This window comes from Acidovorax sp. 56 (assembly GCF_002749705.1).
Classification (GTDB): Bacteria; Pseudomonadota; Gammaproteobacteria; order Burkholderiales; family Burkholderiaceae_C; genus Acidovorax.
The window spans coordinates 1-56,748 of sequence record NZ_PEEV01000001.1 but is presented as its reverse complement, the minus strand read 5'-3'; the positions used below and the strand labels follow the sequence as shown (position 1 = coordinate 56,748).

Annotated in this window: 52 protein-coding genes (1 of these 52 only partly in view); 26 read left to right on the top strand and 26 right to left on the bottom strand. The window is 65.5% G+C overall.

Features of this window, described 5'->3' with window-relative positions; genetic code table 11:
* The 3 genes from CLU88_RS00260 to CLU88_RS00250 all read left to right on the top strand — a co-directional run.
* Positions 1 to 356, top strand: the end of a protein-coding gene (locus CLU88_RS00260) for an ABC transporter substrate-binding protein (RefSeq protein ID WP_099654874.1). 673 nt of this gene lie to the left of the window's left edge; only the last 356 of its 1,029 coding nucleotides appear in the window; its start codon lies beyond the left edge, outside the window; its stop codon occupies positions 354 to 356.
* Positions 357 to 435: 79 nt separating this feature from the next.
* Positions 436 to 1,260, top strand: a complete 825-nt coding sequence (locus CLU88_RS00255; RefSeq protein WP_099654873.1) for an ABC transporter ATP-binding protein — start codon at positions 436 to 438, stop codon at positions 1,258 to 1,260.
* Positions 1,261 to 1,272: 12 nt separating this feature from the next.
* The gene (locus CLU88_RS00250) at positions 1,273 to 2,040 is read left to right on the top strand and encodes an ABC transporter permease (RefSeq protein ID WP_099654872.1); all 768 of its coding nucleotides are present in this window, start codon (positions 1,273 to 1,275) and stop codon (positions 2,038 to 2,040) included.
* Positions 2,041 to 2,088: 48 nt separating this feature from the next.
* Here CLU88_RS00250 and CLU88_RS00245 read toward each other — a convergent pair whose 3' ends face one another.
* Complete coding sequence (locus tag CLU88_RS00245) at positions 2,089 to 2,724, bottom strand: hypothetical protein (protein ID WP_099654871.1); 636 nt, start codon at positions 2,722 to 2,724, stop codon at positions 2,089 to 2,091.
* Between the two features lie 201 nt (positions 2,725 to 2,925).
* On the opposite strand from CLU88_RS00245, the gene CLU88_RS00240 reads away from it, so the two are divergent.
* The 11 genes from CLU88_RS00240 to CLU88_RS00190 all read left to right on the top strand — a co-directional run bounded on the left by CLU88_RS00240 (position 2,926) and on the right by CLU88_RS00190 (position 14,453).
* Positions 2,926 to 3,969 (top strand): patatin-like phospholipase family protein, encoded by a 1,044-nt coding sequence (locus CLU88_RS00240; protein WP_099654870.1) that lies wholly within the window; start codon positions 2,926 to 2,928, stop codon positions 3,967 to 3,969.
* A gap of 104 nt (positions 3,970 to 4,073) precedes the next feature.
* The gene (locus CLU88_RS00235; protein WP_099654869.1) at positions 4,074 to 4,856 is read left to right on the top strand and encodes a FadR/GntR family transcriptional regulator; all 783 of its coding nucleotides are present in this window, start codon (positions 4,074 to 4,076) and stop codon (positions 4,854 to 4,856) included.
* A 196-nt stretch (positions 4,857 to 5,052) separates the two neighbouring features.
* On the top strand, positions 5,053 to 6,420 hold the full coding sequence (locus tag CLU88_RS00230) for a GntP family transporter (RefSeq protein ID WP_099654868.1): 1,368 nt from the start codon (positions 5,053 to 5,055) through the stop codon (positions 6,418 to 6,420).
* Between the two features lie 31 nt (positions 6,421 to 6,451).
* Positions 6,452 to 7,363: an L-threonate dehydrogenase gene (gene ltnD, locus CLU88_RS00225; protein WP_099654867.1), complete on the top strand. Its 912-nt coding sequence runs from the start codon at positions 6,452 to 6,454 to the stop codon at positions 7,361 to 7,363.
* A complete protein-coding gene (gene otnK, locus CLU88_RS00220) occupies positions 7,360 to 8,637 on the top strand; it encodes a 3-oxo-tetronate kinase (protein ID WP_099654866.1) in 1,278 nt (425 codons plus the stop codon). Before ltnD ends, otnK begins: the two co-directional genes overlap by 4 nt.
* 17 nt (positions 8,638 to 8,654) lie before the next feature.
* A complete protein-coding gene (locus CLU88_RS00215; RefSeq protein ID WP_099658529.1) occupies positions 8,655 to 9,344 on the top strand; it encodes an aldolase in 690 nt (229 codons plus the stop codon).
* Between the two features lie 63 nt (positions 9,345 to 9,407).
* Positions 9,408 to 10,475, top strand: a complete 1,068-nt coding sequence (locus tag CLU88_RS00210; RefSeq protein WP_099654865.1) for an alpha/beta fold hydrolase — start codon at positions 9,408 to 9,410, stop codon at positions 10,473 to 10,475.
* A gap of 27 nt (positions 10,476 to 10,502) precedes the next feature.
* Positions 10,503 to 11,300 carry a 2-oxo-tetronate isomerase gene (otnI, locus tag CLU88_RS00205; protein WP_099654864.1) on the top strand — a complete coding sequence of 266 codons (798 nt, stop codon included), beginning with the start codon at positions 10,503 to 10,505 and terminating at the stop codon, positions 11,298 to 11,300.
* Positions 11,301 to 11,431: 131 nt separating this feature from the next.
* Positions 11,432 to 12,262 carry an urease accessory protein UreD gene (locus tag CLU88_RS00200; protein ID WP_099654863.1) on the top strand — a complete coding sequence of 277 codons (831 nt, stop codon included), beginning with the start codon at positions 11,432 to 11,434 and terminating at the stop codon, positions 12,260 to 12,262.
* Positions 12,263 to 12,685: 423 nt separating this feature from the next.
* Positions 12,686 to 13,435: an SDR family oxidoreductase gene (locus CLU88_RS00195; protein WP_099654862.1), complete on the top strand. Its 750-nt coding sequence runs from the start codon at positions 12,686 to 12,688 to the stop codon at positions 13,433 to 13,435.
* 103 nt (positions 13,436 to 13,538) lie between these two features.
* Positions 13,539 to 14,453 carry a LysR family transcriptional regulator gene (locus tag CLU88_RS00190; protein WP_099654861.1) on the top strand — a complete coding sequence of 305 codons (915 nt, stop codon included), beginning with the start codon at positions 13,539 to 13,541 and terminating at the stop codon, positions 14,451 to 14,453.
* A gap of 13 nt (positions 14,454 to 14,466) precedes the next feature.
* Here CLU88_RS00190 and CLU88_RS23475 read toward each other — a convergent pair whose 3' ends face one another.
* Complete coding sequence (locus CLU88_RS23475) at positions 14,467 to 14,742, bottom strand: LuxR C-terminal-related transcriptional regulator (protein ID WP_099654860.1); 276 nt, start codon at positions 14,740 to 14,742, stop codon at positions 14,467 to 14,469.
* Positions 14,743 to 14,997: 255 nt separating this feature from the next.
* Between CLU88_RS23475 and CLU88_RS00180 the strand changes: the two genes are divergently transcribed.
* Entirely contained in the window at positions 14,998 to 16,200 is a 1,203-nt protein-coding gene (locus tag CLU88_RS00180) for a porin (RefSeq protein ID WP_233205327.1), read from the top strand.
* 95 nt (positions 16,201 to 16,295) lie between these two features.
* Here CLU88_RS00180 and CLU88_RS00175 read toward each other — a convergent pair whose 3' ends face one another.
* The 4 genes from CLU88_RS00175 to CLU88_RS00160 form a co-directional block, all read right to left on the bottom strand.
* The gene (locus tag CLU88_RS00175; RefSeq protein WP_099654858.1) at positions 16,296 to 16,814 is read right to left on the bottom strand and encodes a GAF domain-containing protein; all 519 of its coding nucleotides are present in this window, start codon (positions 16,812 to 16,814) and stop codon (positions 16,296 to 16,298) included.
* Between the two features lie 127 nt (positions 16,815 to 16,941).
* Complete coding sequence (alaC, locus tag CLU88_RS00170) at positions 16,942 to 18,168, bottom strand: alanine transaminase (RefSeq protein ID WP_099654857.1); 1,227 nt, start codon at positions 18,166 to 18,168, stop codon at positions 16,942 to 16,944.
* A 186-nt stretch (positions 18,169 to 18,354) separates the two neighbouring features.
* Positions 18,355 to 18,885, bottom strand: a complete 531-nt coding sequence (locus tag CLU88_RS00165) for a hypothetical protein (RefSeq protein ID WP_099654856.1) — start codon at positions 18,883 to 18,885, stop codon at positions 18,355 to 18,357.
* 62 nt (positions 18,886 to 18,947) lie between these two features.
* A complete protein-coding gene (locus tag CLU88_RS00160) occupies positions 18,948 to 20,156 on the bottom strand; it encodes an MFS transporter (RefSeq protein WP_099654855.1) in 1,209 nt (402 codons plus the stop codon).
* Positions 20,157 to 20,416: 260 nt separating this feature from the next.
* On the opposite strand from CLU88_RS00160, the gene CLU88_RS00155 reads away from it, so the two are divergent.
* Positions 20,417 to 21,145 carry a haloacid dehalogenase type II gene (locus CLU88_RS00155; protein WP_099654854.1) on the top strand — a complete coding sequence of 243 codons (729 nt, stop codon included), beginning with the start codon at positions 20,417 to 20,419 and terminating at the stop codon, positions 21,143 to 21,145.
* A gap of 77 nt (positions 21,146 to 21,222) precedes the next feature.
* Here CLU88_RS00155 and CLU88_RS00150 read toward each other — a convergent pair whose 3' ends face one another.
* The 3 genes from CLU88_RS00150 to CLU88_RS00140 form a co-directional block, all read right to left on the bottom strand.
* A complete protein-coding gene (locus CLU88_RS00150) occupies positions 21,223 to 22,338 on the bottom strand; it encodes an adenylate/guanylate cyclase domain-containing protein (RefSeq protein WP_099654853.1) in 1,116 nt (371 codons plus the stop codon).
* A 159-nt stretch (positions 22,339 to 22,497) separates the two neighbouring features.
* On the bottom strand, positions 22,498 to 23,328 hold the full coding sequence (locus tag CLU88_RS00145; protein ID WP_233205326.1) for a metallophosphoesterase: 831 nt from the start codon (positions 23,326 to 23,328) through the stop codon (positions 22,498 to 22,500).
* A gap of 92 nt (positions 23,329 to 23,420) precedes the next feature.
* The gene (locus CLU88_RS00140; RefSeq protein ID WP_099654852.1) at positions 23,421 to 24,473 is read right to left on the bottom strand and encodes a diacylglycerol kinase family protein; all 1,053 of its coding nucleotides are present in this window, start codon (positions 24,471 to 24,473) and stop codon (positions 23,421 to 23,423) included.
* Between the two features lie 283 nt (positions 24,474 to 24,756).
* Here CLU88_RS00140 and CLU88_RS00135 point away from each other — a divergent pair, with 283 nt between their 5' ends.
* Complete coding sequence (locus CLU88_RS00135; protein ID WP_099654851.1) at positions 24,757 to 25,587, top strand: phosphatase PAP2 family protein; 831 nt, start codon at positions 24,757 to 24,759, stop codon at positions 25,585 to 25,587.
* Between the two features lie 91 nt (positions 25,588 to 25,678).
* Here CLU88_RS00135 and urtE read toward each other — a convergent pair whose 3' ends face one another.
* The 5 genes from urtE to urtA form a co-directional block, all read right to left on the bottom strand.
* A complete protein-coding gene (gene urtE / locus CLU88_RS00130) occupies positions 25,679 to 26,371 on the bottom strand; it encodes an urea ABC transporter ATP-binding subunit UrtE (protein ID WP_099654850.1) in 693 nt (230 codons plus the stop codon).
* A 1,067-nt stretch (positions 26,372 to 27,438) separates the two neighbouring features.
* Positions 27,439 to 28,314 (bottom strand): urea ABC transporter ATP-binding protein UrtD, encoded by an 876-nt coding sequence (gene urtD / locus CLU88_RS00120; protein WP_099654848.1) that lies wholly within the window; start codon positions 28,312 to 28,314, stop codon positions 27,439 to 27,441.
* Positions 28,311 to 29,444 carry an urea ABC transporter permease subunit UrtC gene (urtC, locus tag CLU88_RS00115; RefSeq protein WP_099654847.1) on the bottom strand — a complete coding sequence of 378 codons (1,134 nt, stop codon included), beginning with the start codon at positions 29,442 to 29,444 and terminating at the stop codon, positions 28,311 to 28,313. Before urtC ends, urtD begins: the two co-directional genes overlap by 4 nt.
* 170 nt (positions 29,445 to 29,614) lie before the next feature.
* Positions 29,615 to 31,195, bottom strand: a complete 1,581-nt coding sequence (gene urtB / locus CLU88_RS00110) for an urea ABC transporter permease subunit UrtB (protein WP_099654846.1) — start codon at positions 31,193 to 31,195, stop codon at positions 29,615 to 29,617.
* 175 nt (positions 31,196 to 31,370) lie between these two features.
* Positions 31,371 to 32,633, bottom strand: coding sequence for an urea ABC transporter substrate-binding protein (gene urtA, locus CLU88_RS00105; RefSeq protein WP_099654845.1), 1,263 nt, complete (start codon positions 32,631 to 32,633; stop codon positions 31,371 to 31,373).
* Positions 32,634 to 32,948: 315 nt separating this feature from the next.
* Here urtA and CLU88_RS00100 point away from each other — a divergent pair, with 315 nt between their 5' ends.
* Positions 32,949 to 34,487 (top strand): hypothetical protein, encoded by a 1,539-nt coding sequence (locus CLU88_RS00100; RefSeq protein WP_099654844.1) that lies wholly within the window; start codon positions 32,949 to 32,951, stop codon positions 34,485 to 34,487.
* A 91-nt stretch (positions 34,488 to 34,578) separates the two neighbouring features.
* Here CLU88_RS00100 and CLU88_RS00095 read toward each other — a convergent pair whose 3' ends face one another.
* The 8 genes from CLU88_RS00095 to CLU88_RS00065 all read right to left on the bottom strand — a co-directional run bounded on the left by CLU88_RS00095 (position 34,579) and on the right by CLU88_RS00065 (position 42,910).
* Positions 34,579 to 35,685, bottom strand: coding sequence for a diguanylate cyclase (locus CLU88_RS00095; RefSeq protein ID WP_233205325.1), 1,107 nt, complete (start codon positions 35,683 to 35,685; stop codon positions 34,579 to 34,581).
* Positions 35,686 to 35,688: 3 nt separating this feature from the next.
* Positions 35,689 to 35,820, bottom strand: coding sequence for a hypothetical protein (locus CLU88_RS23375; RefSeq protein ID WP_255410624.1), 132 nt, complete (start codon positions 35,818 to 35,820; stop codon positions 35,689 to 35,691).
* A 407-nt stretch (positions 35,821 to 36,227) separates the two neighbouring features.
* Positions 36,228 to 37,958, bottom strand: a complete 1,731-nt coding sequence (locus tag CLU88_RS00090; protein ID WP_099654843.1) for a biotin carboxylase N-terminal domain-containing protein — start codon at positions 37,956 to 37,958, stop codon at positions 36,228 to 36,230.
* Between the two features lie 47 nt (positions 37,959 to 38,005).
* Complete coding sequence (gene pxpB, locus CLU88_RS00085; RefSeq protein WP_099654842.1) at positions 38,006 to 39,619, bottom strand: 5-oxoprolinase subunit PxpB; 1,614 nt, start codon at positions 39,617 to 39,619, stop codon at positions 38,006 to 38,008.
* Positions 39,620 to 39,625: 6 nt separating this feature from the next.
* Entirely contained in the window at positions 39,626 to 40,423 is a 798-nt protein-coding gene (locus CLU88_RS00080; RefSeq protein ID WP_099654841.1) for a LamB/YcsF family protein, read from the bottom strand.
* Positions 40,424 to 40,494: 71 nt separating this feature from the next.
* A complete protein-coding gene (pcp, locus tag CLU88_RS00075; protein ID WP_099654840.1) occupies positions 40,495 to 41,166 on the bottom strand; it encodes a pyroglutamyl-peptidase I in 672 nt (223 codons plus the stop codon).
* 35 nt (positions 41,167 to 41,201) lie between these two features.
* Positions 41,202 to 42,158, bottom strand: a complete 957-nt coding sequence (locus CLU88_RS00070; protein ID WP_099654839.1) for a DUF979 domain-containing protein — start codon at positions 42,156 to 42,158, stop codon at positions 41,202 to 41,204.
* A gap of 11 nt (positions 42,159 to 42,169) precedes the next feature.
* Positions 42,170 to 42,910 (bottom strand): DUF969 domain-containing protein, encoded by a 741-nt coding sequence (locus CLU88_RS00065; RefSeq protein WP_099654838.1) that lies wholly within the window; start codon positions 42,908 to 42,910, stop codon positions 42,170 to 42,172.
* A gap of 451 nt (positions 42,911 to 43,361) precedes the next feature.
* Here CLU88_RS00065 and CLU88_RS00060 point away from each other — a divergent pair, with 451 nt between their 5' ends.
* The 3 genes from CLU88_RS00060 to CLU88_RS00050 are packed head-to-tail and all read left to right on the top strand — an operon-like array spanning position 43,362 to position 45,329.
* The gene (locus tag CLU88_RS00060; RefSeq protein ID WP_099654837.1) at positions 43,362 to 44,039 is read left to right on the top strand and encodes a GntR family transcriptional regulator; all 678 of its coding nucleotides are present in this window, start codon (positions 43,362 to 43,364) and stop codon (positions 44,037 to 44,039) included.
* On the top strand, positions 44,020 to 44,754 hold the full coding sequence (locus CLU88_RS00055) for a phytanoyl-CoA dioxygenase family protein (RefSeq protein ID WP_099654836.1): 735 nt from the start codon (positions 44,020 to 44,022) through the stop codon (positions 44,752 to 44,754). The genes CLU88_RS00060 and CLU88_RS00055 overlap by 20 nt, the downstream gene beginning before the upstream one ends.
* 26 nt (positions 44,755 to 44,780) lie before the next feature.
* Entirely contained in the window at positions 44,781 to 45,329 is a 549-nt protein-coding gene (locus CLU88_RS00050; RefSeq protein WP_099654835.1) for a DUF4184 family protein, read from the top strand.
* Between the two features lie 68 nt (positions 45,330 to 45,397).
* On the opposite strand, the gene CLU88_RS00045 is transcribed toward CLU88_RS00050, so the two are convergent.
* From CLU88_RS00045 to CLU88_RS00030, 4 genes are all read right to left on the bottom strand, one after another.
* On the bottom strand, positions 45,398 to 46,564 hold the full coding sequence (locus CLU88_RS00045; RefSeq protein WP_099654834.1) for a GGDEF domain-containing protein: 1,167 nt from the start codon (positions 46,562 to 46,564) through the stop codon (positions 45,398 to 45,400).
* A gap of 163 nt (positions 46,565 to 46,727) precedes the next feature.
* On the bottom strand, positions 46,728 to 47,900 hold the full coding sequence (locus CLU88_RS00040; protein WP_099654833.1) for a pyridoxal phosphate-dependent aminotransferase: 1,173 nt from the start codon (positions 47,898 to 47,900) through the stop codon (positions 46,728 to 46,730).
* 194 nt (positions 47,901 to 48,094) lie between these two features.
* Positions 48,095 to 49,162 carry a response regulator gene (locus tag CLU88_RS00035; RefSeq protein WP_099654832.1) on the bottom strand — a complete coding sequence of 356 codons (1,068 nt, stop codon included), beginning with the start codon at positions 49,160 to 49,162 and terminating at the stop codon, positions 48,095 to 48,097.
* Positions 49,159 to 52,842, bottom strand: coding sequence for an ATP-binding protein (locus CLU88_RS00030; RefSeq protein WP_099654831.1), 3,684 nt, complete (start codon positions 52,840 to 52,842; stop codon positions 49,159 to 49,161). Before CLU88_RS00030 ends, CLU88_RS00035 begins: the two co-directional genes overlap by 4 nt.
* A gap of 291 nt (positions 52,843 to 53,133) precedes the next feature.
* Here CLU88_RS00030 and CLU88_RS00025 point away from each other — a divergent pair, with 291 nt between their 5' ends.
* From CLU88_RS00025 to CLU88_RS00005, 5 genes are all read left to right on the top strand, one after another.
* Positions 53,134 to 53,436: an urease subunit gamma gene (locus CLU88_RS00025; RefSeq protein ID WP_099654830.1), complete on the top strand. Its 303-nt coding sequence runs from the start codon at positions 53,134 to 53,136 to the stop codon at positions 53,434 to 53,436.
* A 148-nt stretch (positions 53,437 to 53,584) separates the two neighbouring features.
* Positions 53,585 to 54,190 (top strand): HupE/UreJ family protein, encoded by a 606-nt coding sequence (locus CLU88_RS00020; protein WP_099654829.1) that lies wholly within the window; start codon positions 53,585 to 53,587, stop codon positions 54,188 to 54,190.
* A 24-nt stretch (positions 54,191 to 54,214) separates the two neighbouring features.
* A complete protein-coding gene (locus CLU88_RS00015) occupies positions 54,215 to 54,520 on the top strand; it encodes an urease subunit beta (RefSeq protein ID WP_099654828.1) in 306 nt (101 codons plus the stop codon).
* Positions 54,521 to 54,608: 88 nt separating this feature from the next.
* On the top strand, positions 54,609 to 56,354 hold the full coding sequence (gene ureC, locus CLU88_RS00010; protein ID WP_099654827.1) for an urease subunit alpha: 1,746 nt from the start codon (positions 54,609 to 54,611) through the stop codon (positions 56,352 to 56,354).
* Between the two features lie 9 nt (positions 56,355 to 56,363).
* Positions 56,364 to 56,748: GNAT family N-acetyltransferase (locus CLU88_RS00005; protein ID WP_099654826.1), on the top strand; the 385-nt coding region annotated here is incomplete at its 3' end.

Sequence of the window (56,748 nt, the reverse complement as noted above, 5' to 3'; positions counted from 1 at the left end):
CCAAACTCATCAAGGAGAACCCGGCCGCCGTCAAGGCCTTCCTGTCGGCCTTCACCAAAGGGGCCAAGGAAGTCATCGCCAACCCCGCTGCCGCCATCGAGCATGTGCGCGCACGCGATGGCATCGTGAACGTGGCACTGGAGACGCGCCGCCTGCAACTGGCCATCGACACCGTGGTCAACAGCGCCGATGCACGCGCCGAAGGCTTCGGCCAAGCCAAACCGGGCCGCCTGTCGCTGATGGCCTCGCAGGTGTCCGACGCTTTCAACACCAAGACCCGCGTGAACGCAGACGATGTGTGGAACGGCAGCTTCTTGCCCAGCGCCACCGAGCTGAACATCCTGCCGAAGAAATAAGCACCGCCTGCGCCACTATCAATTCAATAGCTGCTAGCGCTTATCCAATAAGCGCTAGAGGCATTTTTTACTTAAAACCATGCAGGCTGCCGAATCCTATTTCGTGGATTTTCGCGATGTCTGGCTCGCCTACAACGACGAGCTGCGCGCGCAGAACCACTTTGCAGTCGAAGCCATCGACCTGCAAATCCGCCAGGGCGAGTTCATTGCCATCGTCGGTCCGTCTGGCTGTGGCAAGTCCACCTTCATGAAGCTGGCCACGGGGCTGAAGATGCCGTCGATGGGCAAAATCCTCATCGACGGCAAACCGGTGACCGGGCCGCTCAAGGTCTCAGGCATGGCGTTCCAGGCGCCCTCGCTGCTGCCCTGGCGCACCACAGTCAACAACGTGCTGCTGCCGCTGGAGATCGTGGAACCCTACCGCAGCCACTTCAAGCAAAAGCGCAAGGAATACGAAGAGCGTGCCCGCAAGCTGCTGCAAAAGGTGGGGCTGGCAGGGTATGAGGACAAGTTCCCCTGGCAGCTGTCGGGCGGCATGCAGCAGCGCGCCAGCATCTGCCGCGCCCTCATCCACGAGCCCAAGATGCTGCTGCTGGACGAGCCCTTCGGCGCGCTGGACGCCTTCACGCGCGAAGAGCTGTGGTGCATCCTGCGCGACCTGCAGGCCGAGCAGAAGTTCAACGTCATCCTGGTCACGCACGACCTGCGTGAAAGTGCCTTTCTGGCCGACACGGTGTACGTGATGAGCAAGAGCCCCGGCCGCTTTGTGGTCAAGCGTGAGATTGACCTGCCCCGCCCCCGGGACCTGGAAGTGACCTACACCAAAGAGTTCACCGACATCGTGCACGAGCTGCGCGGCCACATCGGGGCCATGCGAAAAGCTGGCGCGCCCATCCAGCAATAAGGCCAGACCACCATGCACAAAAAAACCGTAGAACGCTGGTCCCCCTGGCTGCTGCTCGCGGCCACTATCCTGCTGTGGCAAATCATCTGCTCGGCCTTTAATGTGTCCGAGTTCATCTTCCCCAGCCCCTGGGCCATTGGCACGCAGCTGGTGGAGTTTGGCGGCGTCATCGCAGGCCATGCGTGGCGCACCTTCTGGGTCACCATGGCGGGGTTTGGTATCGCCATCGTCGTGGGGGTGCTGTTGGGCTTTGTGATTGGCAGCTCGCGCCTGGCCTATGCCGCCGTGTACCCGCTGATGACCGCCTTCAACGCCCTGCCCAAAGCGGCCTTCGTGCCCATCCTCGTGGTGTGGTTCGGCATTGGGGTGGGGCCCGCCATCCTCACGGCCTTTCTCATCAGCTTCTTCCCCATCATGGTCAACATCGCCACCGGCCTGGCCACGCTGGAGCCCGAGCTCGAAGACGTGCTGCGCGTGCTGGGCGCCAAGCGCTGGGATGTGCTGACCAAGGTGGGCCTGCCCCGCTCACTGCCTTACTTCTATGGCTCGCTCAAGGTCGCCATCACCCTGGCCTTTGTGGGTACCACGGTGAGCGAAATGACGGCCGCCAACGAAGGCATTGGCTACCTGCTCATCAGCGCGGGCTCGTCCATGCAGATGGGCCTGGCCTTTGCCGGGCTGATGGTGGTGGGCGCGATGGCGATGGCCATGTACGAGCTGTTCAGCTGGGTCGAGAAGCGCACCACAGGGTGGGCGCACCGAGGTTCCCAGGGCGAATGAGCCAGGCGCGGGGGGCCGTCCGGTCGGCCCTTCCCCGCATGCCCCCGCTCAGGGAAAAGACCGGCGCGAAGGAAAGTCTCCGTCCGACTCCCACAGCCCAGGCTGCGTGCGCGCACGCACGGCCCAACCCTGCTTTGTTTGCATGTAGCGGCGATAGCGGGTCGTGAAGTGCCCCTCCTGCGGCTCGCTGCGGACCGACAGCAATTGCTCCGCAGCGCCCACGCGCACCCTCTTCCATGCGGCCTTGCCGGTGTGGGCCAGCACGATGGGCTGCCACTGCCCCCCTGCAGCGCGGGCCTGTGCAGGCTCCAGCCGCTTGGCCATGACCTGGATCGGCCGGGTCAGCAAGCCGCTGTAGCTGCCTGCAGGCGCCGTCAAGTCCACCGTCACCAGCACTGCGGGGGCATGCGTACCGCGCAGCAAAGCGTGGTCCAGCCGGGCCAGGGGGGCCTCCAGCGTGATACTGTCCAGCAAGGCTCCGTCGCAACCCAGCAGTTGCAAAACGGCGGGCGCGCCGGGGGCTGGGTCGCCACTGGCCCACAGGCGGTCCAGCGCATGGGGTGTCAGCCCGTCATCAAGCACCAGCGCCACCGTCTGGCAGCCCACAGCCAGCCGATCCCCGGCATGCACCAAAGAATGGGCGGCGACCAGCACAAGCGCCAGCCAAGGGGACTTCAACGTCATGATCAGGGCACCTCGATACCGGAAGAAACAACACCCAGAACCGGCGCGACCGCAGGCAGGTGCAAGTCAAAATGAAACGGGATTGTAGGCAGCCGCACCGCACCAGAAGCCGGGCCTGCGCGCTGGGCTTGACATTGCCAACACCTGGGCCAAACCCCAGCCGCTACACTCCCCGCCTCGAATGACAACAGGATCCTGCACATGCGGTTGGACGTTTTCCTGCGCCCACTGGCGCTGCTGATTTGCGCGGGCCTTGCTGCATGCGGCGGCACACAGCCCACCCAGCCTGTGGCGGCCGGACCGGCCGCAGCCACCACGGCAGCGCCCACAGTGGCCCCCATTAAGGTCGGCATCGCTTTGGGTGGCGGCGCTGCCAAAGGCTTTGCACACATCGGCGTGATCAAGATGCTGGAGGCCAACGGCTTCGCGCCCGCAGTGGTCTCTGGCACCAGCGCAGGCAGCGTGGTCGGTGCGCTGTATGCCAGCGGCATGAACGCTTTTGAGATGCAGGAAAAAGCCGTGGCACTGGACGAGGCCAAAATCCGCGACCTGCAGTGGTCGTCCGGCGGCCTGCTGCAAGGCCAGAAGCTGGAAGACTATGTGAACGAACAAGTGCGCCGCAAACCTCTGGAGCAAATGACCAAGCCCTTCGTGGCCGTGGCCACGCGGCTGGAAGACGGCGAACGCACCGTGTTTGCACGCGGCAACACGGGCCAGGCCGTGCGTGCATCGAGCAGCGTGCCGGGCGTGTTCCAGCCCGTCACCATCGGCAAGTACCACTTCGTGGACGGCGGCATCGTAAGCCCCGTGCCGGTGGATGCTGCGCGCCAGTTGGGTGCGGACATCGTGATCGCCGTGGACATCTCCAACAAGGCCCGGGGCCAATCGCCCGGCGACATGCTGGGCACGCTGGGCCAGTCCATCGCCATCATGGGCCAAAAGCTCGGCCAGGCCGAGCTGGCCCGCGCCGACGTCATCATCCGCCCCCAGGTGCTGGACATTGGCTCGGCCGATTTCAGCCAACGCGCCAATGCCATCCTCGAGGGCGAAAAAGCCGCCCTGGCCGTGATGCCCCAAATCCGCGAACGCATCGCCCAACTGCAAACCGACCGTGCCAACGCTGCGCGCACCGCCCAGCAAAAAGCAACCGAAGCCCAGTACCAAGCCTGCCTTGAAAAACGCAGCAGCCTGCAAAAGCTGGCAGGCATGGCTCGGCTGGACGACTCCTGCTCGGCGCCGAAGTAAGCAAACTGGCACCCAAGAGACGTCTCCAACACGCGCCCCTACGGTACAGTCCACGGCACGCCACCGCAGCGCCTCTCGCCTCATCTCACCCGCCCGCTTCCCCCATGTCGTCCCCCTTCTCCGCCGTCAAACCCAGCCTCAAACTGGCCGACCAAGTCGCCAGCACGCTGGAGACCGAAATCCGCGCGGGTCGCATCCAGGCGTCTGAGAAGCTGCCCACCGAGGCTGCGCTAGCGCAGCAGTTCCAGGTCAGCCGCACCGTGGTGCGCGAGGCCATCTCGCGGCTCAAATCGCTGGGGCTGGTGGACTCACGCCAGGGCAGTGGCGTGTATGTGCAGGCCCCGGGCATCGAGCCCCTGCACTTTGAGTTGCCCCACGCCGCATCGCGCGAGGCGGTCATGCAAATCGTGGAGGTGCGCCGCGCCCTCGAATCCGAAGTGGCCGAGCTGGCCGCCCAGCGCCGCAGCGATGCCGATGTGCAGGCCATTCGCACCGCCATGCAACGCATCAGCGATGCCGTGCAGGCCGGGCGTGACGGGGCCGAGGAGGATGTGGAGTTTCACCGGGCGATTGCGCGGGCGGCGGGCAACCCGTTTCTCATCAGCACGCTGGACTACCTGGCCCGCTTTCTTCAAGGCGCCACACGCGTCACCCGCGCCAATGAGGCCCGGCGCAGCGACTTTGCCCAGGCCGTGACGCAGGAGCACGAGCAGATCGTGCGCGCGATTGAAGCTGGTGACGCCGCCGCAGCCCGGCATGCCGCCACCGACCACATGCGCAACGCGCTGCGCCGCATTGAGCAGGCCGACCCCGCCTTCTGGGCGCAGGACGGTGCACGCCTGGCACAACCCCTGGTGGTGGACACAGCCCCCTCGCAGCGCGGCTGAAGAGAGCCCCACGCCGAGCGCGTGCAACTACAAGCCGTTGCGTCAACGTAGGCGCGCCACACCCACCGAAATCAGTGCACCTTCAGGGTTAACCCGTAACAAACCGCCACATTAAATTTGTATGATAACCATATAAACACACCAACTTGAGCAGCGCCGCGTGTGCTCGCTCAGCCATCCCGGAGATATCTCGTTCATGTCCACCCTCGCACTTCTCAGCATCGGCGCCGGCAGTATTGCCCTGCTCCTGTTGCTCATCATCCGCTGGCAAGTCCACGCCTTCGTGGCGATGATGCTGGTGAGCTTTCTGGTGGCGTTTGCCACGGGCATGCCCATTGGCGACATCATCAGCACGCTGATTGCGGGCATGGGCGGCACGCTGGGTTCGGTCGCCATCCTGGTGGCGCTGGGCTCCATGCTGGGGCGCATGATCGAGGTCTCTGGCGGTGCGGCCAGCCTGGCCAACCGCTTCACGCAGCTTCTGGGCCCCACACGGGTGCCCATGGCCCTCACGGCCGCAGCGCTGGTTCTGGCCATCCCGGTGTTTTTTGACGTGGGCTTCATCATCCTGGTGCCCATCGTCTACGGCTTTTGCAAGGCAGCGGGCGTCAACCCCATCAAGTTCGGCCTGCCCGTAGCGGGCATCATGCTGGCCGCACACGTGGTGGTGCCACCGCACCCCGGCATCGTGGGTGGGGCAGCCATCGTCAAGGGCGACATTGGCTGGATCACCATCATTGGCCTGGCCATCTGCATCCCTCTGGCGGCGCTGTCACAGTATGTGTCGGGCTGGCTCAACCGCAAGGGCTACCCCCTGCTGCCCACCACGGCCGAGCAATTTGCAGCCTTTGGCAACAGCGAAGACAGCAAGACCACCCCGGCGGGCAAAGCCCCTGGCGTGGGCACCATCATGGCGCTGATCGTGATCCCCCTGGCCCTCATCATGGCGGGCACCACCGGCGCCACGCTGCTGCCCAAGGGCGACAACCTGCGCAACGTGCTGGGCTTCATCGGCTCGCCCATCTTCGCGCTGATGGTGGCCGTGGGCCTGGCGATGTTCCTGCTGGGCCGCAACCAGGGCTGGAACCGCGAGCGCACCAACGCCATCATGGAATCCGCCCTGCCCCCTGCCGCCACCGTGATTTTGGTGACTGGCGCAGGCGGCGTGTTTGCCAAAGTGCTCACCGCCAGCGGCATTGGCACAGCGCTGTCGCAAAGCCTCACCGCTACTCATCTGCCGCTCATCCTGCTGGCGTTCATCATCTCGCTGGCGCTGCGTGCCGCGCAGGGTTCGGCCACCGTGGCCATCATCACTACCTGCGGCCTGCTGGCCGACGCCATTGCAGGTGGCGGGTATTCCCCCTTGCAAGTGGCGCTGCTCACGGTTGCCATTGGCTTTGGCAGCTTGGGCCTGTCGCACGTCAACGATTCGGGCTTCTGGATCGTGACCCGTTACCTGGGCCTGAGCGTGGGCGATGGCCTGCGCACCTGGACGGTGCTGACCACTGTGCTGGGCTTGGCGGGCTTTGCCCTGACTGCCCTGCTGTGGGTGGCCGTTGCCTGATTTTTTCTCTTTGCTCTAGAAAGACACCACTATGACCCAACCCACCGTCGGCATCATCGGCCTGGGCGCCATGGGCGCTGGCATTGCCAAGACCCTGCGTAACAACGGTTTCACCATCCACGTGTGCGACGTGCGCCCTGGCGTGGCCGATGCCTTTGTGGCAGACGGTGGCACAGCCCACGCCACCACGGCTGCATTGGCGGCGGTGAGTGATGTGGTGGTGTCGGTGGTGGTCAACGCCGCGCAGACCGAGAGCGTGCTGTTTGGCGACAACGGCAAGGGCGGTGCAGCCAGCACCATGCGCCCCGGCAGCACCTTTGTGATGTGCTCCACCGTGGACCCCAACTGGTCCGTGGCGCTGGAAGCCCGTCTCAACGCCCTGGGCCTGCACTATGTGGACGCCCCCATCTCCGGCGGTGCAGCCAAGGCAGCATCGGGCCAGATGACCATGATGACCTCGGCCAAGCCCGAGGCCTATGCCGCAGCGGGCGCCGTGCTCGACGGCATGGCCGGCAAGGTGTACCGACTAGGTGACAAGGCGGGCGCGGGCAGCAAGGTCAAGATCATCAACCAGCTGCTGGCCGGTGTGCACATTGCCGTGGCCGCCGAAGCCATGGCCCTGGGCTTGCGCGAAGGCGTGGACGCTGCAGCGCTGTACGAGGTCATCACCCACAGCGCGGGCAACAGCTGGATGTTTGAAAACCGCATGGCCCATGTGCTGGCGGGCGACTACACACCGCTGTCGGCTGTAGACATCTTCGTGAAGGACCTGGGCCTGGTGCTGGACACCGCACGCGCCAGCAAATTCCCCCTGCCGCTGGCCGCCACGGCGCACCAGATGTTCATGCAGGCATCCACCGCAGGCTTTGCCAAAGAAGACGACAGCGCCGTGATCAAGATCTTCCCTGGCATCACGCTCCCCGAAGGCAAGGACAAGGCATGACACGCGCACGTGCACTGCTGGGCTGCATTGCCGACGACTTCACCGGCGCCACCGACCTGGCCAACAACCTGGTGCGCGCAGGCATGCGCGTGGTGCAGGCCATGGGCGTGCCCACGGCACCTTTGGATACCGAGGCCGATGCGATCGTGGTCGCGCTCAAGTCGCGCACCGTTCCCAAAGAAGAGGCCATCGCCCAATCGCTGGCCGCGCTGCAGTGGCTGCAGGCGCAGGGCGCCGAGCAGATCTACTTCAAATACTGCTCGACCTTCGACAGCACGGCCGAAGGCAACATCGGCCCCGTGACCGATGCGCTGATGCAGGCCCTGGGCACCGACTTCACCATCGCCACGCCCGCCTTCCCCGACAACAAGCGCACCGTGTTCAAGGGCTACCTGTTTGTGGGCGATGTGCTGCTGAACGAAAGCGGCATGCAGAACCACCCGCTCACGCCCATGACCGACCCCAACCTGGTGCGCGTGCTGCAGGCGCAAACACCCAGCCGCGTGGGCCTGATCGACCACAGCGTGGTCGCTCAGGGCGAGGCCGCCATCCGCGCGCGCATCGACCAACTGAAGGCCGAAGGCGTGCGCATGGCCGTGGTCGATGCGGTGTCGAATGCCGACCTGCTGCGCCTGGGCCCTGCCCTCAAGGGCATGCCGCTGGTCACAGCGGGCTCCGGCGTGGCGATTGGCCTGCCGGGCAACTTTGGCGTGGCCCCCAGCAACGAGGCCGCCCGCCTGCCCGCCGCGCAAGGGCTGCAGGCCATTGTGTCGGGCAGCTGCTCTGTGGCGACCAACCAGCAGGTGATGGATTTCATCAAGGCAGGCAAGCCCGCCCTCGCCATCGACCCGCTGCGCATCGCCGCAGGCGTGGACGTGGCCGCCGAAGCGCTAGCCTGGGCCGAAAGCCATATTGGCAACGGCCCGGTGCTGGTGTATTCCACCGCCGAGCCCTCGGCCGTGCGCGCCATTCAAGGCAAGCTGGGTTCCGAAAAAGCCGGTGCCATGGTGGAAGACACCATTGCCTCCATTGCACGCGGTCTGGTGCAGCGCGGTGTGCGCCAGCTCATCGTGGCGGGTGGTGAAACATCTGGGGCCTGCGTGCAGGCACTGGGCATCACGCAAATGCGCATTGGCGGGCAGATTGACCCCGGCGTGCCGTGGTGCCATGCCGTGGCGCCCGACGCCAAGGACGGGCTGCACATCACGCTGAAGTCGGGCAATTTCGGTAGCACCGACTTCTTCACCAAGGCTTTTGCACAATTGCTGGCATGACCGCTACCCCCCCCTTCATGGATGAGCCCCAAGCCCGCGACGAAATATGCCGCGTGGGCCGCAGCCTGTTTGAGCGGGGCTATATGCATGCCACCGCCGGCAACATCAGCGTGCGCCTGACCGACGGTTACCTCATCACCCCCACCGATGCCTGCCTGGGCACGCTGCAGCCCGAGCGGCTGTCACGCCTGGACGCACACGGCCAGCAGATGGCAGGCGACCGGGCCAGCAAGACCATTGCCTTACATCGGCAGATTTACGAGGCATCGGCATCGACAGCAGCCCCAGCGCGCTGCGTGATCCATACGCACAGTACGCATCTGGTGGCCTGCTCACTGCAGGCCGACACCGCTGCAGGTGGCCAGCTGGCGTCCGATGCGCAATTGCTGCCCCCCATTACGCCCTACTTCGTCATGAAGGTGGGCCGCGTGCCGCACATCCCCTACCACCGCCCGGGTGACGCCGCCGCAGCAGCACTGGTGGCGCAGACCATCACCCGCTATGCAGCCCAGGGCAGCCCCGTGCGCGCTGTGATGCTGGCGCGCTTGGGCCCCAACGTGTGGCACGACACGCCTGCCGCTGCTATGGCCGTGCTGGAAGAACTGGAAGAAACCGCGCGCCTGTGGATGCTGTGCCAGCCCCGCCCCACGCCGCTGACCGAGCCCCAGATCGAGGAGCTGCGCCAGAGCTTTGGTGCCCACTGGTAACTGGTAACGGGCGGGCTGCGCACAAGGCGCGGGGACGAAAGAACACACACAAGGAGACAAACCATGACCCTTTCTTTCTGGCGTAAAGCCTTTGCCCCCATGCTGCTGGGCGTGCTGGCCACAGGCGGTGCATCGGCTGCGGACTACCCCGCCCCCAAGCACGGCGAGTGGGTCGTCAAGGATTTCCGCTTCCACACCGGCCAGACCCTGCCCGAACTCAAACTGGCCTACTCCACCGTGGGCGATCCCACAGGCGAGCCGGTACTGGTGCTGCATGGCACCAATGGCTCGGCAGAGAGCATGCTCACGCCCGGCTTTGCAGGCACGCTGTTTGGCCCCGGCCAGCCGCTGGATGCGCGCAAGTACTTCATCATCCTGCCAGACGCCATCGGCACCGGCCGCTCCAGCAAGCCGTCAGACGGCCTGCGCGCCGCCTTTCCGGCCTACAACTACGACGACATGGTGCAGGCCCAGTACCGCCTGCTGACCGAGCACCTGGGCGTGCGCCATGTGCGCGCCATCATCGGCAACTCCATGGGCGGCATGCACACCTGGGTGTGGGCCCAGCGCTACCCCGACTTCATGGACATTGCCGTGCCCATGGCCTCGCTGCCCGCCGCCATGTCGGGCCGCAACTGGATGATGCGCCGCCTGCTGGTGGATGCCATCCGCAACGACCCCGAATGGCAGGGCGGCAACTACACCCGCCAGCCCCGCAGCCTGCAGTTTGCGTCGGTGTTCTTTGGCACGGGCACCAACGGGGGTCACCAGGGCCTGCAAAAGCTGGCCCCCACCCGCGCTGCGGCCGACGCCCTGGTGGAGCAACGCCTCAAGGCCCCTTTCCGTGGCGATGCTAACGACCACATCTACCAGTGGGAGGCATCGCGCGACTACGACCCCGAGCCCGGGCTGGAACGCATCACCGCGCGCGTGCTGGCCATCAACTCGGCAGACGATGAGCGCAACCCACCCGAGCTGGGCGTGCTGGACAAAGCCATCGCCCGTATCCCGCACGCCCAGGCCTACGTGATCCCTGCCAGCGCCGACACCCTCGGCCACAGCACGGTGGGCCTGGCGCGCTTGTACCAAGACCGGCTGGCGCAGGTGCTCACCAACGCACCGCGCCGCTGACCCTTATTTTTCAGGAAGCCTTTTTTCATGCCCCGCTTTGCCGCCAACCTGTCCATGCTCTACAACGACGTGGACTTTCTCGACCGTTTTGCCGCCGCTGCCCTCGATGGCTTCCAGGCGGTGGAGTACCTTTTTCCCTACGCCTACTCTGCGCAAGAACTGGCCGCGCGCCTGCAAGCCAACGGCCTGCAGCAAGTGCTGTTCAATGCCCCGCCCGGCAACTGGGACGCGGGCGAACGCGGGCTGGCCTGCCTGCCCGGGCGTGAGGCCGAGTTCCGCGAAGGCATTGCCAAGGCCATCGACTATGCCAAGGCCTTGCAGTGCCCCCGCATCCACGTGATGGCCGGGCTGGTGCCCCAGGGGGCAGACGCCGCCACCGTGCGCGCCACCTACATCGCCAACGTGCGCTACGCCGCCGAACAGGCTGCGCCCCATGGCATTCAGATCCTGCTGGAGCCCATCAACGGCCGCGACATGCCCGGCTTCTTCCTGAGCCGCCAGGACCAGGCCCATGCGCTGATCGCCGAGATCGGCGCCGCCAACGTCAAAGTGCAGATGGACCTGTACCACTGCCAGATCGTGGAAGGCGACCTGGCCATGAAGGTGCGCCAATACCTGCCCACAGGCAATGTCGGCCACTTCCAGATTGCCGGGGTGCCCGAGCGCCACGAGCCCGATGTGGGCGAGATCAACTACACCTATCTCTTCAACCTGCTGGACAGCCTGGGCTACGACGGCTGGATTGGCTGCGAATACCGCCCAGCGCGCGGCGCAGCCGCCCACGCCACCAGCGACGGGCTGGGCTGGCTCAAGCCCTGGCTGTAAGAACCTGTTCAAAGGTCTGAAATACCTGCGGGCTTGCAGGGTATGGAATATGCTTACTCAATAAATCCGGCTGCTGCGCTTGTCCATCAAGCGCAAGCAGCTATATTTTTGATAGTAAACAGACATCCAACATGCCCTGGCACGCGCGCCTGCAACTGAACTACACCCTCGAAAACGCCCGGACCGTGGCGCGGTTTGAGCACCACGGGCCGCTGCGCATTCTGCAAAGCCTGTACCCCGAAGGCGACAGCGTTTGCCACAACGTGCTGGTGCACCCGCCGGGCGGTTTGGTGGGCGGCGACACGCTGGAGATTGCCGCCACCGTGGGCACGGGGGCGCACGGGCTGGTCACCACACCGGGGGCCACGCGGTTTTACCGATCGGCTGGCGAGCTGGCGCTGCAACGCACCCACCTCACCCTGGCGGAGAACGCACGCCTGGAATGGCTGCCGCTGGAGGCGCTTTGCTACAGCGCCTGCCACGCCCGCAACCACCTGACACTGTCACTGGCGGCAGGCGCCGAATGCATGGGCTGGGACGTCACCGCCCTGGGTCTGCCCCACGCCAACCAGCCCTTTGAAATGGGCGATTTCGAACAGCACATCGAAGTGCCCGGTGTGTGGCTGGAGCGCGGCACCATCAACGCAGCAGACCACCAGCTGCTGCACAGCCCCCTGGGCCTGGCCGGGCAGCGCTGTCTGGGCAGTTTGTTCTTTGTCACAGGCACGCCCCTGGACAGAGCCCGGCGCGATGCCGCGCTGGATGCCGCCCGGGCTGTGGTGGATACGCACTCGCTCAAGGCCACGGCGGGAGCCACCAGCCCCAACCCGCAGGTGGTGGCGTTGCGCGTGCTGGCGCCCCAGGTGGAGCCTGCCATGCAGTTGCTCAAGCAAGTGCGCAGCGCCTGGCGCAAAGCCCTGTGGCAGCTCGATGCTGTGCCGCCCCGCATCTGGGCGATGTAGCGGCCTACAGCCCACACTGATGAGGTCCAAAAGCCCTCTACCGCTTTCAAATAAAGCGTAAACAGCTATCAAACACATAGCAAAACACGCTCAACGCCTGCATTGAAAAGCCCCTCCAACAGGGGGGCTGCGCGCTCCTGCCGCGCGTAACCCGCGCCCTCATCGCCTGGACGGCGGCGCGTTGATCACTCGCACCTGAAAAAGGCCAGAGCCGCTGAATCCTCATCCATGAGGGCCAAGTGACCGTGAAGCTCCCGGTTGCCTGAAGAGCATGCCGTGAAAAGACGTTCGACTGATTCGAACGTCTTCATCAAGGACCTGGTACGGCTTTCTCTGGGTATTTGGCGAACATTCATCTACGGCGACAACGAAGACAAAACAAGTTCTCGCCGCACCGTCATCCACCCATCTTTAGGAACCACCATGACCCGTTTCAACAACCACACCGTTCTCGTCACAGGCGGCAGCAGCGGCATCGGTCTGGCCGCCGCCAAGGCCTACGCCAACGAGGGTGCCCGTGTCGTCATCACCGGCCGCGACGAAGAAGCTCTCGCTCGCGCACAGGCCGAAATCGGCCACGGCGCCATTGCACTGCGCAACGACACCGGGAGCATCGCGGAAGCCAAGCGCCTGGCCACCGCATTGCAGGAGAAAGACCTCCAGCTGGACGCGATCTTCATCAATGCCGGCGTAGCCAAGTTCGCTCCGCTGTCCGACGTAGCCGAGGCGCTGTGGGACGCGACGTTCGACGCCAATGTCAAGGGCCCCTACTTCCAGATTCAGGCGCTCACCCCTCTGCTGCGCCCCGGAGCAGCTATCGTCATCAATGGCTCCATCAACGCCCACATCGGTATGCCCAACTCCTCGGTGTACGCCGCGAGCAAGGCTGCGCTGATTTCGCTGGCCAAGACGCTCTCGGCGGAGCTGCTGCCACGTGGCGCCCGGGTGAACGTCGTCAGCCCGGGGCCTATCGCGACGCCGCTGTACGGCAAGCTCGGCATGGACAAGGCAACACTGGATGCCACGGCAAGCGCGATCCAGGGACAGATCCCGCTGGGCCGCTTCGGCACACCGGAAGAGCTAGCATCGACGGTGCTCCACCTGTCCGCCAAGGAGTCCGCGTTCATCGTCGGCTCCGAACTCATCGTCGATGGCGGCATGAGCAACCTGTAACCAGGCCCCCAGGGCTCCCACGGCGCATTCTCCAGTCGCGTAGCGCCATGCGGAGCCCGGCCCCGGGCTGCACATAATCAGCGCATTCCCCGCTGAGGCCCCCATGCTGACCCAAGACGAACTCGCCATGCTGCAAGCCATTCGATCAAGCGGCAGCCTGTCCCGTGCGGCAGCCCAACTGGGGAAAGCTCCTTCGACCATCTCCCATGCGGCCCGGCAGTTGGAGACGCGGTACGACGCCCTGCTGTTCGACCGTCGGCGCTACCGCCTGGAACTCACGCCCGCAGGCAGGCTACTGGCGGAGGAAGCCGAGCGTCTGCTGACCGACATGGGGCGCCTGAATACCCGCGTGCGCCAGATCGCCTCTGGCTGGGAGGACCGACTGACCATCGTGACGGACGAGCTCATGGAGTTTCAGACGCTCCTTCCCGTGATCACGGACTTCGACAAGCTCCAGTCGGGAGTGAGTTTGCGCATCACCCACGAGGTGCTGGGTGGAACCTGGAGCGCACTGCGCGAAGGCCGTGCCGATCTGGTCATCGGCGCGACCAACGAACCACCGGCGATTCCCCGCCTGCGCTGGTTCGAGCTCGGCGTGATGGATTGGGTCTTCGCCGTGGCGCCGCGCCATCCGCTGGCCTCCGTCGCGGAGCCACTGCCACGCGAGGCGATCCAGCAATACCGGGCGGCAGTGGTGGCAGATACATCTCGGGGAGTCAGCGCGCGGACCTATGGCGTTCACGGTGGACAGGAGCAACTGGCGGTACCGAGCATGGCGTCCAAGATCGCAGCACAGCGCGCCGGGCTGGCCGTGGGATGGCTCCCCCGGCTTCGGGTTGCGGCGCTGCTGTCGCGCGGAGAGTTGGTAGAAAAGATGACGGCAGACCCGAGGGAACCCAACACGCTCTACGTCGCCTGGCGGGGAGAACATGCAGGCAAGGGCCTTGACTGGTGGGTCGAACGGCTGCGTGAACCAAGGCTGATGAAGCGGCTGATCAATGGCCTGGAAGTCCAATAGGACGACGCCAACCCTACCCCGCCGCTGCGTGGGAAGCAAAAACGGGGCGAATCTCCAAGCGACCTTCGTTCACTCCACCCAGAGATGCCTCGGCCTGCGGGGACGTCGCACGCACCACCGGCCGCAGCCGCGCAGCCATCTCGGCAGAAGTCGCTGGCGGTAACGACAGCCCCCGCCGCCGGGCCAGCGTGGCCAGCTCCGTACGGTTCTTGGCGCCCAGCTTCTCGAAAATGGTCCTGAGGTGAGATCCGACCGAGCCGACAGCCACGTCGAGGCCGCGGGCTATCACCTGGTTCCTGCATCAGCCACGCTTCGCCTTGCGCCCAGAGGGTAATTCGGGTTTCTACGTGTATTCAAGAATTTAGTTAGTAAATATAACTATTTCTTGATGCACAACAAGCACCACTCTCAGGGCGATATGCCCCACCCACGCCACTGCCCGCCCCCTGCGGCGGCTGGTGCGCACGCCCCTGCAGCGCAACGCCCACAAGACGGCGCGCAGCATGGGCTCCATCTCCAGCGTCCATTCAGAAAGAACATCACCATGCAGAGACAAACCTCATTCCTTCCCCGTCACACCACCGACGCCCGTCAAGCCCGGCGCCAGGCGCTGCGCTCCCGCGCATCGTGGGCGCGTGCTGTTGGCATGGCCACTTTGGCCACGGCGTCCTTGGCCGTACAAGCCCAAAGCACCGGCACGTCCAGCGTCACCCTCTACGGGATCGTGGATGCCTCGGTGGGTCGATTCAATGGCGCAGCGGCTGGCATCAATGCGCAAAACACCGCCGTGAGCAAAGTGGAGAGCGGCAGCATGTCCACCAGCCGCTGGGGTCTGCGGGGCAATGAGGACCTGGGTGGCGGCTTGTCGGCGAGCTTCGAGATGTCGTCTTTTGTGCGCAACGACACTGGCGCCGTGGGCCGCAACGATGCCATTGGCGCCCCCGTCAATGTGGCGGCAGACCCCTTCTTCTCGCGCATGGCCTGGGTGGCGTTGGCCCACAAGGACCTGGGGCGCCTGCGCCTGGGCAACGTCACCACGCTGATGTTCGCCAACAGCATCGGCTCGAACGCCTTTGGCGACGGCACCATCTTCGGCCCGCTGAACCTGGTGACTTTTGTGGGCAGCCCTCTCACCGGCGGCACGGCCTGGACCAACTCGGTGGTGTACGACAGCCCCAACATCGCAGGCTTCACCGGCGCTGCGGCCTATGCGGCATCAGAAGCCCAGGGCGGTGGCAACCGGGCCCTGCGGGTGGCCTATGCCAACGGTCCCCTGGCCACCTCGCTGGCCTGGCAAAGCGTGAAGAAAAACCCGCTGACGTTTGCCGACGGCACGTCGCCCAACAACACCCGCTCGTGGCAATGGGCGGGGTCTTACGACTTCAAGGCCGTCAAGCTGTGGGCGCACCTGGGCCGCATTGAAAACAAGGGCACCGAAGCCACCCCTCTGGATGTGTCCTACAAAGTGTGGGACCTGAGCGCCACGGTGCCTGTGGGCGCAGGCAACATCCTGGCTGGCTACGCATCACGCCGCACCGGCGACGCCGTGGGCCCCGTGCCCGCCACCGCAGCGGGCGGCAATGTGCAGCGCAAGGTGTTTACCGTGGGCTATGACTACTGGCTGTCCAAGCGCACAGACCTGTACGCCATGGTCATGCGCGACAGCACCCGCACCAACACCGTGGGCAGCGGCTTGCTCAACGCCAGTGGCACCAGCTTTGCGGTAGGCATGCGGCACGCGTTCTGAGTGCGGCGGCACCGCTGGTGGGCGGTGCCTGCCTGACTTGCAAGTGATCCAAGGTTGGGGCGTCTGCGGGCGCCCCTTTTTTTATCCTGCGGCCGTCAACGGTTGACCACAGCCGAGGCAGGCGCCAACTTGGTGGCCAGCAAGCTGGCCGTGTAGCGCAGCCGGTCAATGTCCGCCCCGGCGTGCACACCCCGGCTGAAGCAGCACAACGTGCCATACACCGCGCCACCGGCAAGGCGCACTGGCGTGCTCAAGTGGGTGCCGATGGGAAATCCGGGATCCGGGGCTTTGCCGGATGCCACATAGGGCTTCGCATCCTGCATCACCTCCGGCAATCGCCCTTCCACCACCCGCTGGCACCAGCTTTCCTCTACAGGGTCAGACATGCCCGGCTCCAGCAGGGAGCAGTCGGGGGCGCTGTCCACGGCCTTGATGATGCGGCGGCCATCGGTGATCTGCGAGACGAACGCCACATCCATGCCCAAGCGGGTGCGCAGCAATTGCAACACCTGCGGCACAGCGGCCGGGAGGTCCGGGTCCGCAGAGTCGCTGGTGGCCACCAGCAGTTCAGAAATAGTGACGTCGAGGTCGTCGGGGTTGTAGTCCAGAAACATGCAAAACAGTCTAAGCGAAGGCCCCAGGTGAGGGCCGTAAGCCATCGCCGAAACCGTACACGGGTGGGGGAGAAGGCGGGCACCACGTGCGTAGCCCGGGCCATCCCCCCCACCGAACAGGGCTGCTTCAGGCTGCAGTCGCTGCGGGGACCTTCAGCAGCCCATCGGCTTTGAACATGGCCCGTATGCCACGCACCGCCTGGCGGATGCGCGCCTCGTTCTCGATGAGGGCGAAGCGCACGTACTCGTCGCCCTGGTCACCAAAGCCGATGCCTGGCGACACACAGACCTTGGCCTTGTCGAGCAGTTGGCGCGCAAACTCCAGCGAGCCCAGCGCACGGTAGGGCTCTGGGATGCGGGCCCAGATGTACATACTGGCCTTGGGGCAATCCACAGCCCAGCCGGATTCGGTGAGGCCCTTGTAGAGCACGTCACGGCGGCGCTGGTACTGGGTGGCGATGTCTTTCACGCACTGCTGGTCCCCCTCCAGCGCAGCGATGGCGGCCACCTGCAGGGGCGTGAAGGTACCGTAGTCGTGGTAGCTCTTGATGCGGGCGAGCGCGGCCACGAGGTCGGGGTTGCCCACCATGAAGCCCACGCGCCAGCCGGCCATGTTGTAGCTTTTGGAGAGGGTGAAGAACTCCACCGCCACGTCCTTGGCACCGGGCACTTCCATGATGCTGGGGGCGCGGTAGCCGTCGTACACGATGTCCGCGTAGGCCAGGTCGTGCACCACCAGGATGTCGTGCTTCTTGGCCAGGGCGATCACGCGCTCGAAGAACGACAGCTCCACACACTGCGCGGTGGGGTTGCTGGGGAAGCCGAAGATCATCATCTTGGGCTTGGGGTAGCTGCCGCGAATGGCCTTTTCCAGCTCGGCAAAAAAGTCCACGTCCGGTGCCACGGGCACGCTGCGGATGTCGGCACCGGCGATGACGGCACCATAGATGTGGATGGGGTAGCTCGGATCGGGCACCAGCACGGTGTCGCCCCGGTCCAGCGTGGCCAGCATCAGGTGGGCCAGGCCCTCCTTGGAGCCGATGGTGACGATGGCCTCGGTGTCGGGGTTGATGTCCACCGCGTAGCGGTCTTTGTACCAGTGGCTGATGGCGCGGCGCAGGCGGGGTATGCCTTTGCTGGCGCTGTAGCCGTGGGTGTCGGGCCGCTGGGCCACTTCAGTGAGCTTGGCGACGATGTGCGGCGGCGTGGCCCCGTCGGGGTTGCCCATGCTCATGTCGATGATGTCTTCGCCCCGGCGGCGGGCGGCGAGTTTGAGCTCTGCCGTGATGTTGAAGACGTAAGGAGGTAGGCGATCAATGCGCGCAAAGCGGCGCTTGCCTTGAGAAGCAGACATGCTGGTGAACTTTCACGTAAGCGCCCGGAACCGTCCGAGCGACGTGGCCAACAATGGGGTTGGCCCGTGTTCACTGTAACGCAGCTTCAGCGCCTTTCACAAGTACGTTCGCTGCGCCCTGTAGCGCAAATCCCCACAGATGCCCCGTCAACCGCACGCTGGCTTCACGGGAATGGGTGGCATTGGTCAGGCGTGTCCACGTGCCTTGACGAGCAGGCGACCAACACCTTTGCTGCCAAGTAAAAGAAGAACTCCCGCAAGCGCCTGAACGCCAGTGGCTACCATACCGGCAAAGTCATCGGGCATGACTGCAGGCGCGCCTGCAAACGCTTCACTGCTCTCCATCACTGCTGAATAGAGCTCGATGCGCGCCACCCAGAAAACGGCGTCGAACAGCGAAGACGCGAAGAAATAGAAGCCAATAACGGACAACGCAACTGCCTGCAGACTGGCCGCCACGTCGACCTGGCTATTGCCAGTGGGCGTGCTGTCAACCAAGCGATTCGCCACCGTTCCGGGAAGCCAGACCAGGGCCATCCCTATCATCAGCGGAACAAGGGAAGCGATGATCGCCGTAATCAGAGGGGAAGCATTGGCATCCTGGCCCGCAGCCACCACCAGGGTCACGATGGATTTGGGCACTGAGGTCAAGGTCGCCACGATTACGACCACGCCTGCAATGCGCAACAACAAACGGGACAGAGCGTGATGATCCATGTGGTACCTGGGTTGGGACAGAATAATTGTGAAAAATCAGTGTACCAAGCAGGCGGCAGGAATCAGTGACGCTTCGTGGCCCGCTCGCTGCTCAGCGACCACGCAAAGATCCCGACGCCGCCCAGGCCCAGCACCACGCCCACCCAGCCGGTGGACGTCCAGCCCATGCCTGCCGCGATGGACACGCCGCCAAGCCAGGCACCCAGCGCATTGGCCGCATTGAAGGCCGAGTGGTTGAGTGCAGCGGCCAAGGTCTGCGCGTCGCCAGCCACATCCATCAGGCGGATCTGCAATGCAGGGCCAATAGCGACCACCGTGCCCAGGAAGAAGGTGGCCAGCGCCGCGCTGATGGGGTGGTGCGCGGCAGGCACGAAGAGCGCCATGACCACGATGGACCACAGCAGCACCTTGCCAATGGCGGGCATCAGCGCCTTGTCGGCCATGCGCGAGCCGACAATGTTGCCCGCCACCATGCCCAGGCCGAACAGCGAGAGCACGAAGGGCATCAACGCCGGTGGCATGCCTGCCACCTCCAGCAGCGTGGGCTTGATGTAGCTGAACACCGCAAACATGCCACCAAAGCCGATGGCGCCAATGCCCAGCGTGAACCACACCTGCTTGCTCGCCAGCGCGCCCAACTCGCGCAGCGGGCTGGCGCCGTGCGATGCGGGCATGTTGGGCACCCACAGGCGCACCATGGCGACGGCGGCCAACGCAATCAAACCAACGAAGACAAACGCGGCGCGCCAACCAAACACCTCACCCAGCGCCGAAGCGATGGGCACGCCCACCAGCGTTGCGGTGGTGAGCCCCAGCATGACCCAGCCCACGGCCCGCGCACGGCGCCCTGGGGGCGCCAGGGCCGCGGCCACCAGCGCGGCCACGCCAAAGTAGGTGCCATGGGGCAGGCCGGTGAACAAGCGCATGGCGCTGAGCGATGCGTAACCGGGCGCCAGGGCCGATGCGAAGTTGCCCAAGGCGTACACCGCCATCAGTGCCATCAGCAACGCCCGCCGCCCCCAGTGGGCACACAGCACCGCCAGCACTGGTGCGCCCACCACCACACCCAGCGCGTAAGCGCTGATCACGTGGCCCGCCTGCGGGATGCTGACACCGATGTCGCGCGCCACCTCAGGCAGCAGACCCATGATGACGAATTCGCCCGTGCCAATGGAGAAGCCCCCTACCCCCAGGGCCAGCACGGCACGCACCAGGGTGCGGTCATCGGTCGGGGTGGATGCGAGAGACGTTGAGGGCAAAGGCGCGGTCATGGCAAGGGCAACAGCAAAGGAAGGTGGCCCCGAAAGACAGCGGGGCAACACGGGCAAAAGACGGGGTTGGGAGCGGGAAAGAGCGCGAAAAAGAAACAGAGTTACGGGGGTAAACCCGTTGTTTGTAACCATAGCACGCCATCCACAGACTTGCAGGGACAGGGGAATGCGTCGCATGGGTGACGGGCAGGCCGGGCAACACGGTCCGTCCATGTCACCATGGCAGCCCCAAAGCCCAGCCCCTTTTGGAAGGACTGCGAATGACGAAAGCCCCCAGCACAGCCGACACCCTGGCCAGCACCGTCCAGGTGCTGGCTTTCGACATCTTTGGCACGGTGGTGGATTGGCACGGCAGCATCGTGCGCGAGATGCAGACACAGCACCCGAACGTGGACGGCGATGCCTTTGCTCGGGCCTGGCGCGCTGGCTACCAGCCGGCCATGGCCCGGGTGATGGCGGGTGAGCAAGGCTGGACGCTGATCGACGACTTGCACCGGGGCATCCTGGAAGAAATTCTTCCGCGCTTTGGTCTGGCGCACCTGTCCGAAGCCGAGCGGCACCACCTCAACCGGGTGTGGCACCGCCTGGATGCCTGGGCCGACAGTGTGGAAGGCCTGCAGCGGCTCAAAACCCGGTTCACTATCACCACACTCTCCAACGGCAATATCGGCCTGCTGACCAACATGGCCAAACGCGCAGGCCTGCCGTGGGATTGCGTGTTGAGTGCGGAGGTCTTCAAAGCCTACAAACCCGCGCCTGCCACCTACCTGGGCGTGGCCAAGGTGTTTGACCTTGCCCCGCAACAGGTGGCGCTGGTGGCGGCCCACCATGACGATTTGGCCGCAGCGCGTGCTTGCGGCCTGCGCACGGTCTACATCGAGCGGCCCCTGGAGTTTGGTGCCCAGCACATCAAAGACGTGACACCGCAGCCCGGCAACGACTTGCATTGCGCCAGTCTGGTTGCCTTGGCACAGGCGCTGGGCTGCTAGGGCCCCTCTGCTCGCATCACGGCGCCGCGAGCATCTGCGCCGCCTGCATCTACGACCTCAGGCACTGCCGCCCAGACTTACCCGGCAGCCACCATCATCTGCACAAACATCTGCGCACGAGCCTCAAACTCCGCGCTGGTCGAGGTGAACTCGACACCCGCCATAGGATGGGGTGTGTCGGTTTTGAGGGTCACAACCCGGGCATAGAGGTCTCGGGCCTGGTATTGCACCAAGGTCAGGTCGAAAGACAGGCGCACCTCGCCCTGCAAATCCAGCGGCTCGACCAACTCCAGCATGGCCCCGTGGTAGCCCATGTCGCGGATCACGGCTTGGGCCACATGGGGCAGGACAACGCCGTCCTGCACGATCTGGTAAGTGCAGGGAATCCGTACCTCCACCCGGTGGCTGCGTCGGAACTCCTGGCGAGGCACCTTGAGCCTGCGGGTGGGAATGGCCACCAGCTCGCGCATGCTGATAGGCTGGCTGTAGCCCTTGACGAACACCTGCATGGGCGCCGTGGCAGACACCAGCCCCCAGCAGCGCTCATAGGTTTCTTCGCTGATCAGCACCTGCCCGCGCAAACTGAAAGCCTGCAACCTGAAAGCCAGGTTGACCAAATCCCCCATCACGGTGAAATGCGAGAACGCATCCGACCCGATGCGCCCGGCCAGCGCCTTGCCCGTGCTCAAGCCAATGCCCATGAACACCTGCGGTACGCGGTCGCGCATGTGTTCCATGTTCAGGTCGCGCATGGCCATTTGCATCTCTACCGCGCACATCACAGCCCGCTGCACATCGTCGCTTCGGGGGGTTTCTGCGCCAAAAAACACCTTGATCGCGTCGCCCGAGAGCTGGTCGATGGTGCCTTGGTACCGGGTGATGACTTCAATGAGCTTGGCCAGGCAGCGGTTCAAAGGCTCCAGATCGGCTGCATCAGGGTTTTGGCTGTCCGTCACAGGCCCACCACGCAACTTGGCCCAAAGGACGGTGACGTCGCGCGAGACCAATGAAAACGCATAGGGTGCCATGCTGGTCTGCGCAGCCAAGCGCAGCGTGGCCGACATCTCGGCCCGGGCCGCAGCGCTGAGCGGGCTCCCTTTGTCACGGGAGACCAGGCCATCGAGGTGCTGGAGAACCTCATCGGGGTCAAAGGCAGATGGACCGGGGGTCGAGGCTGTGGTGTCTTTGTCCATGGTTGTACTGAAAGCCCATCTGTTGGCACTGCAAACTTGCAATCAAGCGATGGCCGGCCACAAAACGGTGGCGCAGCCCATCGCCGCAGAATAGGCCCGCCTTGCAGGATGGTCAATATCGTGTTTCTACGTGCCTGTTCGCTCCTGGCAACAGGTCCCTCACCCCAGCGGTCTCGCCTCCACGCAGACAAAGTCGCCTGCTTTCGCATCAAAGTCCCAGCGCTGGGCATGGCGCTGAAGCGGTGCTGGCCCAACGTGCTCCAGGCCCACGGCGGGCACGACGGACTGCACCTGCAGCACCACCAAACTATTCGGCTGCCCCCAGCGCAAACGGTGCGACACCGCCGTGCCCGCCTGCATGGACCAAAGCCCGGGCAAGGGCTGTGACAGGCCTGGCTGGTGCACGTGGCCCGAGAGCAGCATGTCCGCCCCCGCCTCGCGCCAGCGCGCCACCGCGGCATCGGCCCCCAGGGGGCGGTGAGATCGGTCCTGCGCGCAGCGGCCCACCAGAGGGTGGTGGCTGGCCACAATGCACCAGGCGTCATTGGGCGCAGCCAGCAAATCTGCAGCCACCCGGTCCACCTGGCGCGCCGACAGGCTGCCCCGCTCATGCCGCCAAGGCCGGGTGGTGTTCACCCCCACCACACAAAACGGACCGACCTGGCGCTGCGGCTCCAGCTGCGCACCAAACTGTGCGGCAAAGCGGTCGTAGGCACGTCCCCAGCGCAGCCACCAGGCAAACAGAGGCAAGTCGTGGTTGCCTGCCAGCACCACACGCTCGGGCACGCCCAGCCCCTGGATGAAATCATGCGCCTGCGCAAATTGCGTGCGGGTGGCGCGTTGGGTCAGGTCGCCCGACACCACCACCACACGGATCTGCAACGCATGGGCCAGGCGCTGCACGGCAGCGCACACCTGCGGGTCGTGCGCACCAAAGTGCAGGTCGGACAAATGCATCAGCCGCTGCGGCTGCATAGCGGGTAAATCCATCGCCAAAGATTCCTCTGACAAAAGCGATTGCGTGCGCTGAGCTTCATGGCTTCTGCGGCAGAGCCGCCCTGGACCATGAAGGTTGCTTCACCTTAAGCGGTGACCAGCGATGGCGCAACGCCCGTGGCGGCAGGCAAAGGCTCCACCGGCGATGCGGGCGTGCGCTCCAGCCTGGTGGGCGCCACCAGCCACAAAGGCCGTGGGTGCAGTTTGAAGCACAGCGGTGCATCCATGCGCTCACGCTCGCCATCAAACGCCACTTTGACCCGGCCCTTGCGCCAGCCGCTGGGGCTCACGGTCAGCTCAGCGCAGGCCAGGCTCAGCACGGCGGGGTCTTGCTCCAACTGCCCCAGTGCCGCCCGCCACACAGTGCGCGCCATGGCCCAGCGGCCCTGGGGCTTGAGCAGCACCACCGCCAGTTGCCCCCCCTGCGCCACCGACTGCGCCTGGGGCAGCCCCACCTGCTCCAGCTGCAGCGGGTTGTTGCCCACAAACAAAGTGGTTACCTGGTGCTCTTGCTCGTACACCTGCGCGCCCTGGTGGGTGCGCACCAGCACCCGCCAGCGCCGCCCTGACGACGGCCGCAGCATGCTCCACACCGCCGCGCCCATGGCCACCCAGCGCGAGCGGCCAAACCGGCGCGTGGCCTGCTCACGCTCTGCCAGCAGGCGCGGGTACAAGCCCACGCTGGCGTTCACCAGAAACACGCGGTCGTTCACAAAGCCCACCTGCACCGGCCGCAGCTCGCCTGCGCGCAGGGCCTGCAGCATCTGCAGCACGGCCGCCTCGGCATCCATCGCAAGGCCCTGCTCGCGGCTGAAGTAATTGAAGGTGCCCATGGGCACCACCCCCATAGGCACCCCGGCGCGCAGGGCCGCAGCGGCCACAGCGTTGATGGTGCCATCCCCCCCGGCGGCCACCAGCAGCCCCGCGCTGTCGCGCGCAGCGGCTGCGGCATGGTCGGCCAGTTGCACGATATCGCCCCGCTCGCGCGGCACATGCCACACCACGGGGTGGTCGCACTGGGCAAAGGCCCCGCTCAGTTGCGAGCGCGCCAGGTCCAGATCAGCCCCCGGGCGCAGGGGCACCACCAGGTGAACGGGGCTTTGGGCATGGAGCAGCAAGGGGCTTTGGATATCGGTCATGGCAGCGGGCAGGCGTGGGGCCTGCGGAGGGTTCGGTGAGAGACAAGCGCCGCCGGGCGCATACCCATGGATGGTGCCCAGCCCCTCGCCCCTTGGCAGCCAGCGCGCTGCGCTGCTGCATGTCAGCAGGCACCTACAAAGGCGCACCGCCACCCGCCGATACCGTGCCAGCGGCGGGGAATAGCCTGCAGCAACCGGGCACTTCGTGTAAAAACACGGCCCTTGCCAGCGCTGCTGCGCTGCCCCCACCCACCTTTGCAGCAACCCAAAGAAGAAGCCCCTGATGACCCTGGACACCCTGGCCCCCTGGATCGCCCAACACCCCCTACCGCTGTGGCTGTGCGGCATGGCCCTGTGCGCCCTGCTGGGCGGCCTGGCACTGCAAGGCCTGCGGGCACTGCGCCACCAGCAATCGCCTTTGCGCCGCTGGCTGCACCCTGCCAGCGCCACCGCGTTGCTGGTGATGGCCATGGCTGCTGCCGCCTGCGCGCTGCTGGCAGGCGGCGCAGTGCTGGCCGCCCTGGCAGAGAGCGGGCAGGCCACAGGCACCTGGGGGCGGGTGGACGAGGCCATTGCCCACCAACTGCGCACCCAGGCCAGCATGGGGGACCTGCGGTGGTTCGCCACCGTTACCCATCTGGGCGACAGCTGGGTGCTGGCGGCATTGACCGTGGCGGTGACAGCAGCGCTGTGGTGGCGCAAGCACCGCCTGCTGGCCGTAGGCTGGTTCGTGGCCATGGCTGGCAACGGGTTGTTGACCAAGATCCTCAAAGACGTGTTTGCCCGCGTGCGGCCCGAGCATGTGCACGGCGCAGCCCAGGCCGATGGCTTCAGCTTTCCGAGTGGGCACAGCAGCGCATCTATCGTGGCCTACGCCATGCTGGCGTATCTGGCAGTGCGGCTGCTGCCCCTGCGCTGGCACCTGCCTGCGGCCTGTACAGCAGGCGCGCTGGTCTTCACCACCGGCTTCAGCCGCGTGGTGCTGCACGTGCACTACGCCAGCGATGTGCTGGCCGGCTGGCTGCTGGGTGGCACCTGGATGGTGTGCACCGTGCTCATCATGGACAGCATGGCCCGCTGGCGCGGCGCGCCGCCCACGCTGGCCCACCAATAAGAGCGGCCAACAACACTCAGCGAAGCGGTTCTGGCCAGGCGCTGCGTCGCCAGAGGAGTTTTGTTGGCCACTAAAAAAGCGAAGGCCGGCTTCAAATGGCCACGAGGTTGCGGATGCCCTTGGCCTCCATCTCGCTGCCAGGACCGCGTGCAATGACTTCGCCGCGCTCCATCACCAGGTAGTCGTCGGCCAGCTCCTGCGCAAAGTCGTAGTACTGCTCGCACAGCAAGATCGCCATCTCCCCCTGGTCCGCCAGCATGCGGATCACCCGGCCAATGTCTTTGATGATGCTGGGCTGGATGCCTTCGGTGGGTTCATCCAGGATCAGCAAACGCGGGCCGGGAGCCAGTGCGCGGGCAATGGCCAGTTGCTGCTGTTGCCCACCCGACAGGTCGCCGCCCCGGCGCTTGAGCATCTGCTTGAGCACGGGGAAAAGCTCGTACAGGTGCGGCGGCACAGGGGTCGATCCACTTTTGTATGCCAGGCCCATGCGCAGGTTTTCTTCCACCGTCAGACGCCCGAAGATTTCGCGGCCCTGGGGGACGAAGCCGATGCCTGCGCGAGCACGGTCGTAGGGGGTGGCCTTGTCGATGGGTTGGCCGTCGAAGGCAATGGAGCCGCTTTTGATGGGCACCAGGCCCATGAGGCTTTTGAGCAGCGTGGTTTTACCCACGCCGTTGCGGCCGAGCAGGACGGTGACTTTGCCGGGGGTGGCGGTGAGGCTCACGTCGCGCAGGATGTGGGAGCCGCCGTAGTACTGGTTGATGTTTTGGACGGTGAGCATGGTGGTTTTATGGGTGTTTTGGGCTCTAGCGCATGTATATCAAGCGCTGGCCGCTATTGTTTTTGAAGCGCTTCGTGTGCTTGCTCAGAGGCAGTCCGGATGTGTTGAGCACAAACCAACCGTTCGGGCTGAGCTTGTCGAAGCCGGGGCGTGCCCGCTCGCCAATCTGTGCGGCATGCTTGCTTGAAGGTCAGAGGCCGGGATGTCGCCCCGGTGGGCGAGTCCCTTTCTTTCGCGTCGCCGCCGGATGGCCGGCCCAAAGAAAGGGACCAAAGAAAGGGCGACCCTACTGTGCGCGTCCCTTCGCTGCGCTGCGGGCAACCTGCGATGCTCGGGCAGACGGTGCGCCGCAGAACTCACTGCGCGCTGCGCGCTCCGTTCAAACAACTGCGGCAAGTCAGTGCACGAAGTGCGTGTGTCCTGCGGCACACGCACGCACCCCCTGCCCTGCGCTTCTCGGCACGCACAGAAGGGAACCCAGCGAACATCCATTCGGGCCATTGCTTCGCTCGGCCCCGAACGCGCGTGCGCTGCGCGCTGCGACCACGAGGCCGAGCGCAGCAAAGGCCCGTGTGGCTGTTCGGCTGCTCGGCTGTCCACCCCCTGTGGCTGCGCCTGCGCCGGGGCGGTTGCGGGGTGGCACGCGCGTCGGAGCGCGCGTGCTTCGTGAACTGACTTGCCGCAGCTGTTTGAACGGTGCGCCGCAGGCGCGCAGTGAGTTCTGCGGCGCACCCCGCAACCGCTCCGGCGCAGGTTTGCCCCGAAGCGCAGCGCAGGGGTCGCAGACTTGGGGTCGCCTTTCTTTTGCTTACTTTTTTTGGGCCGGCCACCCGGTGGCGAAGCAAAGAAAAGTGAGTCGCCTGCCGGGGCGACAACCCGGCTCCCGCCCTCAACCCAGGCACACTGCCTGATCAACCCACAAGCCCCGGCTTCGACAGGCTCAGCCCGAACAGTTGGGGGAAAGCGCCCAGGCTTCGACCCTTCGACCAAGCTCAGGGCAGGCAAACTCAGCCCGAACGGATAGCTGGCCACCAACCAACGAGAGACGGAGAAACGGCTCACCACCATCACCGCCCCAAATAAACCTCAATCACCCGCTCATCTGCCTGCACCTGATCGAGCGTGCCCTCGGCCAGCACCGAGCCATCGCACAACACCGTCACCTTCTCGGAGATGGTGCGAATGAACCCCATGTCGTGCTCCACCACCATCAGCGAATGCCTGCCCTTGAGCGTGAGGAACAACTCCGCAGTCCGCGCCGTCTCCTCATCCGTCATCCCCGCCACCGGCTCGTCCAGCAGCAACAGCTTGGGGTCTTGCATCAGCAGCATCCCAATCTCCAGCCACTGCTTTTGCCCGTGGCTCAGATTGCCCGACTGCCGCGTCACGCTGTCGGCCAGGTGAATCGTGTGCAGCACGTCGGCCAGCCGGTCCGACTGCACGGAGTCGAGCTTGAAGAACATGCTCGACTTCACGCCCTTGTGGGTCTTCAAAGCCAGCTCCAGGTTTTCAAACACCGAGAGCTGCTCGAACACGGTGGGCTTTTGGAACTTGCGGCCGATGCCCAGGCTGGCGATCTCGGGCTCGTTGTGGCGCAACAGGTCGATGGTGGAGCCGAAGAACACCGTGCCCTTTTGTGGCCGCGTCTTGCCGGTGATGATGTCCATCATCGTGGTCTTGCCCGCGCCGTTGGGGCCGATGATGCAGCGCAGCTCACCGGGGGCGATGTCCAGGCTCAGGCCGTTGATGGCCTTGAAACCGTCAAAGCTCACATGCACGTCTTCGAGGTACAAGATACGGCCGTGGGTCACATCGACCTCGCCGGGCACGGCGATGCGCGAGAAGCCTGCCGCACGGCCTCCGGACTCGGTTTGGCCCACCGGCGCAGGCGCAAGCCTGGCCTCGATGCGCCGTGCGCCCTCTTCCATCAAATCGGGCGTCATTGCGCAGCTCCTTTCTTGCTTGTCTTGTCTTTGATTTTCTTGACCAGACCGACCACGCCATTGGGCAAAAACAGCGTGACGGCAATGAACAGCGCGCCCAGGAAGTACAGCCAGAACTCCGGCGCCGTCACCGTAAGCCAGCTCTTGGCACCGTTGACGATGAACGCGCCCACGATGGGCCCAATCAGTGTGGCGCGCCCGCCCACGGCCGCCCATACGGCGATCTCGATGGAGTTGGCGGCGCTCATCTCGCCGGGGTTGATGATGCCGACCTGGGGCACATACAGGGCGCCCGCCACGCCGCACATCATGGCGCTGATGGTCCAAATGGTGAGCTTGTAGGGCAGTGGCGAGTAACCGGAGAACATGACGCGACTCTCGGCATCGCGCACGGCCTGCAGCACGCGGCCAAACTTGCTGCGCACCAGCCAGCGCGCCAATAGGAAGAACACCAGCAGCGTGACGCCCGTCATCACGAACAGCGTCATGCGCATGGTCGGGGTGGCAAGGGGCATGCCCAGGATGCGCTTGAAGTCCGTAAAGCCGTTGTTACCGCCAAAGCCCGTCTCGTTGCGGAAAAACAGCAGCATGGCCGCATACGTCATGGCCTGGGTGATGATCGAAAAATACACACCCTTGATGCGCGAGCGGAAGGCGAAGTAGCCGAACACAAACGCGATGACGCCTGGCACGGCCACGATGAGGATCAGCGTGGCGATGAAGCTGTCGGACAGCGCCCAGTGCCAGGGCAGCTCCTTCCAGTCCAGGAACACCATGAAGTCCGGCAGGTCGCTCTTGTAGTTGCCATCGCGGCCGATCTGGCGCATGAGGTACATGCCCATCACGTAGCCGCCCAGCGCAAAGAACAGGCCGTGGCCCAGGCTCAGGATGCCGGTGTAGCCCCAGATCAGGTCCATGGCCAGTGCACAGATGGCGTAGCACATGATCTTGCCGAGCAGGGCCACGGCGTAGTCCGACAGGTGGAACATGCTGCCTGCGGGCACCCAGAGGTTGAGCACGGGTGCCACGGCGCACACCACGATGAGTGCCACGATAAAGGCCGACCAGCCGCCGCGCGTGAGCAGCGGCGCCGGTGCGGGCAGTTGGAGGGAAGAGGAACTAGTAGTCATTTCGAATATTCATAGAGCTTTGCGCCACCCATGACGCATGAAACCGACACGACCTAGGCCAACGCCCCCGCGCAAGGGCCGCCCCGCCGCGCTGGGGGCGTTCCCCTCCCGCATTGCGCAGCAATACGAGAGAGGGGGAAGGCGCGAAGCGACTCAGGGGGTGTTCCATATCAGTCGGCCGTACGCCCTTTGACCGCGAAGATGCCCTGGGGCCGCTTCTGGATGAAGATGATGATGAACACCAGCACCGCAATCTTGGCCAGCACCGCGCCCGCCCAGCCTTCGAGGAACTTGTTCAGGATGCCCAGACCCAGCGCGGCATACACCGTGCCCGCCAGCTGGCCCACGCCGCCCAGCACCACCACCATGAAGGCATCGACGATGTAGCTCTGCCCCAGGTCCGGCCCCACGTTGCCCACCTGGCTCAGCGCGCAACCCGCCAGGCCCGCAATGCCCGAGCCCAGCGCAAAGGCCATGGTGTCGATGCGCGCAGTGTTCACGCCCATGCACGAGGCAATGGGGCGGTTTTGCGTGACACCACGCACGAACAAGCCCAGGCGCGTGCGGCCGATCAGGTAGCCCATGCCCAGCAGCACGGCAATCGCAAAGCCGATGATGACCAACCGGTTGTAGGGCAGAGTCAGGTTGGAGAGCACCTGCACGCCACCGCTCATCCACGCGGGGTTTTCCACCCCCACGTTCTGCGCGCCAAAAATCGTGCGCACCAGTTGCATCAGCACCAGGCTGATGCCCCAGGTGGCGAGCAGTGTCTCCAGCGGGCGGCCGTACAGAAAGCGCAGCACGCCGCGCTCCAGCACCGCGCCCACGGCGGCCGAGGCGCCAAAGGCCAGGGGCAGCGCAGCGACCAGGTACCAGTCGAACGCACCCGGAAAATACTTCTGGAAGATGCCCTGGACCACATAGGTGGCGTAGGCGCCGATCATCATCAGCTCGCCGTGGGCCATGTTGATCACGCCCATCAGGCCGTAGGTGATGGCCAGGCCCAAGGCGACGAGCAGCAGGATGGAGCCCAGGCTGATGCCCGAGAACGCAGCGCCCAGGCGTTCGCCCCACGCGAGCTGGCCTTCCATGGCGCGCAGTGCGGCCTGCAGTGCGGCCTTGACCTTGGCGTCTTCTTCGACCGTGACGCGTTCATTGAGCAGCAGCCGCGTATCGGGCGTGGCGCTGAGCGACAGTGCCTGGGCTGCAGCGATGCGCTGCGCAGCGTCGTCGCTGCCCAGCAGCGTGGCGGCGCGCGCCAGCTCCAGCTGGGTCTTTATCTTGTCGTTGGTTTCCTGCGCCAGCGCCTTGTCGAGCAATGGCAGGCGACCTGCATCCGGCTCCTTGGCCAGCGCCTTGGCAGCGGCCATGCGCTTGGCCTCATCCTTGCCAAACAGCGCCAGGCCCGCCAGGGCCGTGTCGATCTCACCACGCATGCGGTTGTTGTTGATGATGTCTTCGGCATCGGGTGGCACGGGCACCTCGGCACCCGTCACCGGGTCCACGCCTTTGTCGCCTTGCACGATGAAAGCCTTGTTGCCTGCCACCTTCACGGCATCGTCCGCCAGCGCCTGCAAAAAGGCGCGAGTCTGCTCGCTGGGGTCAGCAGCCGCTTGCTGCAAGGCGGCAATGCGGTCATCGGTCTCGCCCGAGGCCATTGCCAGGGCCTGCTCAGCAGTGAGGGCATAGGCCTGCGCCGATGCGTAGAGCAAGAGGCAAGCAAAGATGCGAGGGATGAAAGAGAAATTCATGGGGGCCAGTCGGTCAATATGCAAAGGTCCATGCGGAGGGCAGAACCCAGACCAGGGCCCCCGCGCAAGGGCCGCCAAGCCGCGCATGCGGCGCTTCGCTTGCGTGCGCTGGGGGCGTCCCCCTCCCACGCGCAGCGTGAGAGAGGGGGAAGCGGCACAGCCGCTCAGGGGGTGATTACTTCTTTTCGGGTTCGTCGGCCTTCTTGTCGTTGCCTTCGATATAGGGAGACCATGGCTTGGCCTTCACAGGGCCAGGGGTCTTCCACACCACGTTGAACTGGCCATCGGCCTTGATCTCGCCGATGAACACGCTCTTGTGCAGGTGGTGGTTCTTCTCGTCCATCTTGCTGACGATGCCGCTGGGCGCCTTGAAGGTCTGGCCGGCCATCGCTGCGATCACCTTGTCGGTGTCCGTGCTCTTGGCCTTGGTCACGGCCTGGGCCCACATGTTCACGCCGATGTAGGTGGCTTCCATCGGGTCGTTGGTGAGCGGCTTGTCCTTGTGGCCAGCAATGCCCTTGGCCTTGGCATAGTCGCTCCACTTCTTGATGAAGGCGGTGTTCTCAGGGTTCTTGATGGACTGGAAGTAGTTCCAGGCCGCCAGGTGGCCCACCAGGGGCTTGGTGTCCACGCCGCGCAGCTCTTCCTCGCCCACGCTGAAGGCGACGACAGGAACGTCCTTGGCCTTCAGGCCTGCATTGCCCAGCTCCTTGTAGAACGGCACGTTGGAGTCGCCGTTGATGGTGGAGACCACCGCCGTCTTGCCGCCCTGGCTGAACTTCTTGATGTCAGCCACGATGGTCTGATAGTCGCTGTGGCCAAACGGTGTGTACTTCTCGTCGATGTCGCTGTCCTTCACACCCTTGGACTTGAGGTAGGCGCGCAGAATCTTGTTGGTAGTGCGGGGGTACACATAGTCGGTGCCCAGCAACACCCAGCGCTTGGCACTGCCGCCGTCCTTGCTCATCAGGTAGTCCACCGCAGGGATGGCTTGCTGGTTGGGCGCAGCGCCGGTGTAGAACACGTTCTTGGACAGCTCTTCACCCTCGTACTGCACGGGGTAGAACAGCAGGCCGTTCATTTCTTCGACCACGGGCAGCACCGACTTGCGGCTCACCGAAGTCCAGCAGCCGAAGATGACCGACACCTTGTCCTGGCCCAGCAGCTGCTTGGTCTTTTCAGCGAACAGGGGCCAGTTAGAGGCCGGGTCCACAATCACGGGCTCGAGCTTCTTGCCCAGCACACCGCCCTTGGCGTTGATCTCATCAATGGCCATCAGCACCGTGTCTTTCAACACCGTTTCAGAAATAGCCATGGTGCCCGACAGGCTGTGCAGCACACCCACCTTGATGGTGTCTGCCGCATGGGCTGGGAGTGCAGACAGGCCAGCGAGCGTAGCGACGGCCGCGAGGGCTTTGAGGGAATAACGACGTTGCATGTGATCTCCGGTAGGTAAAGGGGTCAAACCGCTTCGCCCTGCCCGCCGGGGTTGCCGGTGGGCCGTGTGGTGCGATGGAGTGGATTCTGGAGAGCCCCTGGCTTTCGGGAAATACGCCGGGTGGCGTACACCGGGCTGGCGGGCGGCGGCTGCATGCGGGCCCAACCGCACAACCCGACAACCGGACAACTTGTCCACCACAGCTCCCGTGGCCGGGACGTATATTCCATGCGCCACCGCGCAGGGCCGCGATCCTGCACACCACCATCGGCCCGTCGCAAGGGTGGCCCCAGTTCTCGTTCAAAGGAATTTTTTGTGCCAACCAACGATGCCCTGCCCACCCTGGAAGAACTTGCTGCCCTGGAGACACTTTTCCAAGGAATGGACAGTTACTTCAGTGAAAGCGGTGAACGCCGCCGCTTCATGCACACGGCCAACGCGCTGATCGACAGCGACCTGCAACTCTTGCAGGCCGTGCTGGCAGGCAAGCTCACCCGCGAAGCGGCCCGAGAGGGCGCAGCCCAGGCGCACAGCCCGCTGCGCATTGCCAACGCGTTGCTGGAGCTGGAGACCACGGTCCGAAAAAGCAAGGACCTGGTGCTGCTGGACTTCATCTTTACGCTGCTGCAATCGAAAAAAGTGCTCACAGGCCTGAACCGTGCATGGTTTTTCCCCTGGGAAAAGGCGCTGGTGCTGAACAAGCAACTGAGCGCTGATCAGCTGCGCTTTGTCTGGCTGAACAGGAAGGCGCATTACGCTAAGGAACTGGTGCCCGACTCTGTGCGCCTGCTGGCCAAGCACCCCAGGTGCCCGCCGGATGTACTTGAAGCCGTGTTGCCCATGGACGACGCAAGGCTGCGCAAGATCATTGCCATGCACCCCAACACATCGGCGGAACTCACGCGTTTCTTTCTCAACAGCCCGCGCAAGCCCGAGCGCCTGAACCTCGCCATGTCGCGCCATGCCAGCAGCGACGTGTTGTTGAGCCTGCTGCGCGACAAGCATGACGAGGTCAGCCGCGCAGCGAAGAAGAACCTGACCCAGCGCTTTGCCGAGCTACAGACCACCGACGCAGCGATTGATGCGGCCATCGCCACCCACATCGCCAAACCTTACGTAAAACCAGCCAACCCCAAGCCTGAATTCAACCCCTGGAAGGCCGCCCAGGCCAGTCACGACAAGATTCTGGCAATGGACGGTGGCCAGCGCAAACGGGTGGCCGACGCCACCACCGATGCAGCGTTGCTGCGCCTGTTGGCCACGGACAGCAGCAAAGCCGTGCGCAGGGCCGTGGCAAAAAGGGGATGGTGCGATCTGGAGGTGATCCAAGTGCTGGCAAAAGACCCGGACACCGAGACGTCAAACAACGCGCTAAGGGTGATTTTCAAGAACACCCCAAATGCCATTGCGGAAGACTTGTTAAGCGCCGAGGCGGTGGATGCGGCGCACCGGGAGATCGCTCGGCATGTCGCGCAAAACAACCACACGCCTTATGGCGATGAAAAATGCAGCCCACAAGAAAAGCAGAATTTTGCGCGGGCCATGCTGGTGGCCGAGTACACCAACAACCCCATGATCCAGCGGATGCTGGTCAAAGACCTGCAAGCCATCCCCGAGACGCACACGGCACGCTGGGAACTGCTCGCATGCGCAGCTGCCAACAGGCATCTGGGCGAGACCGTCAGCAGAAAAATCATCGTTGACCTGGGGTTCGGCGGGTTTGAGCCCATCCAGCGATGCAACAGCGCGGCCCTGCTGCGAGAGCTGCTAAAGCCGGGCGCCATCCAGCCGCACTACCACTCCACCGTGCAAGCCCGCCTGGCCGAATTGGTGGCCACAGAAGCCGCGAACTAGGACAAGGCAAAAGCGGCGCCCCCTATGACACGTTGGTCGGCAGTGCCGCGGCAGAGCTGGGCAAAGACGGTCCCCGCCCATTTACAGCGATTTACTCCGAAGCGAACAAGGACAAGTTGTTGCCATCGGCGCTGTACACAGCATTGCGCCCAGTGCCCTTGGCTTGGTAGAGCGCGTGGTCCGCCCGGTTGACCAATGCCTCGAAATTCAGGGGTTCACCCGGCAAGCCGGTGACCACCCCTATGCTCACCGTGACAGACAGGCGCGGTCCCTGATCGTTGACGGGCATGCCCATGGCTGCCACTTCACTGCGAAAGGACTCAGCAGCCTTCAAGGCACTGGGCCCGTCCGTCTCGGGCAGCACGATCACGAACTCCTCGCCCCCAAACCTGGCAACGATGTCACCCCCGGCACGCTGGCGCGCCTGAAAGACCTGGGCCACGGCGCAGAGCATGCGGTCACCGACCAAGTGCCCCCAGGCGTCGTTGACCGATTTGAAGAAGTCGATATCGACCACCAGCACAGACAAGGGGTGGCCAAAGCGCTCGGCGCGCCGGCACTCGGCGTCCCCCAGTTGCATGAGCGTGCGCCGATTGCAAAGGCCGGTAAGAGAGTCCTTGGACGCCAGGCCCTCCAGCGTTTCATTGAGCTGCTGAAGCAGGGCGTTTTGCTCGCGCAGCTGCTGGTTGATATCTGCAATCTCTTGCTCGCGGCGCTTGCGATCATCGATGTTGAACGTGACACCAATCAAGCGGCGCCCCGGTGTGGCGGCGTGGGCATCCATGATGCGGCCGTAATTCGCAAACCACACCCACGCCCCCTGCTTGGAACGCAACCGAAACTCGCAGCGGTACTGCGGCGTGACGCCGCTGAGGTGCTCGTGCACCGCCTGGCGCACCACCTCTACATCGTCGGGATGGAAGAGGTCAAACAGATCAGGCATCCGGGATGCCATCTCTTCTGGAGAGTAGCCCAGCTCGGTGAACGTCTTGGTGGCCTGGCGGGTGACGGCCCCGGTGACGAGGTCGTTCTCCCACAGGTCCAGCCCTGCGGCCTCCAGGGCCAGCTCCAGCCGGTCTTTATTCAGCTCCGACTCATCGTGCAGGGGCCATGCCAGTGGCGCAGCACTGGCGTCGTCACCCGCAGCGGGGCGGGTGCTCCGATGGGAGGTGCCGCCGGGCGGTTTTGCTTGCTCCATGCGTCAGGCCTGGGGCATGGCCCCGGCACACGGCAGAGCGCGCTGCAGCGCCACAAACCCAGCCCACACGCGGGCACGGGCACCCGGCTGCGGCGCAGCGCTGGCAGGCGCACCCACGCCACGGCCTTTGGACACGCCGCGGCAAAGCGCCAGATCGCCACTGGCAATGTCTCTCCAATCCGGTAGCCCGGAGGTCCCAGCCCGCATCATGCGCCCCTGATACTTTTAGAAACAGGTGACGATACGCGACAGCCAGATAAAGTTAAACCGAAAGTTGCGGGGTGATGCTTATTCTTTATGGGCTATCAATGCCCGATAGCGTGCGAAGGCCCCTCTGAACCTGCTTCGCTGGGTGTGATGGATCCGAAACGAATCGACTTGAACCGTTCACCAAGCCGAGTCGATGCGCCGTGCAAGGTTTCGACCAGCTCCACCCGAACGGATCTTTCAAGTTCAAAAAAAGCCCGGCCCAACCCAACAGGCCCATCGAAACAGAAGCGTCGCCCGGGCTGCGATCACGACAGCCCTCACGGGCCACCCTGTCAGGCGATGCGCGCAATCACCGCGCCCAGCGCCTGTGCGGTGCCTGCCGCCGCAGCCAAGGTCACGCGCCCAGCGCGGTGCGCTGTCACCTGCATCTCCATCTTCATGGCTTCCATCACGGCGATCACGTCGCCCTCTTGCACCGTGTCGCCATCGGCCACCTTCCAGGCGTGCAGGTTGCCCGCAATGGGCGAGGTGACGGCGGCGGCATCCACCGCAGCCTCTGCGGGTGCTGCGGCACCAGCGCCCTGCCCGCCTGCTGCCGCCAAGCCTTGTAGCAGCACCGCTGGCAGGCCCAGTTGCACGCGGCGGCCATCGATCTCGATGGCGGTGCGCAGCAAGCTGGTGTCTGCCGCAGGCACGGCCCGCACCGCCGCGGCCAGCGGGGTGGCAAAGTCGGACTCGATCCAGCGGGTGTGCACCTTGAAGCCGTCAGCGCCCACAAAGTCGGGGTGGTCGATGACGGCACGGTGAAAGGGCAGCACCGAAGCCACGCCTTCGATCTGGAACTCGCGCAGTGCACGGCGGGCGCGGGCCAGGGCCTGCTCGCGCGTGGCGCCGGTGACGATGAGCTTGGCCATGAGCGAGTCGAACGTGCCGGGCACCACGGAGCCCGTCTGCACACCGGTGTCCAGCCGCACGCCGGGGCCGGAGGGAGCGTCAAAGCGCTGCACCGGGCCGGGGGTGGGCAAGAAGCCTCGGCCCACGTCTTCGGCATTGATGCGGAACTCGATGGAGTGGCCCAGCGGCACAGGCGTTTGTGTGAGGGACAGCGGCAGGCCGTCGGCCACGCGCAGTTGCTCCACCACCAGGTCCACGCCCGTGGTTTGCTCGGTCACGGGGTGCTCCACCTGCAGGCGGGTGTTCACCTCCAGGAACGAGATGGCGCCGCTTTGGCTCAGCAAAAACTCCACCGTGCCCGCGCTCACATAGCCTGCAGCGGCGCAGATGTCGCGTGCGGCGGTATGGATGCGTTCACGCTGTGCGTCGCTCAAAAATGGTGCAGGGGCCTCTTCCACCAGCTTCTGGTTGCGCCGCTGCAGCGAGCAGTCGCGCGTGCCCAGCACCACCACATTGCCGTGGGTGTCGGCCAGCACCTGGGCCTCGATGTGGCGGGGCTTGTCGAGGAACTGCTCCACAAAGCACTCGCCCCGGCCAAAGGCGGTGACGGCTTCGCGCACGGCGGATTCGAACAGCTCGGCCACTTCGTCCATGCGCCATGCGATCTTCATGCCGCGCCCGCCGCCACCAAAGGCCGCCTTGATGATGATGGGCAGGCCGTTTTGCTCGGCAAAGGCCAGCACTTCGCTCGCGTCCTTCACTGGGTCGGGCGTGCCCACCACCAGCGGCGCGCCCACTTGCAGAGCAATCTTGCGTGCAGACACCTTGTCGCCCAGTTGGGCAATGGTGGCAGGGCGAGGGCCAATCCAGGCCAGGCCTGCATCGATCACGGCCTGGGCAAAGGCGGCGTTTTCCGAGAGGAATCCGTAGCCGGGGTGCACGGCATCGGCGCCGCTCTTTTTGGCAATGGCCAACAGCTTTTCGACGTTGAGGTAGGTGTCTGCGGGGCGGTCGCCGTCCAGACCATAGGCCTCATCGGCCATGCGGGTGTGCAGGGCATCGATGTCGGCATTGGCGTACACAGCGACGGACTGCACGCCGTAGTCGGCACAGGCGCGGGCGATGCGGACGGCAATCTCGCCTCGGTTGGCGATCAAAACTTTTTTCATATCAATGTTCCGGTGTTCTTTGAAAGTGCAACCAACGGCACGAACAATCAAGGCGCAAGCTCTGCAAACGGCTGGATCGGGTTGAACCGCAGCCACGCGCCCACAGGGATCTGCCCTGCGCGGTCGAGGTGGTACGGCGCCACGCAGCCAATGACCGGGTAACCGCCGGTGAGCGGGTGGTCGGCCAAAAACAGCACGGGCTGGCCGCTGGGCGGCACCTGCAGGGCGCCCAATGCCGTGCCTTCGCTGGGCAGCTCGCCGGTGATGGCGCGGTCCAATGGCACCTCGCCCGCCAGGCGCAGGCCCACGCGGTTGGACTGGGGCGTGACCTGCCAGCGCTGGGCTGCAAAGCGGGCGATGGCCTCGGGCGTGAACCAGTCTGTGCGCGGGCCCATCACCACGTCCAGCACCACGTCACGCTCCAGCGTGGGCAGGTCAGCGGGCTGCAGCTCGGGCGCGGCCACCACGCAGGTAGCCGGGGCGGGCAGCACGGCCAGCCAGTCGCCCACAGCCACGGGGGCGGGGCCTACGTGGGCCAGGGTGTCGGTGGCGCAGCTGCCCATCACCGGGGCTTCAGCAAAGCCGCCGCGCACGGCCACATAGCAGCGCGCGCCTGCGGTGGGCTGGCCCACGGCCAGGGTGTCGCCATCGGCCAGGGCCACGGGCGCGTAGCGCGACATGGGCCAGCGCTGCCCAGAGGCGGTGGTCAGCGTCAGCACGGCATCGGCACCGGTGACGGCCACCACGTTCTCGCCCACGCTGCGCAGCTGCAGGCCACCGCCCACGGTCTCCAGCGCAGCCAGGTGGCTGGGGTTGCCCACCAGACGGTTGGCAGCCTTGAGGGCGGCCTGGTCCATCGCACCCGATGCCGAAACGCCCTGCCCGGCCTGGCCGTGGCGGCCCAGGTCCTGGAAGACGGTGAGCAACCCGGTGGCACGCACCTGCAACGCGGCCTGCCCTGCGGCAAGGCTGGGCTGCGTGCGGCCAGAGGGTTTAAGGCTTTTTTGGCCTGTAGCGCTCTCTGCATAAGCGCTAGCAGCTATTGATTTAGTAGCAATATCGACAAACCGCACCCGATAGCCAGGCTGCAGCAAGGCGGGCTGCGCGCGGGCAATGTCCCACATGGCCACGGGGGTGGTGCCAATGATTTGCCACCCGCCCGGGCTGGCCTGCGGGTACACGCCGCTGAAGGTGCCTGCCAGTCCCACAGAGCCCGCAGGCAGTCGGGTGCGCGGCGTGCTGCGACGGGGTACGTTCAGGCTGGGGTGGCCGCCGCTCAGGTACGCAAAGCCGGGCGCAAAGCCGGTGAAGGCCACGGTGTACTCGCTGCCCGTGTGGCGCTGCACCACTTCATCCGCAGTGATGCCCAGGATCTGCGCCACCTCGGCCAGGTCTTCGCCGTGGTAGTGCACCGGGATTTCGACCAAGGTATCGCTGCGCTCGGCGCGCTGGGACAGGTCGCGCTGCGCAATGTGCTGCACCAACACGGCGGAGCTGGTGGCCGAGGGGCGGTAGCGCACCAGGATGGTCCGCGCAGCGGGGACCAGTTCTTCCACACCGGCCAGCGGGGCGTGCTGCAGCGAGGCCAGCAGCGCCAGGGTTTCGTCCAGGTCGGCCAGCTCGACGAGCAGCGAATTGAGGGTGACGGGCAAGAAACGCATGCCGCCTTACCCCTGGGCCGCGGCCATGGAAGGGGCCATGAATGGGGCCATGAACGAAGCGATCTTGATGCCATCGGCCTCAAAGCGCTTGCGCAGCTCTCGCGCAATGCCCACGGCATCGGGGCTGTCGCCGTGCACGCAGATCGAGTCGGCCTCGATGCGCACGGTGCTACCGTCAATGGCTTCGACCACGCCCTCGCGCACCAGGCGCACCATGCGCTGGGCAATCACTTCGGGGTCGTGCAGCACGGCGCCTTTTTCGCGGCGCGACACCAGCGCGCCCTGCGGGGTGTAGGCACGGTCGGCAAAGGCTTCGGACACCACGCGCAGGCCCGCATCGCGGGCCCACTGCACCAGGGGCGATCCGGCCAGGGCCACCAGGGTTAACTGCGGGTTGATAGCGCGAAGGGCAGTGATCACGTCCTTGGCCTGGCGGGCATCTTGGGCAATGGTGTTGTAGAGCGCGCCGTGCGGCTTGACGTAGCGCACCGCAGTGCCCGCAGCCGCCGCCAGCCCTTGCAGGGCACCAATCTGGTAGATCACATCGGCCACCAGCTCGGCGCTGGAGATGTCCATGCTGCGACGGCCAAAGCCCTTGAGGTCTGGGTAGGCCACGTGGGCGCCTACCACCACGCCGCGCGCTGCGGCGGCGCGCAGGGTTTGCAATATGCCGACAGGGTCGCCCGCATGAAAGCCGCAGGCCACATTGGCGCTGCTGACAATCTCCAGCATGGCGGCGTCATCGCCCATCGTCCAGGCGCCCAGGCTTTCGCCCAGGTCGCTGTTGAGGTCCATCGTTGTCATCGTGTTCTCCAGGTGCTGCCGCGTGCAAGGTGCGCGCGGCCAGCGTCGTCAATCAGCGGGGTGCGCCAGGCTCAGTGCAACGCGCCGCCCACTTCGCGCACATCGGCCTGCACGGCCAGCGCGGTTTCGATGGCCACTTGCAAGCCGCGTACCTGCGTGGCCAAGGCCATGCTGGGCATGCCGGGGTGCAATGCCGCCAGCTCAGGCAAGGTGGGCACATGGATAAAGCCACCGCGTACGCCCCCTGCCCCCGTGGCCAGGTGGTGCATCAGCGCATAGAAGATGTGGTTGCACACAAAGGTGCCTGCGGTGTTGGACACCGCAGCGGGCACGCCCTGGGCGCGCATGTCGCGCACCATGGCCTTGATGGGCAAGGTGGCGAAGTACGCGGCCGGGCCATCGGTGTGCACCGCCGTGTCCACCGGCTGGCGCCCGGCGTTGTCGGGGATGCGGGCGTCGTCCACGTTGATGGCCACGCGCTCGGGCGTGATCTCGGTGCGCCCACCGGCCAGGCCCAGGCAGATCACCAGCGTGGGGCGCCACTGCGCAACCGCCTGCTCCAGGCGGGCTATGGCATCGCCAAAGACGCAGGGCAGCTGCACAGCGCGCACGGTGCAGGCCCCCCCGGCGGATGCCGGTGTGGCTGGTTGCCAGCCGTCCAGCGCGCGGGCCACTTCCCACGAGGGGTTGAGCGGGTCTTTGTCAAACGGCTCAAAGCCGGTGAGCAGCACGTTCTGCGTCATGGTGTTTCCTTGGAGTTAATGGGGATTAACTAGGGTTAGCGGAACATCAGGAAGTACAGCAAAAACACGTTGGCCGTGAGCAGTGCCAGGGCCGTGGGCACCTGGGCGCGGATGACGGCGTTCTTGTCTGGCAGCTCCAGCAGCGCAGCAGGCACGATGTTGAAGTTGGCGGCCATCGGCGTCAGCAGTGTGCCGCAATAGCCCGACAGCATGCCAATGGCCGCCATCACGGCGGGGTCACCGTGGTACACGCCCACCAGCACAGGCACGCCCACGCCACCCGTCATCACCGGGAAGGCGGCAAAGCCGTTGCCCATGATGATGGTGAACAGCGCCATGCCCACTACGTACACAGCCACGGCCACAAAACGCAGGTCCATGTTGATGTAGGTGGTGGTGACGTAGGCCACGGCCTTGCCCACACCCGCGTCCGAGAACACCAGGCCCAGCATGCCCAGCATTTGCGGCAGCACCAGGGCCCAGCCCAGGGCATCGGTCAGGCGGCGCGATTCGCGCATGCCCTGTGCAGGGGTTTCACGCGTCAGCCAGCACACCAGCGCCAGCGACAGAACGCAGCCCACGCCCAGACTCACCAGCGTGGTGTTCTTGGGGTCCAGCAGCGGCACGCCGCCTATCGACAAGTGCTTGGCCGACAGGGTACCGATCATGGTGACCAGCGGAATCGCCAGGGCTGGGGCAAACAGCTTGTTGCCCAGGCGCTTGGCGCTGGCCGCGTATTCGGCCACGCTGGGGCTTTTGTGCTGGCCACCGGCCACGCCGCCAAAGCCCGCAATCAGCGCCATGGCCACGGCGCCCACGCCCACCCACAGCGGGGGCAACTGGTCGCCCACCAAGAAGACGAGGGCATACAGGCCCCAGAACAAGCCGCTGCTCACGCGCTTGGGGTTGCTGCCATCGGTGAAGGTGGCAATGGACGTGAGGGCCAGCACGGCGCCCACCAGGTAGTACAGGTATTGGATGGAGAGAATCATGGCGGCGCTCCTCAGGCGGCTTTGTTGGAAGAAGCCGCAGCAGCGGACAACGGCTCGATGCCTTCGGCCTTCAGCTCACGGGCCAGCACGCCGTCCAGGCGGTACAGGCGCCAAGCGTGGATGGCAAACGCGCAGATGGCGGTGGGGATGCCCCAGAACGCGACGTGCAGCGGCTCTACATCAATGCCCGCTTCGTGCAGGAAGGTGGTCATCAGCACGATGGCTCCGAAGGCGACGAAGATGTCTTCGCCAAAGAACAGGCCCACGTTGTCTGTGGCAGCCGAGAAGGCGCGCAGCTTGTGGCGAATGCGCTCAGGCAGCGTGCCGTAGCGCGCCTCGGTGGCGCCTTCGGCCATGGGCGCCAGCAGCGGGCGCACCATTTGCGGGTGGCCGCCCAAGCTGGTCAGGCCAATGGCAGCGGTGAGCTGGCGCGCAGCCAGGTACACGATGAGCAGGCGGCCTGCCGTGGCCGACTTGATGGAGCTGATCCAGTTTTGCGCATGCTGGCGCAGGCCGTGGCGCTCGAGCAGGCCAATCACCGCCAGGGGCAGCAAGATGATGAGCGGCAGGTTGCGCGTCTTGATAAAGCCCGTGCCGATGGTGGCGAGGATTTTGTCGATGGGAAACCCGGCTGCCAGGGCGGTGCCCACGGCCGTGACGATCACGACCAGCATGGGGTTAAACCGCAGGACAAAGCCCACGATGATGATGGCCACCCCGATGAGCGGCCACAGATTGACGTCACTAAGCATGTTGATCCTTCATTGAGCACACAGACACACAAACACCCCGCACAGCCCTGCCCCCTGAACCAGGGCACAGGCACCGCTGCGCGCGCTTTTCCTCTGCCGCTGCGTGCAGACCCCAAAGTCCCCAGCACGCAGCCAGCTGCCTCTCGCCATGCAACTTGCATGCCATATCAACGAACAAAACATGCACCATTGAGTGGCAATCGAATAATTTTTGTTGAACAAAAAATATTCAGTTGTTTTACGATTTGTCGATTCTGCCCAACAAAGCAGCACCCACACCCTCAGTAAAAACCCTCGGTTTCCGCACAAACTGTGGGGTTTGGGACGCCAGCAACCGCTGCGCGCGTCTCTGACCGGCGCGCCCAGCGGGTGCCGGAGGGGCCCTGCAAATGCGCCCAAGGGGTCCCCAAAGTGCGCGGGGGCGGGGCTTCTTTCCCCTTACCATCCGGGCATGAAGTCAGAACTGAGCAACCCCCAAACACTGAATGACCGCATGGCGGAGCTGATCCGCCAGAAGATCGTGCACGGGGAGTTCACGCCGGGCCAGCGCCTGTCCGAAGCGGCCCTGAGCGAGAGCCTGGAGATATCGCGCAACACCCTGCGCGAGGTGTTCCGCCTGCTGACCAAAGAAGGGCTGCTCAAGCACGAGCCCAACCGGGGCGTGTTTGTGGCCATCCCCAGCATCGCGTCCATCATCGACATCTACCGCGTGCGTCGGCTGATCGAATGCCAGGCACTGGCCCAGGCCTACCCCCGCCACCCCGCCAAAAAGCACCTGCGCGACGCCGTGGAAATGGCCCTGCGCTGCCGCGATGCAGGCGACTGGCAGGGCGTGGGCACGGCCAACATGGAGTTCCACATGGCCATCGTGGAGCTGGCCGACAGCGAGCGCCTGAACGTGGTCTTCTCGCACCTGCTGGCCGAGCTGCGGCTGGCCTTTGGCCTGCTCAACGACCCGGAGTTTCTGCACATGCCGTATGTAGAGATGAACGTGAACATCCTGGAGCTGTTCGAGGCAGGCAAGCTGCAAGAGGCGTCTGCCGCACTCAACGAGTACCTGGTGCATTCCGAGCGCATCGTGCTGGCGGTGTATGCACGGCGGATTTCGGATGGCGGACAGCCCAAGTAAGCAGGGCCTGGGCACGCCGGGCTGCGGCGCTGCCGCCCAGGCGTTTGGGGCCCACGGGTATGCCTTGGTGGAAGACGCCGTGCCAGCCCCGCAATGCCAGGCACTGGCCGCGATGGCAAGCCGAGACGAGGCAACCGCCCACACCCTTTCGGGCGGAACGCGCAACATGCTGGCACAGCCCTGGTGCGCCGCCCTGGCCCAACAGCTGCGCGCCCACCCCAACATTGCCGCCTGCCTGCCCGCCGATGCGCGGGCCGTGCAGTGCACCTATTTTGAAAAGACCGCCCACCGCAACTGGCTGGTGGCCCCGCACCAGGACCTGAGCGTGCCCGTGGCCCAGCAGGTGGCCGCACCCGGCTGGCAGGGCTGGTCGGCCAAAGAGGGGCACTGGTTTGTGCAGCCACCCGCCGCGTGGCTGGCGCACATGGTGGCCGTGCGGCTGCACCTGGATGACTGCGGGCCCAGCGACGGGCCGCTGCGCGTGCTGCCCGGCACGCACACCCACGGCCACCTCTCGCCCGCCGCCATGGCCACCTTGCGCCAGCAAGGCACCGAGGCAGTGTGCACCGCACCCGCAGGGACTGCGCTGCTGATGCGCCCGCTGCTGGTGCACGCATCGTCCAAATCCACGGGCACAGGCCGCAGGCGCGTGCTGCATTTTGTGTTTGGCCCCACCGCCCTGCCCCATGGGCTGCAGTGGCCCACCGCCGTCTGACGGCATCACTTCACCCCTGCAACCCCATGCCCTTCACCCCTTTTCACATGGGCGCAGGCCTGGCCCTCAAGGCCGTGGCCGGGCGCCACTTCAGCGTGCTTACCTTCGGCATTGCCCAGGTGGCGATGGACATTGAGCCGCTGGTGGGCATGCTGCGCGGCGCGGCCGTGCTGCATGGCCCCACACACACCTACCTGGGCGCGGTGCCCATCGCGCTGGCCACGGCCGTGCTGGCGCCCTGGCTGTGCCGCCCTTTACTGCGGCGCTGGAACCTGGAGGTGCAGCACCACCGCGTGGCATGGCTGAGCGAGGGCGAGCAGTGGCGGCCAGGTACGGTATTGCTCAGCGCCCTGGCAGGCACCTGGTCGCATGTGGTGCTGGACAGCGTGATGCACGCCGACATCACGCCCTGGGCGCCATGGTCTGACGCCAATGGCCTGTACGCCTGGGTGTCGCTGTCTACCCTGCACGGGCTGTGCGTGGCAGGCATGGTGGCGGGCGCAGCGGCGTGGGTGGCAAGGCGCTGGCTGGGGCGCAAACGCCCTGGCATCGGCGCATCGCACACACCACCCTAGAAACATCGGCAGCTATATTTTTTATAGCTGCTAGCGCTTTATTTCAAAGCGCTACAGGCCCATTTGACTTAAAAAAGCACCACATCTGCCGGGGCCACCACCACCCGGTCGCGCCCGCTGGATTTCGCCTGGTACAAGGCCGCATCGGCACGGGCCAGCAGCAGCTCAAACGTGGCATCGCCCGCCTGCACGGCAGCCACCCCGATGCTGACGGTGCAGTGGGGGGCTGGGGCCTGGGGCGCAGCGCTGCGCACGGTGGCAGCCACCCGCTCGGCCACCACTTGGGCAGCGGCCAGATCGGTGCCCGGCATCAGCACCAGAAACTCTTCGCCCCCATAGCGCCCCAGCCGGTCTGCGCCGCGCAGAGCGGCACGCACCTGGGTGACCAAATCGCGCAGCACAGCGTCCCCCACCAGGTGGCCGTGCGTGTCGTTGATTTGCTTGAAGTGGTCCACATCCAGCATGAACACCGCAAACGGCTGCTGGTAACGCTGCCAGCGCTGCATCTCCATGGCGGCCAGCTCCAGCAAAGCACGGCGCGCCAGCGCACCGGTCAGGCTGTCGTGCGTGGCCAGGTGCTCAAACTCTGAGCGCACCCGCTCGCTGGCCATCAGCAGCACCCCCACGCTGACGAGCAACACCGAAAAGCTGAAGGCCCCCAGGTAGGCCGTCTGCGCCAACGAGGGCGCAAAGCGGTCTGAATCTGCGCTGTCCAGCCACAGCGAAGACACGCCGCGCCCCACCAGCACCAGTACCTGGGCCGCCAGCACCCCGGCCGCCAGACGGCTGGAAAACCCCTGGCCGTGGTGCAACAGCAAGCGCACATGCACCACGCACACCAGCGCCAAGGTGCTGGTGAACACCAACACGCGCAAGCGGTAGTCGGGCTGCACCCACAAAAACACCGCCATGAGGGACAGCGCGCCTGCGGCCACCATGCCCCACCGCCGCCACGCCACGGGCTGGCCAAAAAACCGCTGACTGCCAAACAAAAAGAAGGCAAACCCCACCATCAGCAGCCCATTGCCTGCCAGCACCAACAACCAGTTGGGCAGCACGCCGCTGAGCACGAACAGCACCGTGGACGACGCACACAGCAGCGGCGCCAGCCCCCAATAGCGCAGGCCCCGGATGGACGCAGGAAAATTCGCGCGCACCCCGAGCAGCACCAAGCCCAGCACCACAGCCATGATGCCGGACATGGCAGCCAGCGAACGCAGATCGAGGGAAGGCATCAAGTCACACGGAGCACGAAGAGGCTGTGAGTTTATTCACTTTCTGTTACAGGCAACACCCCATGGCAGAGCGGTCCCATGCTGGGACTTGGGGGTGGCGGTGCTCAAGTGCGTGCGCACCGCTTATGTGGCGAACAGGAAAGGCGGCCCGACGGCAGCGACTTCAAAGCGCCCGCTGCAGCTCCAGCCACGCCCGCAAGCGGCGCACACCCTCGACCAGGCGCGAGGGGTCTTTGGAGGCAAAGCACCAGCGCAACCAGCCCTGGGCCTCGGGGGCAAAAGCATCGCCCGGGGCCAGGCCCAGGCCAGCCTCGGCCACCAGGCGCTTGGCCACGGTCATGGAATCGTCAAACCCTTCGAGTCGGAAAAACGCGTACATGCCGCCATGTGCCGCAGCCACCTGCACGCCGGGCACGGCGGCCAGCAGGGGCACCAGGGTGTCGCGGCAGGTTTTGAAATGCTCCACCACGCGGGGCGTGATCTCTTTGCGGTAGGCCAGCGCGGCCAGCGCCGCGCGCTGGGTGAACACACTGGCGCACGAGGTGTTGAACTCGATCAGCTTGCCCATGGCATCGACCAGCACCTCGGGCAGCACCAGCCAGCCCAGGCGCCAGCCGGTCATCAAAAAGCTTTTGGAAAAGCTGTGCGCCACCAGCAGGCGATCGTCGGGCGCGGCCACGTCCAGGAAGCTGGGCGCGCAGCCGTGGGCGGTGGGCTCGTAGTAGAGCTTTTCGTAGACCTCGTCGGCCAGGATCCAGGTGCCGGTGCTGCGGCAATGCGCCAGGATTTGCTGCTGCTCGTCGCGCGTCAGCGTCCAGCCCGTGGGGTTGTTGGGCGCGTTGACGATGAGCAGCTTGGTGCGCGCCGTGATGGCGCCCAACAGCGTGGGCAGATCGAGCCCCCACGCGCCGCCCTGCGGCCGCAGCGGCACGCAACGCACCTGCGCCCCCATGATGGTGGGCTGCGCCACCAGGTTGGGCCACACGGGCGTGACGATGACGACCTCATCGCCCGCATCCACCAGCGCCTGCACCGCCAGCATGAGCGCGCTGACCCCGCCCGAGGTGACCACGATGCGGCCGGCATCCACGCCTGCCGTGGGGTGCGACTCCCCCATGTACTGCGCCAGCGATTCGCGCAGCTCGGGCAGGCCGCAGTTCTGCGAATAGAAGGTTTCGCCGCTTTCCAGCGACTCGATGGCGGCGCGGCGGATCACGCCGGGGGTGACTTCATCGCTCTCGCCAAACCAGAAGGCCAGCACGTCTTTGCGCCCCATGCCAGCGTTGGCGATTTCACGGATTTTGGAAGCTTCCAGGTTGGCAATGACTTGGCGCATGCAGCGGGGTCCTTCAGCGGTCGGCGGTGGGTGGATCAAGCGAGGCAAGGGCCCCAATGTAATTCGGCGGGGCCGAGCGCAGCGGCATGGGCAGTGCAGCGGGCGTCCGGGATACGACATTCCACTATCAAAAACATAGCTGCTAGCGCTTATTCAGAAAGCGCTAGAGCACCAAATGCCTTTAATTTCCCAAGTCACCCCTCAAACTGCGGATGCAGCTGCCGGATGCGGTTCATCGCCATCGCCGCGGCCGCCGTGCGGGTCTCCACGCCCAGCTTGGCGAACACGCGCTCCAGGTGTTTCTTCACGGTGGCGGGGCTGGCCCCCAGGATGTCGCCAATGTCGCGGTTGATCTTGCCCTTGACCACCCAGTACAGCACCTCAGCCTCGCGGGCGGTGAGCTTGAAGGACAGGCTCATGGATTCGATGATTTTTGCATCGGACACCTCGCGCATCACGATCAGCCAGTCGCCGCCGCCCGCGCTGTCGCCCGCCTGCTGGTGCAGCCGGAAGGTGAGGCGGCGGGCGCCCTGCTCTACCGCCAGGCGCGGTGGCTCGGCCAGCGATGCGGCCAGCAGCTCGGCGGCGTTGTCGGCCAGCACATGGCGGCGCAGCCAGGCTTGCACGGGCTCAGGCGCCCACTGACCGTAAGCGGTCGGTGCGCCATCGGGCCCCACCTCGCCAAAGTAGCTTTGCAGCAGTTCCCGCGCCAGCGGGGTTTGCCACACGATGCGCCCATCGGCAGCGCGCACGGTGATGCTGGCGTAGCCAAAGGCGTCAAGCGCGTTGCGGGCCTCGCGGGCCTGGCGGGCGTCTTGCCGGGCCTTGCGGGCGGCGCCCAGGTGCACCTGCATGCGGGCCATCACCTCGCGGGGCTTGATGGGTTTGGTGACGTAGTCGATGCCCCCTGCCTCCAGCGCGGCCACCAAGTGCTCGGTCTCGGTCAGGCCGGTCATGAAGATGATGGGGATGTGCGCTGTGGCGGGCGATGCTTTGAGGCGGCGGGCGACTTCAAAGCCGTCCATGCCGGGCATCATGGCATCGAGCAGCACGATGTCGGGCAGGGCCTGTGCGGCACGCTGCAGCGCAGCTTCACCATGCATGGCCACCAGCACGGTGTAGCCGGATTCGTCGAGTGCGTCGTGCAGCACGGCCAGGTTGTCGGGCACGTCGTCCACGATCAGCACCACATCGCTGTCGGTGCGGTCAAGCATGCCTGTTGGGGTCACGGGGGCAGTGGATGCGGGGGAAGGCGCATTCATGGTGGGGTGTGCTCCAGGATCTGGCCCATGGCATCGAATTGGAATTGCTGCGCCAGTTGCCGCATGTGCAGCACAAAGGGCGCGTGCTCGGGGTGCTGGCGCTCGATGTCGGCAAGGGCATTCAAGATGCCACGGTAGTAGCCCAAGGATACCGACTGGGCCAGGTCGCCCAACAAGGCAGCGGGGGGACGGGCGATGGCCGCCCCCGGGGCCGCAGCAGGAGCCACCACCGGGGCGGCGTCAACGGACTGCGGGGCGGTGGCGGAGACAGGGGCAGGGGCAGGCAACGTTGCGGGCTGTGGTGCAGCCGCAGGCGCCTCCAGCCACACCAGCTCCAGCCGGCGCTCCAGCCAGTCCAGCAGCTCGGTGTGGCGCACGGGCTTGACGATGAAGTCTTCAGGGCGGATGCCTGCGTCGTTCTCCAGCGTCTTGTCAAACGCGTTGGCCGACACCACGGCGATGCAGGCGCCTTCCCTGTCCGTGCCGCCCTCGCCACCCTCTGCAGCCCCTTCAGCCCAGCCCTGCGCGCGGATGCGGCGAATGGTCTCCCACCCGTCAATGCCGGGCATGGCAAGATCCATGAAGATGGCGTGGGGCCGGTAGCCGGTGGCCAGCAGGTCCAGCGCATCGTGGCCGCTGGCGGCCTGGCGCAGCTCAAAGCCCAAGGGCTCCAGCAACTGGCGCAGCAGCTCGCGGTCGGGCTCTTCGTTGTCTACCACCAGGATGCGGCGGCGCTCGCCCACGTAACCGGTGCGGGCCCTGGCGGGGCGCGGCAAGGCTGCCACCCCGGCCTTGCCCAGGGCATCGGCATGCACCTCGGGCAAAAAGAGTTTGACGTGAAAGACCGAGCCCACGCCGGGCTGGCTGGTCACCGTCAGCTCGCCGCCCATCAGCGCGGTGAGCATCTTGGCAATGGTCAGGCCCAGCCCGGCGCCGGGTGCCCCCGTGGCGCTGGCCCCAGCCGCCGAGCCCCCTCGGGTGAAGGGCTCAAAAATGCGCTCGATCTCTTGCGGCGTCAGCCCCGGCCCGGTGTCTTGCACGTCGATGCGGGCCATCTCGCGGGCGTAGCGCACCCGCAGCGTGACGGTGCCGCGCGCGGTGAACTTGATGGCGTTGCCCAGCAGGTTGATGAGGATTTGCCGCAGGCGCTTGTCGTCGGCCCGCACCACCTCGGGGATCACGCCCTGCACATCGAACTGAAACGCCAGCCCCTTGGCGGCGGCCTGCAGCTCGAACAGGCCCGCCATTTCGTGCAGGCCATCGGCAAAGCGCATGGGGGCGACATCGAGCGTGAGCTTGCCCGACTCGATGCGGGCGATGTCCAGCGTGCCCTCGATGAGCGAGAGCAGATGCTCGCCGCCGCGCCGGATGACGTGCACCGCCTGCTTGCGGTGCGCGGGCACCGCAGGGTCCTCGCCCATGAGCTGCGCATAGCCCAGGATGGAGTTGAGCGGTGTGCGGATCTCGTGGCTGATGGCGCTGATGTAGCGGCTCTTGGCCTGGTTCGCCTGGTCGGCCAGGGCCCGTGCATCTTCGGCCTGCTGGCGCGCTTGCTCGGCCACGCTGCGGGCGGTTTGCAGGGCCTCGTCGGTCTGGCGGTGCAGTTCAATTTCGCGCACCAGCAGACCTGTCTGGCGATTCGATTCTTCTTGCGCCACCTGGCGGCTTTTGTGCGCCAGCACCAGCCACCAGGCCACGATGCCCGAGATGACCAGCAGCGCGAGGTACGCCTTGAGCAAGCCTGAGCGCAAGGCCACCTCGGGCGCGGCCAGCACATCGGTGTCCGTCATGGCCTGGGCGATGGTGTTGAGCTCCTGGTGGTACAGCAGCCCCATCACGGCGGCCAGCAGCGGGGCAATCACCAGCATCAGCAGCAAAAAGTGCCCCAGGCCCGTGTCCAGGTAGCGCCACACCGCCCGCGGCAGCACCCAGCGCAGCGCGGCAGACCATTGCACAGCCATGCTGGCGTGGGGCTTGCACAGGTCGCCACAGCGCGCATCCAGCGTGCAGCACAGCGAGCAGATCGCGCCCCGGTAGGCGGGGCACTGGGCCATGTCGGGGGCTTCGTATTCGCGCTCGCACACCACGCAGCGCTGCACCACCAGGCGCTGGTAGCTGCCCAGGTCGGCCACCGTGTCGCTGGACCTTGTCCCGGGCACCGGGCCGTGCATGGGCACGGCCACCGGCTCGCTTTGGCGGGCAATGTAGTACTTGCCGCCCGTGGCCCAGGCAATGAGCGGCGCGGTGACAAAAGCCACGGCCATGGCAATCACCGCCGAGAACGCCTGCGGCAGCGGGCCAAACAGCCCCAAGTGCGCGCTGATGGAGACGACAGATGCCAGCGCCATCGCCCCCACGCCCACCGGGTTGATGTCGTACAGATGCGCGCGCTTGAACTCGATGCCCTTGGGCGACAGGCCCAGCGGCTTGTTGATGACGAGGTCGGCCACCACCGACATGATCCAGGCGATGGCGATGTTGGAGTACAGCCCCAGCACCTCGCCCATGGCGCGGAATACGTTCATCTCCATCAGCATGAAGGCAATGAGCGTGTTGAACACCACCCACACCACCCGCCCGGGGTGGCTGTGCGTGAGGCGCGAGAAGAAGTTGGACCACGCGAGCGACCCCGCGTAGGCATTGGTCACGTTGATCTTGAGCTGCGACACCACCACAAACAGCGCCGTGGCCGCCACCGCCCAGCCGTAGTTCGGAAAGACGTACTCGTACGCCGCCAGGTACATCTGGTTCGGGTCTACCGCGCGCTCCACCGGCACCATGTGGGTGAGCGCCAAATAGGCCAGCAGCGCCCCGCCCAGCATCTTGAGCACGCCCAGCACCACCCAGCCCGGCCCACCCACCAGCACGCCCAGCCACCAGCGCCCGCGCTGGCCCGGCACGGGCGCAGGCATGAAGCGCAGGTAGTCGGCCTGCTCCCCCATCTGGGTGATGAGCGCAATGCCGACCGTGAGGGCCGCACCAAACATGGGCAATTGGAAGCGATTTCCCAGCGCAGATTCACCACCGTAGTGCACCACTCCTGAAAACGCACCAGGATCGCGCAGCAACACCACCCCAAACGGCACCACCAGCATCACCAGCCACAACGGCTGCGTCCATACCTGCAGGCGGCTGATGGCCGACACGCCATGCGTGACCAGCGGGATCACCACCAACGCACAAATCAGGTAGCCCCAGCGCGGCGGAATGTCGAGCGCCAGCTCCAGCGCATAGGCCATGACGGCGGCTTCGAGCGCGAAGAAGATGAAAGTGAAGCTGGCGTAGATGAGCGAGGTGAGCGTGGAGCCGATGTAGCCAAAACCCGCCCCGCGCGTGAGCAGGTCCATGTCCACCCCATAGCGCGCCGCATACACGCTGATGGGCAGCCCCGCCAGGAAGATGATGAGCCCCGTGGCCACGATGGCCCAGAAGGCATTGATGAAGCCGTACTGCACCAGCAGCGTGGCGCCCACGGCCTCCAGGATCAGGAACGACGCCGCCCCAAACGCGGTGTTGGCCACCCGCCATTCCGACCACTTGCGAAAGCGCTGCGGGGCGTAGCGCAGCGCGTAGTCCTCCATGGTCTCGGTGGCCACCCAACTGTTGTAGTCGCGGCGCACCTTGACGACCTGCTGTGGTGGCTGGCCAGGATCGGCAGGGGTTGCGGGGGGCGTGGACATGGGTGAGCCAGGGTGCAGGTTCCATGCCACGGCAGCACGCCCCGCGACGTACCGCGTCCGCGTGGGCCAAACGGCGTATTGCGGGCACGGGGCTTGCTGGCCACTATTCACATACTTGCCACATTCATCGGCGCTAGTGCACCATGAAATGGCCTTGCGTCGTGCGCGACATGCCCACTCGCATGAGACCCACTGTAGACAGGCTACGCGGAACGAAATGGAACTGACCCCTCGCGTTCGGCCGCACCAGCGGTCGGGCGAGCCATTGACCCCAGTATTGAGTGAAACGAAATGGAACTGACTCCTCGCGAAAAAGACAAGCTCTTGATCTTCACCGCCGCCCTGCTGGCCGAGCGTCGCAAGGCCCGGGGCCTGAAGCTCAACTACCCCGAGGCCATGGCCCTGATCAGTGCTGCCGTGATGGAGGGCGCGCGCGACGGCAAGACCGTGGCGCAACTCATGAGCGAGGGCCGCACCGTGCTGACCCGAGCCGACGTAATGGATGGCATCGCCGAGATGATCCCGGACATCCAGGTCGAGGCCACCTTCCCCGATGGCACCAAGCTGGTCACAGTGCACCAGCCGATTTTATGAAGCCCCCCGGTGTCGCCTTCGGCGCCTTCCCCCGAGGGGGACGCCGCCAGCGCACGCAAGCGAAGCGCCGCCTGCGCGGCTCGGCGGCCCTTGCGCGGCGGCCGCTGGCCTAGACCACGCCAGTTTTCACTTTCAGGAGTCCTTTCACATGAACCTCTCCCGCACCAAATCCGCTCTCTTTCTGATAGCTGCCAGCGCTTTATCTATGAGCGCTAGCGCCCATACAGGCGTAGAAGCCCACAGCCACAGCGGTTTCATCAGCGGCTTTGTGCACCCCCTGTTCGGCCTGGACCACTTGGCCGCCATGGTGGCCGTGGGCCTGTGGAGCGCCCTGGCCGCGCGCGGCGCCGGTCGCGAACTGCTTTGGGGCCCCGTGGGCTTTGCGGCCATGCTGCTGGCGGGCGCGGTGCTGGGCTTGCAAGGCGTGGCACTGCCTGCGGTGGAGCCCATGATTGCGGCGTCGCTGCTGGCCACGGGCCTTCTCGTCGTATCCCGCCTGCGCGTGCCGGGCATCGTGGCCGCGCTGGGCGCGGGCGTGTTTGCTGTGTTCCATGGCGTGGCCCATGGCGTAGAGCTGACAGGCAGCAGCAGCGCCTGGCAAACCCTGGCAGGCATGCTGGCCGCCACCGTGCTGCTGCATGGCGCAGGCCTGGCGGCAGGCTGGGCGCTGCGCCAGCGTACCGTGTGGATCAGCCGCGCCGCTGGCGTGGCCGTGGCCCTGATGGGTGGCGCGCTGCTGGCGCAAATGGCCTAAGCCTTCATTTGATCTGGAGCCCCCATGATCCCTGGCGAACTCATCACCGAACCCGGCGAGCACCTGCTCAACACCGGCCGCCGCACCCTCACGCTGGTGGTGCGCAACATGGCTGACCGCCCCATCCAGGTCGGCTCGCACTACCACTTTGCAGAAACCAACAACGCCCTGGGCTTTGACCGCGCCGCCGCGCGCGGCATGCGGCTGAACATCGCATCAGGCACCGCCGTGCGCTTTGAGCCCGGCCAGGAGCGCACCGTGGAGCTGGTGGACTACGCGGGCGAGCGTAAGGTGTTTGGCTTTCAGGGCCTGACACACGGCGCGCTCTGAACATTGAACAAAAACAGCCTCTAGCGCTCACTGAATAAGCGCTAGAAGCTATCAAAAACATAGTACCCAGTTCTTGCGGAGCACCCCCATGGCAACCATTGGACGACGCGCCTACGCCGAAATGTTCGGCCCCACCGTGGGCGACCGCGTGCGCCTGGCCGACACCGAACTCCTTCTCGAAGTCGAGGCCGACTACACCCTGCGCGCAGGCAGCTATGGCGAAGAAGTGAAGTTTGGCGGCGGAAAAACCATCCGCGACGGCATGGCGCAAAGCCAGCGCACCAATGCACAAGGGGCGGTGGATACGGTGCTGACCAACGCCCTCGTCATTGACCACACCGGCATCTTCAAAGCCGACATTGGCCTGCGCGCTGGTCGCATCGCCGCCATCGGCAAGGCAGGCAACCCTGATGTGCAACCCGGCGTAGACATCATCATCGGCCCGGGCACCGAGGTCATCAGCTGCGAAGGCAACATCGTCACCGCCGGTGGCATCGACAGCCACATCCACTTCATCTGCCCGCAGCAGATTGAAGAGGCCCTGGCCAGCGGCATCACCACCATGCTGGGCGGCGGCACCGGCCCCGCCACGGGCACGCTGGCCACCACCTGCACGTCCGGCCCCTTCAACCTGGAACGCATGCTGCAGGCGGCCGACGCCTTCCCGATGAACCTGGGCTTCCTCGGCAAGGGCAACGCCAGCCTGCCCGATGCGCTGCACGAGCAGATCAACGCGGGCGCCATTGGCCTCAAGCTCCACGAAGACTGGGGCACCACCCCCGCGGCCATCAGCAACTGCCTGGACGTGGCCGAGGCCACCGACACGCAGGTCGCCATCCACAGCGACACGCTCAACGAATCGGGCTTTGTGGAGAACACCATCGCCGCCGTGGGCGGGCGCGGCATCTGCGCCTTCCACACCGAAGGTGCGGGCGGCGGCCATGCGCCCGACATCCTGCGCGTGGTGGGCGAGGACAACTTCCTGCCCAGCTCCACCAACCCCACCATGCCCTATACGCACAACACGCTGGACGAGCATGTGGACATGCTCATGGTGTGCCACCACCTCGATGCCAGCATCGCCGAAGACCTGGCCTTTGCCGAAAGCCGCATCCGCAAGGAGACCATCGCTGCCGAAGACATCCTGCACGACCTGGGCGCCATCAGCATGATGTCCAGCGACAGCCAGGCCATGGGCCGCGTGGGCGAAGTCATCCTGCGCACCTGGCAGACCGCGCACAAGATGAAGGTGCAGCGCGGCTGGCTGCCCCCCACTGCGGGCCGCGATGAGCTGGCCGAAATCCTGCAGCGCAACGACAACTTCCGCATCAAGCGCTACGTGGCCAAGTACACGATCAACCCCGCCATTGCGCACGGCATTGCCCATGAGGTGGGCTCGCTCGAAGTGGGCAAATGGGCCGACCTCGTGATCTGGAAGCCCGCGTTCTTTGGCGTGAAGCCTGCACTCATCCTGAAGGGCGGGCTCATCGCCATGGCCGCCATGGGCGACCCAAACGCCTCCATCCCCACACCCCAGCCCGTGCACTACCGCCCCATGTTCGGCGCGTTCGGCGGGGCCATTGCCAAGACCTCGCTTACCTTCGTGTCGCAGGCGGGTTTGAACGCTGGCATTGGCGAGCGCTTTGGCCTGCGCAAGACGCTGAGCGCCGTGCACAACATCCGTGGCATCCGCAAGCGCGACATGGTGCACAACAGCTACACGCCCAAGATGGAAGTGGACGCACAGACTTATTCGGTGCGCGCAGATGGCCAGCTGCTCACCTGCGAGCCCGCCACCGTGCTGCCCATGGCGCAGCGGTACTTTTTATTCTGAGGCCGCAGGATGACGAGCAGCGCCCCCACGCTACAGATCCGCCTGGACGACCTGCGCGACCCTCGCATCGAGCAATTCATGGAGGAGCACCTGCAGGACATGCGCGCCACCTCGCCGCCCGAAAGCGTGCACGCACTGGACATGGCCCGGCTGCGCCAGCCAGACATTCGCTTCTGGACAGCGTGGCTACCGGATGAAGCTGCGCCCGCACCGGGCCGGCTGGTGGGCACAGGGGCACTCAAGCACCTAGAAGACGGACATGCCGAGCTGAAATCCATGCGCACCGACGCCACCGTGCGCGGCCAGGGCGTAGGCCGTGCGGTGCTGGAACACATCCTGGGCCAGGCGGTGGACCTGGGCTACCAGCGCATCAGCCTGGAGACGGGCAGCCAGC

Bases quoted from the DNA above. Each gene is read 5' to 3' on its own strand.
- urtB (WP_099654846.1), bottom strand. From the start codon at position 31,195: ATGAATTTCTCTTTCATCCCTCGCATCTTTGCTTGCCTCTTGCTCTAC.
- CLU88_RS00030 (WP_099654831.1), bottom strand. From the start codon at position 52,842: ATGTCCACGCCCCCCGCAACCCCTGCCGATCCTGGCCAGCCACCACAG.
- CLU88_RS00050 (WP_099654835.1), top strand. From the start codon at position 44,781: ATGCCCTTCACCCCTTTTCACATGGGCGCAGGCCTGGCCCTCAAGGCC.
- CLU88_RS00145 (WP_233205326.1), bottom strand. From the start codon at position 23,328: ATGGATTTACCCGCTATGCAGCCGCAGCGGCTGATGCATTTGTCCGAC.
- ureC (WP_099654827.1), top strand. From the start codon at position 54,609: ATGGCAACCATTGGACGACGCGCCTACGCCGAAATGTTCGGCCCCACC.
- CLU88_RS00250 (WP_099654872.1), top strand. From the start codon at position 1,273: ATGCACAAAAAAACCGTAGAACGCTGGTCCCCCTGGCTGCTGCTCGCG.
- urtA (WP_099654845.1), bottom strand. From the start codon at position 32,633: ATGCAACGTCGTTATTCCCTCAAAGCCCTCGCGGCCGTCGCTACGCTC.
- pxpB (WP_099654842.1), bottom strand. From the start codon at position 39,619: ATGCGTTTCTTGCCCGTCACCCTCAATTCGCTGCTCGTCGAGCTGGCC.
- CLU88_RS00065 (WP_099654838.1), bottom strand. From the start codon at position 42,910: ATGCTTAGTGACGTCAATCTGTGGCCGCTCATCGGGGTGGCCATCATC.
- otnI (WP_099654864.1), top strand. From the start codon at position 10,503: ATGCCCCGCTTTGCCGCCAACCTGTCCATGCTCTACAACGACGTGGAC.
- CLU88_RS00215 (WP_099658529.1), top strand. From the start codon at position 8,655: ATGGATGAGCCCCAAGCCCGCGACGAAATATGCCGCGTGGGCCGCAGC.
- CLU88_RS00070 (WP_099654839.1), bottom strand. From the start codon at position 42,158: ATGATTCTCTCCATCCAATACCTGTACTACCTGGTGGGCGCCGTGCTG.
- CLU88_RS00150 (WP_099654853.1), bottom strand. From the start codon at position 22,338: ATGGACAAAGACACCACAGCCTCGACCCCCGGTCCATCTGCCTTTGAC.
- pcp (WP_099654840.1), bottom strand. From the start codon at position 41,166: ATGACGCAGAACGTGCTGCTCACCGGCTTTGAGCCGTTTGACAAAGAC.
- urtD (WP_099654848.1), bottom strand. From the start codon at position 28,314: ATGACGCCCGATTTGATGGAAGAGGGCGCACGGCGCATCGAGGCCAGG.
- CLU88_RS00190 (WP_099654861.1), top strand. From the start codon at position 13,539: ATGCTGACCCAAGACGAACTCGCCATGCTGCAAGCCATTCGATCAAGC.
- CLU88_RS00025 (WP_099654830.1), top strand. From the start codon at position 53,134: ATGGAACTGACTCCTCGCGAAAAAGACAAGCTCTTGATCTTCACCGCC.
- CLU88_RS00045 (WP_099654834.1), bottom strand. From the start codon at position 46,564: ATGCCTTCCCTCGATCTGCGTTCGCTGGCTGCCATGTCCGGCATCATG.
- CLU88_RS00015 (WP_099654828.1), top strand. From the start codon at position 54,215: ATGATCCCTGGCGAACTCATCACCGAACCCGGCGAGCACCTGCTCAAC.
- CLU88_RS00160 (WP_099654855.1), bottom strand. From the start codon at position 20,156: ATGACCGCGCCTTTGCCCTCAACGTCTCTCGCATCCACCCCGACCGAT.
- CLU88_RS00020 (WP_099654829.1), top strand. From the start codon at position 53,585: ATGAACCTCTCCCGCACCAAATCCGCTCTCTTTCTGATAGCTGCCAGC.
- CLU88_RS00230 (WP_099654868.1), top strand. From the start codon at position 5,053: ATGTCCACCCTCGCACTTCTCAGCATCGGCGCCGGCAGTATTGCCCTG.
- CLU88_RS00200 (WP_099654863.1), top strand. From the start codon at position 11,432: ATGCCCTGGCACGCGCGCCTGCAACTGAACTACACCCTCGAAAACGCC.
- CLU88_RS00140 (WP_099654852.1), bottom strand. From the start codon at position 24,473: ATGACCGATATCCAAAGCCCCTTGCTGCTCCATGCCCAAAGCCCCGTT.
- CLU88_RS00165 (WP_099654856.1), bottom strand. From the start codon at position 18,885: ATGGATCATCACGCTCTGTCCCGTTTGTTGTTGCGCATTGCAGGCGTG.
- CLU88_RS00255 (WP_099654873.1), top strand. From the start codon at position 436: ATGCAGGCTGCCGAATCCTATTTCGTGGATTTTCGCGATGTCTGGCTC.
- CLU88_RS00040 (WP_099654833.1), bottom strand. From the start codon at position 47,900: ATGCGCCAAGTCATTGCCAACCTGGAAGCTTCCAAAATCCGTGAAATC.
- urtC (WP_099654847.1), bottom strand. From the start codon at position 29,444: ATGACTACTAGTTCCTCTTCCCTCCAACTGCCCGCACCGGCGCCGCTG.
- CLU88_RS00060 (WP_099654837.1), top strand. From the start codon at position 43,362: ATGAAGTCAGAACTGAGCAACCCCCAAACACTGAATGACCGCATGGCG.
- CLU88_RS00055 (WP_099654836.1), top strand. From the start codon at position 44,020: ATGGCGGACAGCCCAAGTAAGCAGGGCCTGGGCACGCCGGGCTGCGGC.
- CLU88_RS00090 (WP_099654843.1), bottom strand. From the start codon at position 37,958: ATGAAAAAAGTTTTGATCGCCAACCGAGGCGAGATTGCCGTCCGCATC.
- CLU88_RS00135 (WP_099654851.1), top strand. From the start codon at position 24,757: ATGACCCTGGACACCCTGGCCCCCTGGATCGCCCAACACCCCCTACCG.
- CLU88_RS00180 (WP_233205327.1), top strand. From the start codon at position 14,998: ATGCAGAGACAAACCTCATTCCTTCCCCGTCACACCACCGACGCCCGT.
- CLU88_RS00245 (WP_099654871.1), bottom strand. From the start codon at position 2,724: ATGACGTTGAAGTCCCCTTGGCTGGCGCTTGTGCTGGTCGCCGCCCAT.
- CLU88_RS00080 (WP_099654841.1), bottom strand. From the start codon at position 40,423: ATGACAACGATGGACCTCAACAGCGACCTGGGCGAAAGCCTGGGCGCC.
- CLU88_RS00155 (WP_099654854.1), top strand. From the start codon at position 20,417: ATGACGAAAGCCCCCAGCACAGCCGACACCCTGGCCAGCACCGTCCAG.
- otnK (WP_099654866.1), top strand. From the start codon at position 7,360: ATGACACGCGCACGTGCACTGCTGGGCTGCATTGCCGACGACTTCACC.
- CLU88_RS00210 (WP_099654865.1), top strand. From the start codon at position 9,408: ATGACCCTTTCTTTCTGGCGTAAAGCCTTTGCCCCCATGCTGCTGGGC.
- CLU88_RS00175 (WP_099654858.1), bottom strand. From the start codon at position 16,814: ATGTTTCTGGACTACAACCCCGACGACCTCGACGTCACTATTTCTGAA.
- CLU88_RS00035 (WP_099654832.1), bottom strand. From the start codon at position 49,162: ATGAATGCGCCTTCCCCCGCATCCACTGCCCCCGTGACCCCAACAGGC.
- alaC (WP_099654857.1), bottom strand. From the start codon at position 18,168: ATGTCTGCTTCTCAAGGCAAGCGCCGCTTTGCGCGCATTGATCGCCTA.
- CLU88_RS00095 (WP_233205325.1), bottom strand. From the start codon at position 35,685: ATGGAGCAAGCAAAACCGCCCGGCGGCACCTCCCATCGGAGCACCCGC.
- CLU88_RS00240 (WP_099654870.1), top strand. From the start codon at position 2,926: ATGCGGTTGGACGTTTTCCTGCGCCCACTGGCGCTGCTGATTTGCGCG.
- ltnD (WP_099654867.1), top strand. From the start codon at position 6,452: ATGACCCAACCCACCGTCGGCATCATCGGCCTGGGCGCCATGGGCGCT.
- CLU88_RS00235 (WP_099654869.1), top strand. From the start codon at position 4,074: ATGTCGTCCCCCTTCTCCGCCGTCAAACCCAGCCTCAAACTGGCCGAC.
- CLU88_RS00195 (WP_099654862.1), top strand. From the start codon at position 12,686: ATGACCCGTTTCAACAACCACACCGTTCTCGTCACAGGCGGCAGCAGC.
- urtE (WP_099654850.1), bottom strand. From the start codon at position 26,371: ATGCTCACCGTCCAAAACATCAACCAGTACTACGGCGGCTCCCACATC.